51 protein-coding genes (2 of these 51 running past the window's edge) are annotated in these 55,867 nt (G+C 68.5%); 33 read left to right on the top strand and 18 right to left on the bottom strand.

Going from position 1 to position 55,867, the window contains the following annotated elements; all coding sequences use genetic code 11:
- On the top strand, nt 1-675 hold the 3' end of the coding sequence (locus tag ABDZ92_RS01390) for a DUF885 domain-containing protein (protein ID WP_125961686.1). The gene continues 1,143 nt to the left of window position 1, outside the view; 675 of the gene's 1,818 nt are visible here — the last part of the coding sequence; its start codon lies off the left edge, out of view; the stop codon is at nt 673-675.
- Between the two features lie 50 nt (nt 676-725).
- On the opposite strand, the gene ABDZ92_RS01385 is transcribed toward ABDZ92_RS01390, so the two are convergent.
- The 3 genes from ABDZ92_RS01385 to ABDZ92_RS01375 are packed head-to-tail and all read right to left on the bottom strand — an operon-like array spanning nt 726 to nt 4,557.
- Complete coding sequence (locus ABDZ92_RS01385) at nt 726-2,312, bottom strand: sensor histidine kinase (RefSeq protein ID WP_125961685.1); 1,587 nt, start codon at nt 2,310-2,312, stop codon at nt 726-728.
- A complete protein-coding gene (locus tag ABDZ92_RS01380) occupies nt 2,309-3,016 on the bottom strand; it encodes a response regulator (RefSeq protein ID WP_164521323.1) in 708 nt (235 codons plus the stop codon). Before ABDZ92_RS01380 ends, ABDZ92_RS01385 begins: the two co-directional genes overlap by 4 nt.
- Nucleotides 3,017-3,027: 11 nt before the next feature.
- Nucleotides 3,028-4,557, bottom strand: a complete 1,530-nt coding sequence (locus tag ABDZ92_RS01375; RefSeq protein ID WP_125961683.1) for a DUF4153 domain-containing protein — start codon at nt 4,555-4,557, stop codon at nt 3,028-3,030.
- Nucleotides 4,558-4,750: 193 nt separating this feature from the next.
- Here ABDZ92_RS01375 and rarD point away from each other — a divergent pair, with 193 nt between their 5' ends.
- Entirely contained in the window at nt 4,751-5,647 is an 897-nt protein-coding gene (rarD, locus tag ABDZ92_RS01370; protein WP_125961682.1) for an EamA family transporter RarD, read from the top strand.
- 36 nt (nt 5,648-5,683) lie between these two features.
- Here rarD and ABDZ92_RS01365 read toward each other — a convergent pair whose 3' ends face one another.
- On the bottom strand, nt 5,684-6,223 hold the full coding sequence (locus ABDZ92_RS01365; RefSeq protein ID WP_125961681.1) for a glycine zipper 2TM domain-containing protein: 540 nt from the start codon (nt 6,221-6,223) through the stop codon (nt 5,684-5,686).
- Between the two features lie 167 nt (nt 6,224-6,390).
- Between ABDZ92_RS01365 and ABDZ92_RS01360 the strand changes: the two genes are divergently transcribed.
- A complete protein-coding gene (locus ABDZ92_RS01360; protein ID WP_125961680.1) occupies nt 6,391-6,882 on the top strand; it encodes a hypothetical protein in 492 nt (163 codons plus the stop codon).
- A 35-nt stretch (nt 6,883-6,917) separates the two neighbouring features.
- Here the strand turns inward: ABDZ92_RS01360 and ABDZ92_RS01355 are convergent, their stop codons facing one another.
- From ABDZ92_RS01355 to ABDZ92_RS01345, 3 genes are all read right to left on the bottom strand, one after another.
- A complete protein-coding gene (locus ABDZ92_RS01355; RefSeq protein ID WP_125961679.1) occupies nt 6,918-7,181 on the bottom strand; it encodes a cytoplasmic protein in 264 nt (87 codons plus the stop codon).
- A 71-nt stretch (nt 7,182-7,252) separates the two neighbouring features.
- Nucleotides 7,253-7,945 carry a hypothetical protein gene (locus ABDZ92_RS01350; protein ID WP_125961678.1) on the bottom strand — a complete coding sequence of 231 codons (693 nt, stop codon included), beginning with the start codon at nt 7,943-7,945 and terminating at the stop codon, nt 7,253-7,255.
- Between the two features lie 63 nt (nt 7,946-8,008).
- A complete protein-coding gene (locus ABDZ92_RS01345) occupies nt 8,009-8,839 on the bottom strand; it encodes a class I mannose-6-phosphate isomerase (RefSeq protein ID WP_125961677.1) in 831 nt (276 codons plus the stop codon).
- Between the two features lie 127 nt (nt 8,840-8,966).
- Here ABDZ92_RS01345 and ABDZ92_RS01340 point away from each other — a divergent pair, with 127 nt between their 5' ends.
- From ABDZ92_RS01340 to ABDZ92_RS01315, 6 genes are all read left to right on the top strand, one after another.
- Complete coding sequence (locus ABDZ92_RS01340) at nt 8,967-9,770, top strand: outer membrane protein assembly factor BamD (RefSeq protein ID WP_125961676.1); 804 nt, start codon at nt 8,967-8,969, stop codon at nt 9,768-9,770.
- A gap of 39 nt (nt 9,771-9,809) precedes the next feature.
- Nucleotides 9,810-11,474: a DNA repair protein RecN gene (gene recN / locus ABDZ92_RS01335; protein WP_125961675.1), complete on the top strand. Its 1,665-nt coding sequence runs from the start codon at nt 9,810-9,812 to the stop codon at nt 11,472-11,474.
- Nucleotides 11,475-11,567: 93 nt separating this feature from the next.
- Nucleotides 11,568-12,008 (top strand): hypothetical protein, encoded by a 441-nt coding sequence (locus tag ABDZ92_RS01330; RefSeq protein WP_164521322.1) that lies wholly within the window; start codon nt 11,568-11,570, stop codon nt 12,006-12,008.
- Between the two features lie 210 nt (nt 12,009-12,218).
- A complete protein-coding gene (locus ABDZ92_RS01325; RefSeq protein WP_125961673.1) occupies nt 12,219-12,686 on the top strand; it encodes a hypothetical protein in 468 nt (155 codons plus the stop codon).
- A gap of 506 nt (nt 12,687-13,192) precedes the next feature.
- Nucleotides 13,193-14,833, top strand: a complete 1,641-nt coding sequence (locus tag ABDZ92_RS01320; RefSeq protein WP_125961672.1) for a M28 family metallopeptidase — start codon at nt 13,193-13,195, stop codon at nt 14,831-14,833.
- 237 nt (nt 14,834-15,070) lie between these two features.
- Nucleotides 15,071-15,904 (top strand): Rossmann-fold NAD(P)-binding domain-containing protein, encoded by an 834-nt coding sequence (locus ABDZ92_RS01315; RefSeq protein WP_125961671.1) that lies wholly within the window; start codon nt 15,071-15,073, stop codon nt 15,902-15,904.
- On the opposite strand, the gene ABDZ92_RS01310 is transcribed toward ABDZ92_RS01315, so the two are convergent.
- The 4 genes from ABDZ92_RS01310 to ABDZ92_RS01295 form a co-directional block, all read right to left on the bottom strand.
- Entirely contained in the window at nt 15,814-16,743 is a 930-nt protein-coding gene (locus ABDZ92_RS01310; RefSeq protein ID WP_125961670.1) for a DMT family transporter, read from the bottom strand. The two genes, ABDZ92_RS01315 and ABDZ92_RS01310, sit on opposite strands and share 91 nt — an antisense overlap.
- Nucleotides 16,740-17,741: a threonine aldolase family protein gene (locus tag ABDZ92_RS01305; RefSeq protein ID WP_125961669.1), complete on the bottom strand. Its 1,002-nt coding sequence runs from the start codon at nt 17,739-17,741 to the stop codon at nt 16,740-16,742. Before ABDZ92_RS01305 ends, ABDZ92_RS01310 begins: the two co-directional genes overlap by 4 nt.
- Nucleotides 17,742-17,795: 54 nt before the next feature.
- Complete coding sequence (locus ABDZ92_RS01300) at nt 17,796-20,018, bottom strand: transglycosylase domain-containing protein (protein WP_241211940.1); 2,223 nt, start codon at nt 20,016-20,018, stop codon at nt 17,796-17,798.
- A 147-nt stretch (nt 20,019-20,165) separates the two neighbouring features.
- Complete coding sequence (locus tag ABDZ92_RS01295; protein WP_125961668.1) at nt 20,166-20,732, bottom strand: HNH endonuclease; 567 nt, start codon at nt 20,730-20,732, stop codon at nt 20,166-20,168.
- A 97-nt stretch (nt 20,733-20,829) separates the two neighbouring features.
- Between ABDZ92_RS01295 and gluQRS the strand changes: the two genes are divergently transcribed.
- The 5 genes from gluQRS to egtD are packed head-to-tail and all read left to right on the top strand — an operon-like array spanning nt 20,830 to nt 24,760.
- Nucleotides 20,830-21,699 carry a tRNA glutamyl-Q(34) synthetase GluQRS gene (gluQRS, locus tag ABDZ92_RS01290; RefSeq protein ID WP_272695212.1) on the top strand — a complete coding sequence of 290 codons (870 nt, stop codon included), beginning with the start codon at nt 20,830-20,832 and terminating at the stop codon, nt 21,697-21,699.
- Between the two features lie 9 nt (nt 21,700-21,708).
- Nucleotides 21,709-21,936 carry a twin transmembrane helix small protein gene (locus ABDZ92_RS01285; protein ID WP_125961666.1) on the top strand — a complete coding sequence of 76 codons (228 nt, stop codon included), beginning with the start codon at nt 21,709-21,711 and terminating at the stop codon, nt 21,934-21,936.
- Complete coding sequence (locus ABDZ92_RS01280) at nt 21,936-22,505, top strand: cob(I)yrinic acid a,c-diamide adenosyltransferase (RefSeq protein ID WP_125961665.1); 570 nt, start codon at nt 21,936-21,938, stop codon at nt 22,503-22,505. The genes ABDZ92_RS01285 and ABDZ92_RS01280 overlap by 1 nt, the downstream gene beginning before the upstream one ends.
- A gap of 15 nt (nt 22,506-22,520) precedes the next feature.
- Nucleotides 22,521-23,780, top strand: coding sequence for an ergothioneine biosynthesis protein EgtB (gene egtB, locus ABDZ92_RS01275; protein ID WP_125961664.1), 1,260 nt, complete (start codon nt 22,521-22,523; stop codon nt 23,778-23,780).
- A gap of 8 nt (nt 23,781-23,788) precedes the next feature.
- Complete coding sequence (gene egtD, locus ABDZ92_RS01270; protein ID WP_125961663.1) at nt 23,789-24,760, top strand: L-histidine N(alpha)-methyltransferase; 972 nt, start codon at nt 23,789-23,791, stop codon at nt 24,758-24,760.
- Nucleotides 24,761-24,764: 4 nt separating this feature from the next.
- Here the strand turns inward: egtD and ABDZ92_RS01265 are convergent, their stop codons facing one another.
- The gene (locus tag ABDZ92_RS01265) at nt 24,765-25,865 is read right to left on the bottom strand and encodes a DUF1176 domain-containing protein (RefSeq protein ID WP_125961662.1); all 1,101 of its coding nucleotides are present in this window, start codon (nt 25,863-25,865) and stop codon (nt 24,765-24,767) included.
- Nucleotides 25,866-25,937: 72 nt separating this feature from the next.
- Here ABDZ92_RS01265 and ABDZ92_RS01260 point away from each other — a divergent pair, with 72 nt between their 5' ends.
- The 4 genes from ABDZ92_RS01260 to ABDZ92_RS01245 all read left to right on the top strand — a co-directional run bounded on the left by ABDZ92_RS01260 (nt 25,938) and on the right by ABDZ92_RS01245 (nt 31,021).
- The gene (locus ABDZ92_RS01260) at nt 25,938-26,807 is read left to right on the top strand and encodes a 3-hydroxybutyryl-CoA dehydrogenase (RefSeq protein WP_125961729.1); all 870 of its coding nucleotides are present in this window, start codon (nt 25,938-25,940) and stop codon (nt 26,805-26,807) included.
- Between the two features lie 271 nt (nt 26,808-27,078).
- Entirely contained in the window at nt 27,079-27,834 is a 756-nt protein-coding gene (otsB, locus tag ABDZ92_RS01255) for a trehalose-phosphatase (protein ID WP_164521321.1), read from the top strand.
- Complete coding sequence (locus ABDZ92_RS01250) at nt 27,831-29,630, top strand: glycoside hydrolase family 15 protein (RefSeq protein WP_125961661.1); 1,800 nt, start codon at nt 27,831-27,833, stop codon at nt 29,628-29,630. Before otsB ends, ABDZ92_RS01250 begins: the two co-directional genes overlap by 4 nt.
- Nucleotides 29,627-31,021 carry an alpha,alpha-trehalose-phosphate synthase (UDP-forming) gene (locus ABDZ92_RS01245; RefSeq protein ID WP_125961660.1) on the top strand — a complete coding sequence of 465 codons (1,395 nt, stop codon included), beginning with the start codon at nt 29,627-29,629 and terminating at the stop codon, nt 31,019-31,021. The genes ABDZ92_RS01250 and ABDZ92_RS01245 overlap by 4 nt, the downstream gene beginning before the upstream one ends.
- Before the next feature lie 22 nt (nt 31,022-31,043).
- On the opposite strand, the gene ABDZ92_RS01240 is transcribed toward ABDZ92_RS01245, so the two are convergent.
- Both ABDZ92_RS01240 and ABDZ92_RS01235 read right to left on the bottom strand, forming a co-directional pair.
- Complete coding sequence (locus ABDZ92_RS01240) at nt 31,044-32,306, bottom strand: NupC/NupG family nucleoside CNT transporter (RefSeq protein WP_125961659.1); 1,263 nt, start codon at nt 32,304-32,306, stop codon at nt 31,044-31,046.
- The gene (locus ABDZ92_RS01235) at nt 32,303-32,437 is read right to left on the bottom strand and encodes a hypothetical protein (RefSeq protein ID WP_272695210.1); all 135 of its coding nucleotides are present in this window, start codon (nt 32,435-32,437) and stop codon (nt 32,303-32,305) included. Before ABDZ92_RS01235 ends, ABDZ92_RS01240 begins: the two co-directional genes overlap by 4 nt.
- A gap of 53 nt (nt 32,438-32,490) precedes the next feature.
- Between ABDZ92_RS01235 and ABDZ92_RS01230 the strand changes: the two genes are divergently transcribed.
- The 8 genes from ABDZ92_RS01230 to ABDZ92_RS01195 all read left to right on the top strand — a co-directional run bounded on the left by ABDZ92_RS01230 (nt 32,491) and on the right by ABDZ92_RS01195 (nt 39,918).
- On the top strand, nt 32,491-33,147 hold the full coding sequence (locus ABDZ92_RS01230; protein WP_125961658.1) for a queuosine precursor transporter: 657 nt from the start codon (nt 32,491-32,493) through the stop codon (nt 33,145-33,147).
- Nucleotides 33,144-33,452 (top strand): alkylphosphonate utilization protein, encoded by a 309-nt coding sequence (locus ABDZ92_RS01225; protein WP_125961657.1) that lies wholly within the window; start codon nt 33,144-33,146, stop codon nt 33,450-33,452. The genes ABDZ92_RS01230 and ABDZ92_RS01225 overlap by 4 nt, the downstream gene beginning before the upstream one ends.
- 183 nt (nt 33,453-33,635) lie before the next feature.
- Nucleotides 33,636-34,535 (top strand): acetylglutamate kinase, encoded by a 900-nt coding sequence (gene argB / locus ABDZ92_RS01220; RefSeq protein ID WP_125961656.1) that lies wholly within the window; start codon nt 33,636-33,638, stop codon nt 34,533-34,535.
- Nucleotides 34,536-34,626: 91 nt separating this feature from the next.
- Nucleotides 34,627-34,929, top strand: a complete 303-nt coding sequence (locus ABDZ92_RS01215; RefSeq protein WP_125961655.1) for a YggT family protein — start codon at nt 34,627-34,629, stop codon at nt 34,927-34,929.
- The gene (locus ABDZ92_RS01210) at nt 34,929-35,240 is read left to right on the top strand and encodes a DUF167 domain-containing protein (RefSeq protein ID WP_125961654.1); all 312 of its coding nucleotides are present in this window, start codon (nt 34,929-34,931) and stop codon (nt 35,238-35,240) included. The genes ABDZ92_RS01215 and ABDZ92_RS01210 overlap by 1 nt, the downstream gene beginning before the upstream one ends.
- Nucleotides 35,237-36,112 (top strand): bifunctional methylenetetrahydrofolate dehydrogenase/methenyltetrahydrofolate cyclohydrolase FolD, encoded by an 876-nt coding sequence (folD, locus tag ABDZ92_RS01205; RefSeq protein ID WP_125961653.1) that lies wholly within the window; start codon nt 35,237-35,239, stop codon nt 36,110-36,112. Before ABDZ92_RS01210 ends, folD begins: the two co-directional genes overlap by 4 nt.
- A gap of 18 nt (nt 36,113-36,130) precedes the next feature.
- Nucleotides 36,131-36,751, top strand: a complete 621-nt coding sequence (locus tag ABDZ92_RS01200; protein ID WP_125961652.1) for a MarC family protein — start codon at nt 36,131-36,133, stop codon at nt 36,749-36,751.
- Between the two features lie 230 nt (nt 36,752-36,981).
- Nucleotides 36,982-39,918 carry a TonB-dependent receptor domain-containing protein gene (locus tag ABDZ92_RS01195; RefSeq protein WP_125961727.1) on the top strand — a complete coding sequence of 979 codons (2,937 nt, stop codon included), beginning with the start codon at nt 36,982-36,984 and terminating at the stop codon, nt 39,916-39,918.
- Nucleotides 39,919-39,994: 76 nt separating this feature from the next.
- Here ABDZ92_RS01195 and clpB read toward each other — a convergent pair whose 3' ends face one another.
- Nucleotides 39,995-42,574, bottom strand: a complete 2,580-nt coding sequence (clpB, locus tag ABDZ92_RS01190; RefSeq protein WP_125961651.1) for an ATP-dependent chaperone ClpB — start codon at nt 42,572-42,574, stop codon at nt 39,995-39,997.
- Between the two features lie 65 nt (nt 42,575-42,639).
- Between clpB and ABDZ92_RS01185 the strand changes: the two genes are divergently transcribed.
- The 4 genes from ABDZ92_RS01185 to ABDZ92_RS01170 all read left to right on the top strand — a co-directional run bounded on the left by ABDZ92_RS01185 (nt 42,640) and on the right by ABDZ92_RS01170 (nt 47,169).
- The gene (locus ABDZ92_RS01185; protein WP_125961650.1) at nt 42,640-42,951 is read left to right on the top strand and encodes a hypothetical protein; all 312 of its coding nucleotides are present in this window, start codon (nt 42,640-42,642) and stop codon (nt 42,949-42,951) included.
- Nucleotides 42,952-43,587: 636 nt separating this feature from the next.
- Complete coding sequence (locus tag ABDZ92_RS01180; protein WP_165890080.1) at nt 43,588-43,839, top strand: TonB family protein; 252 nt, start codon at nt 43,588-43,590, stop codon at nt 43,837-43,839.
- A 133-nt stretch (nt 43,840-43,972) separates the two neighbouring features.
- The gene (locus tag ABDZ92_RS01175) at nt 43,973-46,855 is read left to right on the top strand and encodes a M16 family metallopeptidase (protein ID WP_125961648.1); all 2,883 of its coding nucleotides are present in this window, start codon (nt 43,973-43,975) and stop codon (nt 46,853-46,855) included.
- Between the two features lie 11 nt (nt 46,856-46,866).
- Nucleotides 46,867-47,169 carry a hypothetical protein gene (locus ABDZ92_RS01170; protein ID WP_125961647.1) on the top strand — a complete coding sequence of 101 codons (303 nt, stop codon included), beginning with the start codon at nt 46,867-46,869 and terminating at the stop codon, nt 47,167-47,169.
- A 79-nt stretch (nt 47,170-47,248) separates the two neighbouring features.
- Here ABDZ92_RS01170 and ABDZ92_RS01165 read toward each other — a convergent pair whose 3' ends face one another.
- The gene (locus ABDZ92_RS01165) at nt 47,249-47,557 is read right to left on the bottom strand and encodes a hypothetical protein (RefSeq protein ID WP_125961646.1); all 309 of its coding nucleotides are present in this window, start codon (nt 47,555-47,557) and stop codon (nt 47,249-47,251) included.
- 347 nt (nt 47,558-47,904) lie between these two features.
- On the opposite strand from ABDZ92_RS01165, the gene ABDZ92_RS01160 reads away from it, so the two are divergent.
- A complete protein-coding gene (locus ABDZ92_RS01160) occupies nt 47,905-48,480 on the top strand; it encodes an outer membrane protein (protein WP_125961645.1) in 576 nt (191 codons plus the stop codon).
- Nucleotides 48,481-48,611: 131 nt separating this feature from the next.
- Entirely contained in the window at nt 48,612-49,283 is a 672-nt protein-coding gene (locus ABDZ92_RS01155) for a fumarylacetoacetate hydrolase family protein (RefSeq protein ID WP_125961644.1), read from the top strand.
- Between the two features lie 66 nt (nt 49,284-49,349).
- Here ABDZ92_RS01155 and ABDZ92_RS01150 read toward each other — a convergent pair whose 3' ends face one another.
- Nucleotides 49,350-52,196 carry a TonB-dependent receptor gene (locus ABDZ92_RS01150; protein WP_125961643.1) on the bottom strand — a complete coding sequence of 949 codons (2,847 nt, stop codon included), beginning with the start codon at nt 52,194-52,196 and terminating at the stop codon, nt 49,350-49,352.
- 983 nt (nt 52,197-53,179) lie between these two features.
- Here ABDZ92_RS01150 and ABDZ92_RS01145 point away from each other — a divergent pair.
- Complete coding sequence (locus ABDZ92_RS01145) at nt 53,180-55,066, top strand: WecB/TagA/CpsF family glycosyltransferase (protein ID WP_164521319.1); 1,887 nt, start codon at nt 53,180-53,182, stop codon at nt 55,064-55,066.
- Between the two features lie 564 nt (nt 55,067-55,630).
- On the opposite strand, the gene ABDZ92_RS01140 is transcribed toward ABDZ92_RS01145, so the two are convergent.
- Nucleotides 55,631-55,867 carry the 3' portion of a hypothetical protein gene (locus ABDZ92_RS01140; protein ID WP_125961959.1) on the bottom strand. 327 nt of this gene lie beyond the right edge of the window, so only the last 237 of its 564 coding nucleotides appear in the window; its start codon lies off the right edge, out of view; its stop codon occupies nt 55,631-55,633.

Here is a 55,867-nt window from a genome sequence, read left to right as displayed (position 1 = left end):
GAGGTGCGCGCGGTCGAGAAGTGGCGTGAAGGGACGGCCTCCACCGCCTTCTACAACCGCCCGTCTGCCGATGGATCGCGGCCGGGCATCTACTACGTCAACCTGGTCGACATGAACCAGACGCAGAAGGTGCAGGTTGCCGCCATCGCCGCGCACGAGGGCGCGCCGGGGCACCATTTCCAGATCGCGCGCCAGCAGGAGCTGACCGGCATCCCCAAGTTCCGCAAGTTCGGCGGCTACGGGGCCTTCACCGAGGGCTGGGGGCTCTATTCGGAGCGGCTGGCGGACGAGATGGGCGTCTACAAGGGCTCCTATGACCGGTTCGGCATGCTGTCGCTCCAGGTGTGGCGCGCCATCCGGCTGGTGCTGGACACCGGCATCCATGCCAAGCGCTGGGACCGCGCGCAGGCGATCGCGTACTTCAAGGCCAACAGCTCGGTATCCGACACCGACATCGCGCGGGAGGTCGACCGCTACTTCAACTGGCCCGGCCAGGCGACGAGCTACATGGTCGGCCAGCTCAAGATCGCCGAGCTGCGCCAGCGCGCCGAGCGCGAACTGGGCCCGAAGTTCGACATCCGCGACTTCCACGAGGTGGTGCTGGGCCAGGGCGCCCTGCCGCTCGACGTGCTGGAGGAACAGGTGACGCGCTACATCGCGCAGCGGAAGGGCTGATCCGGGGCGGCGTGCTCCTGGGGAGGCAGGGGCGCTGTTGAGGCTGACCTTTAAGGGGCTGCGGGGAGCGTAAGACGGAAGACGGTGCCGGACGGGGTGTCGAGCAGTCCCAGCTCGCCCCCCGCCGAGGCCAGCAGCGATCGTGCGATCGGCAGGCCGAGGCCCGTTCCCCCGCGTGCCCGCCGCGAGGTGAAGAAGGGCTCGAAGATCCGGCCACGGTCGGCGAGCGGAATGCCGCCACCATCGTCGGTGACGGTGACGAGCACGCCTCGATCCTCCCGGATGCCGATCGTGATCTCGCTCGCGCCGGCCTGGCGGCTGTTGTCGAGGAGGGTGGCGAGCACGGCCTCGAGCGTCGCCTGCGGCATGGCGGCGGCTGGCACCGGCGTCTCGACCTCGACGGCGATGGCGCACTCCGCGCTGCCGAGCGCGTCGGCCAGCCGGCGGGCGGTGGCGACGACGTCGGCGGTGCCCTCCGACGCTGCCGTCATCATGTCGGCACGGGCGAGTTCCAGCAGCCGCGAGACCAGCAGCGTCAGCCGGGAGGCGTCTGCGTCCACATTCGCCAGGAACCGGCGCCGATCCTCCGGCCCCATGTCGTCGGCGTGGTCCTGCAGCAGCTCGATCGCGCCGCGAATGGCGGCGAGCGGCGTCTTGAATTCGTGGCTGACGGCATGGGCGAAGTCGCGCAGGTAGCGGGAACGCTTGTCGATCGCCTCGGCCATGACGGCGAAATCGCGATACAGGTCCTGGATCTCGATGGCGGCGGTGGGAGGCACCGCGGGCACGCTGCCCTGGCCGGCGGCGACGCCGCGCGCGGCCTGGCGCAACTGGTCGATCGGGCGAGCGATGCCGCGCGAGAGCAGGCCCGACAGGACGATCAGCGCGCCCAGGATCGCAAGCACCCCGAAGGCGATCTTGCCGCGATCCTCGTACAGGCCGACGAACAGCGCGCGTGCCGATCGCGACAGCAGCAGGACGCCCACCACCTGTCCATCGACGATGATCGGCCGGGCATGGTGGACGCGGATTGCGGCGGCCCGCGACAGCCATTCGAAGCGATAGACCGCGCGATAGGCGCCGTTGCGGCGGAGGGTGGTGGCGGGCCTGCCGTCGAGGGCGGAGGCGACCTCGGGCAGGGCCGCGTAGCTGCCGCTTGCCTTGCTGCCGGTCACGAGGCGGCCCTGCCGGTCGAGCAGCAGGATAGACGCGAGGGTCGCCTCGCGCGTCTGCTCCAGGACGGGCCCGAAGCGCACCGCGGCCGCCCGCGCATCGGCTGCCGGCGGCCCCGCCGGGGTCGGTGCCGGGCGCTCCGGAAGGATCGGAGTGCTGCTGAGGTCGACCTCCGTGCTGCCGGCCGCTTCGTACGACCGCGACCTTTGTGCTTTCGCAGGCGCTCGCGCGGAGGAAGCCGGGGAAGCCCCCGGCCACAATGCGGTGGCGCTGGCTGCAAGCGCCGCACCCTGCGCGGCCAGTTCGGCTTCGGTCTGGCGCACCAGCGTGTTCTCATAGACGCGCAGGAACACCGCGCCGACGCCGGGCAGCGCCGCGACCAGGAAGAAGCTGGCGAACAGATAGGTGCGCAGCGACAGCCGCGGCCAGTGCCGCCGGGCCCAGGCCTTGGCCGCGCCGATCACGCGGGGGCGCCGGTGCAGGTCCCGAGCCGATAGCCGATGCCGGGCCGGGTTTCGATCACGTCGGTGCCGCCGGCCTGCGCGAACTTGGCGCGCAGGTTGCGGATGTGGCTGTCCACCGTGCGGTCGGTGATGGCGAAGCCGGGCCCGTGGAGCCGGTCGATGATCGCGTCGCGGCTGAATACCTTGCCCGGCATCACCGCGAGCGTGCGCAGGATTGAGAATTCGGTGACGGTCAGCGGCACCTCCGCCTCGTCCCAGCGTGCCTGCCATCCCTCGACGTCCAGGGTCAGCCGGGCGTGGCGAATGGCGGCCCCGACGTGATCGGCCGCTGGTGGCCGCCCATGGGTGCGGCGCAGGATCGCCATGACGCGTGCCACCACCTCGCGTGGGGAAAAAGGCTTCACGACATAATCGTCGGCGCCGAGCTCGATGCCGAGCACCCGGTCGATCTCGTCGTCGCGGGAGGAGAGGAACAGGATCGGCAGCTCGCCGCTCGCCCTCAGCCGACGGCAGACCTCGAGCCCGTCCATGCGCGGCATGTTGATGTCGAGCACGATCAGGTCGGGACGCCGAGCCTCGGCGATCTCGAGCGCGGCCTCGCCATCTTCCGCCTCGACCGCGTCGAGCCCTGCCTTGCCAAGGGCGAAGACGAGCAGCTGGCGGATGTGCGGATCGTCGTCGGCGACGAGAATGGTGCGGGGCATGGGGCACAGGATCATGGTTGCCGCCCTTGCGTCAACGGCGCCGGTGGTGGGAACGGAGCGCCGTCACAGCCCCGGCCGTACGGTACGGCGCGGGGGAGTGGCGGGTGGTCGCCGAGCAGTGCGCGGGCGGCAGCGAGGCGGCGGGCGTTGCGCCAGGTCCAGCTATGCCAGTCGGCCTGGTCGCGTTCGAGACGCCGCAGCGCCTCCGCACGGAGATAGGAGACGCGGTCGCGCAGGAGCGGGCCGCCGGCGCGGCGTTCGAGCTCGGCCAGCGGCAGCAGCGCGGAAGGGCCGAGGCGCGCGAGATAGCAGAGGTCGAGGTCATCGCCGGCCCGCGCATGGCGGACGTTCCAGCTGGCGGCGGTGGCGCCCAGATCGATGACGCTGGCGGCGGCGAGGACGAGGCCGGCGGCGAGTGCGTTCGCGTTGACGAGCCAGCGGGTCGAGCGCCCGGCCAGCATCCGCCAGACGATCAGCACGAGCCCGACCGCCACCAGCGCCATCCAGGCGAGTGCGGCGATGCGCAGGCGGGTGAGCGAAAAGGCGTCGATGTAGTCGAGGGTTCGCAGGATGCTGGAGGCGACCAGCAACAGGTTCTGCGCGACCCAGAGCAGGATCAGCCGCCGGACGAGCGGGCTGCGCGCGCCGCTGCTGCCTGGCCGGGAGGCGACGAGCACGAACGCGCCGGCGAGAAGCGCGGTGACGATCAGCGGGTAGGCCCCGCGGTGGGCGTAGTCGGCAAGCGTGACGCCATCCGGCAGCGGCGCGCCGCTCCATAGGAAGGCGAGGTCGAGCGCGTTCTGGATCGCGAAGATCGCGTTGAAAGTCACGAGCGAAAGGGTGAGGGTCGCGATCGGCACGTCCGGTGCGCGCGGTCCCGCGAAGGCAGAGGCGTCGCCGATCCGCAGCATGGCGTGGCGCGGCCGGAGGCTGGGCCAGACCAGCAGCAGCACGAACGACCAAAAGATCAGATGGAACACGGCCGAGCTGAGGTCCGGGAAACGGATCGCGGCAAAGGCATTGCCGATCAGCGGATTGGCGGTGGCGAACAGGGCGAGGAAGGTCGCGCCACCCAGGAGCGGCAGCGCGAGGATCGCGAGCAGCGCTGCCAGATTCGCCCCCGGCCGCGCGGGTGAGACCTTCCGCAGGCCTATCATGTCCTGCAGCAACGCGACCGGGCTGAGCAGGCCGTGGAGGAACAGCCGCCCGGTCCAGCCGATCGCGGTCCCGAACCGGTGCTGCGGCAGCAGGACCGCGGAGGCGAGCGCCGCCCAGAACAGGCACCAGTCGAGCGGGTCGGGGTCGTCCACCAGCGCGAAACCGGCCGCGACCGCGAACAACAGCGCGCCGAGCGCAGCCCGGTTGTGGCGCAGGTGGGGGCGCGTGAGCGCGACCACCGCGGTCCAGGCCAGCGCGAAGAGGCCGAGGGTGGCGCCTGGCTCCTCGCCGTAGAAGAGCAGTTGCGCCACCGCGACCAGCGCGACGGCGCCGAGCGCTTTGCAGAGGAAGGTGAAACGTGGTCGGTGCTTGCTGGCGGTCATGCCGATCTCCCTTGATCGGCCAGGGACTAGGCAGCGCCCGTCGAGGTCACGTGGAAGCGTTCGACCGGAAACCATGGCGCTTCGGTGCAGAAGCCGTGCAGAGGGCGACCCTAAGTGCGCGACGGGTGGACATGGCAGCGCTTTGGCGGCACGGCGGCGGCGCTCCTCCCCCACCACCGCGGGTTCCGATTTCATGACGCAACAGCCTGAAAGCCGCCGCGGCCTGATCCACGGCGCCACCGCCTATGGCCTGTGGGGTCTGCTTCCGCTCTATTTCCACCTGCTCGATCAGGTCGACGCCGGCGAGATCGTGGCGCAGCGGGTGCTGTGGTCGGTCGTGCTGCTGGTGCCGATCGTGCTCGTGCTGGGCCGTCGCGCCTCCTTGTGGGCTGTGCTGCGCAATCCGCGGACCATGGTGATGCTGGCGGCGAGCGCGGTGCTGATCGCGGCGAACTGGCTGCTCTATGTCTGGGCGGTGCTGCACCACCAGGTGCTGGCCGCGAGCATGGCCTATTTCCTGAACCCGCTGTTCAACATCGCGATGGGCGTGGCGCTCCTGGGCGAGCGGCTGACGCGGGCGCAGGCGGTGGCGGTGCTTCTTGCCGGGGCGGGCGTGGCGGTGCTGGCGCTGGGGGCGGGCGGTGCGCTGTGGATCAGCCTGACGATCGCGCTGAGCTTTGCCTTCTATGGCCTGATCCGCAAGCTGGCCCCGGTCGAGGCGTTCGAGGGGCTGACGGTCGAGACGCTGCTGCTGGCGCCGTTCGCGCTGGGTTATCTCGTTTGGCTGTCCGGCCATGGCGGCATGAGCTTCGGCCGGGAGGGCGGGACCACCGCGCTGCTGGTTCTGGCGGGGGCGGTCACCACGGTGCCGCTGCTGCTGTTCGCGGCCGCCGCACGCGAGCTTCGGATGGCGACGCTGGGCCTGCTCCAGTTCCTGGCGCCGACCATGCAGTTCCTCTTGGCGATCACGCTGTTCGGCGAGCGGCTGGACCCGGCCAAGCTGCTGAGCTTCGGACTGATATGGGCCGGGCTTGCGGTCTATGTCGGCGGCAGCGTCCTCAGCCGCACGCGGCGTGACGCCGTCGCCTGACGCAAACGGGGCCGGCAGGCGCCGGCCCCTCCAGGCTTAGCGGCAGACCACTTCGCGACGATCGAGCGAGCGGCCGAGCAGTGCGCCGCCCGCACCGCCGATCAGCGTCCCCAGCAGCTGCGAGTCGCCGTTGGTAAGGATGTTGCCCAGCACGCCACCGGCCAGGCCGCCGACGATCAGTCCAGTCGTGCCGTCCGTGCGGCGGCAGTAGTAGCGGCCGTTGCTGCCGCGATAGACGCGGTCGTTTCGGCTGAGGTAGCGCGGCTGGTAGTAGTTGCCGCCGCGGTAATAGCGATCGGCATAGTAGCGGCCCTGGCCGCGCTCGTACCGGTTGTAGTCGTAGTTGCGGTACTGGCGCCAATCGCGCTGGTTCTGGGCGGCGCGGCGCCGGTCGTCGCGGCGATCCTCGCGGCGTTCGTTCCAGCGCCGCTCGTTTCGCTCGCGCTGCTGCCGGGCGCGGGCATCGCGATAATCCTGATCGCGCCATTCCTGCGCGGCCGGCGCCGCCGACGCGGCAGCCGGGATGGTGGGAAGAACCATGGCCGCCATCAGGCTGGCGATCAGGGGAATACGCATGACAGTCTCCACTTGGCTTTGATGCGTGAAGAACGGTGCGATGGAGTCCCGGGTTGCGTGAACGGCAAACTACCTTCCGTTCATCCAGAGGCCAGCAAGCGAGGCGGAAGAGTTTGAATGCTTGTCAGGAATGGGTGGACAGCGGACATAGCGTGTAACGGTATTATATGACGATCAGAGGCATTGAGCATTTTCCGCAACCGGAAGACTGGACCGAATTCAGCCTCCAGCAGCTTGGCTACAGGCGGTACTCGGTCTCGATATTCGACCACTGGCTGACGGAGGACGAATGGTCACTGCACCCGTTCGTCTCGCTGGAGCGAGCCCGCGCGAACGGGTTTGAGCAGGCTTTCCACGAGCAAAACCGGAAATTTCGCGCCTTTTACCGCAGCATCTTCGACGGTGGTGTTTTCCGTCTGACTGGATCGCGTTCGAGGCCGCAGGTGACTTGGCACGCTCGCTGGGATCGCCGTCTGAAGAAGGCCGTGACCGCTATGGTAGAAGACCGAACTTGGGGCGCGGAGTTCTACGCACCGGTCTCTCACATCCGTATCTCGTCCGGCGATGCCCGCACCGATACCGTGTTCCTCGAACGGAATGCGGATGAGGCCGCCATCAGAAACCTCGTGATGAGTCACGGCCTAAATCTCATCGGCTGATCCGACATGGGTGCAAGTAAGTGGTTAGCTGCCGTTCAGTCGAACCAGCGAGTGTGCATAGAGCTCAAAAAAGATCGGTCTTCCACGGGATACCCGGACGCTGAACCGATCACCGAATCCACGCCGCACTGGGGGCAAAGGGCTGTTCCGCCTTCATCCTCCAGCCACTCATCGATACTAGCCGTCATGAAGGTTGCTTGGCAGTAGAAGCAGCCGCACACCCCACTTCGCTCCAGCTGCTCCCGGTGGTCGCGCGAATGACGGTGAGCAGCATCCAACGCCTGAGGATCATATTCCATCAGGCCAGCATCGACGCGCTAGGGAATGTCGGCAAGTAGGCGCTAGCTGTCGTTCTCGTTCAGGCCGCAACCTAGTCCGCGTCTGCCGAGCCGAGTGCCTCGGCCATGCCCGCGGCGGCTTCGCGCAGCATCGCTTCGGATTGCGCGGCGGCTTTCAGGAAGTCCGCCTGGGAGGCGGGCGTATAGTTGCAGCCGACGAACAGGTGGTCCGCGGGAGGGGACGGGGGCGCCTCGCCGCCGAACGCCTTGGCCAGCGCCGCCTCGATCGAACCGCCGGTCGGTTCATAGGCGCCGAGCATGGGGCCGGTCTCGGGATCCACGAAGCGGTAATATTGCTCGGTGACCTTGATGGGTGCGCGCTCCATCTTCTGCGCGGCAATGAAGGCCGCTGCCTTGTCCCGCGGCCAGAACGTCACGACCCAATCCTTCAGGAAGTAGACGGTGGAGACCTGCTCCCCCAGGAACGCGACGGGCTTGGAGAGCGTGTAGCCGTAGAGGCCGATCACGCCCTTTGTCTCCTCGCTCTCCTTGATCTCCCGCATCCAGGCGGGCCGCTTGCCCTGGAGAAACAGCGCGGTGGCGAAGGCGACCGCGGCCGGATGGGACCGGCAGCTGAGCGCATCGCCCAGCGTCTCGGGCGTAAGCCGGATGTCCTCGTCCTCCACCGGGGTTGCCTCAGGCTCGGCTTCGTCGGCCTGGGCGAGCGCGGGCACGGGCAAGGCAAGCGAGAGCGGAAGCAGCAGGCGCAGCAGAGTCGCGTTCATCAACCAACCTGTCGAACGGAGGCGGGCCGACCCGAGCGCGGGCGCGCGGGTCGGCCGTGTGGATCAAGCGGCGATGCGCTCGCTGCCCGGGTAGGCGAACAGCAGGTCGGCGCCTTCGCCGGCTTCCACCTGGGTGGTGCCGGTCAGCGTCAGGCACTCGCCGGCCTTGAACGGGGTGCCGTCGGCGGTGCCCTCGCCAGTGACGGGGACGAGCCAGCCGGTGGTGCCTTCCGGAAGCGTCACGGTGCGGGTGCCGGCGGGCCAGCGTTCCAGCACGAACTTGGGACCTTCGACCAGGATGGTGCGGTCCTCGGAGACCTTGCCGGGTGCGGGCGGGGCGACGAAGGGTACTGCGTCCGACACGGCGACGCCGTCGTCCAGGTGCAGCTCGCGCGGACGGCCATAGTCGTAGAGGCGGTAGGTCGTCTCGGAGTTCTGCTGGATCTCGATCAGCGTGATGCCAGCACCAATCGCGTGCACGGTGCCCGAGGCCGAGTAGAAGAAGTCGCCCGCCTTCACCGGCTTCCAGTCGAGCTTGTGCTCGATCGAGCCGTCCTCGGCCGCCGCGCGCAGTTCCTCGTGGGTCATGGGTACAAGCGTGCCGAGCGCGATGGTCGAATCCGGCTCGGCGGCCAGGATCACCCAGCATTCGTCCTTGCCGCGCGGCAGGCCGCGGGCCTGGGCCTGGGTGTCGTCGGGGTGGACCTGCACCGACAGCTTCTCGCTGGTGAAGAGGTACTTCACGAGCAGGTCGGGGGTCGAATCGCCGGGCGACTTGAACCAGACCTCACCGATCGGATCGCTGCCCGGGGCCGGATCGGGGAAGCCGGGCCACAGGTCGGTGCGGCCCCAGGGCTTTTCGACGCGGTGGGTTTCGAGCATCGTCGCGGGCAAGTCGGTTCTCCGTTCTCGTTGGGCACAAGGCATCGGGAAGCACGGCGGGGCCGCCGCGCATCCGATCGGTTTCACGTTGCGCGAAAGCTATTGTTCGCGCCACCCCTAAGCGGCTAGGACGCAGCTCATGCGTAAGTCCCTGTTCCGTGCAAGCACGCTGGTCCTGTTCGCCGCTGGAGCGGCAACCCTCTCCGGCTGCGCGCGCAGCGGGGGCGGCTCCGCCGACACGCCCTATGTGGCGCGCGACGTGGGCACGCTCTACACCGCGGCGAAGAACCGCCTGGATCGGGGGCAGTACAAGCTCGCCGCCGGCCTGTTCGACGAGGTCGAGCGCCAGCACCCCTATTCGGTGTGGGCGCGCCGCGCGCAGGTGATGGGTGCGTTCAGCTATTACCTCGACAAGGACTATGCGAAGGCGATCGCTGGCGCGCAGCGGTTCCTGACGGTGCACCCGGGCAATCAGGAAGCGCCCTACGCCTATTATCTGATCGCGCTGTGCTATTACGAGCAGATTGCGGACGTCACCCGCGACCAGAAGATCACCGATCAGGCGATGACCGCCCTGGGTGAACTGATCCGCCGCTATCCCCAGACCAACTATGCTGCCGACGCGCGCCTGAAGCTCGACCTGGTCCGCGACCATCTCGCCGGCAAGGAAATGGAGATCGGTCGCTTCTACGAGCAGCGCGGCCAGTGGCTGGCGGCATCCATGCGCTTCCGCCGCGTCGTCGACGAGTATCAGACCACCACCCATGCGCCCGAGGCGCTGATGCGGCTGACCGAGACCTATCTGGCGCTGGGCGTGCCGGACGAGGCGCGCAAGGCCGCGGCCGTGCTCGGCGCCAACTATCCTGGCACCGAATGGTACGAGCGCGCCTACAAGCTGATGCAGGAGCATGCGCCTCAGACCGCGGCCGCCAAGGACGCCTGACGCGCGCGATCTCCGACCCCGGACGATGAGGACGGATCGATGCTGACGGCACTGTCGATCCGCGACGTCGTGCTGATCGAGGCGCTGGACCTGGAGTTCGGCGCCGGGCTGGGCGTGCTGACCGGCGAGACCGGGGCGGGCAAGTCGATCCTGCTCGACGCGCTCGGCCTCGCGCTGGGCGCGCGCGGCGACACCGGGCTGGTGCGCGACGGTGCGACCCAAGCGGTGGTGACCGCGAGCTTCGATGCGCCCGCGGCCGGCACGCCGCTTGCCGCCATCATCGAGGAAAACGGGCTGGAGCTGGAGCCCGGCGAGCCGCTGATCGTGCGCCGGCTGGTGAAGCGCGACGGCGGCAGCCGCGGCTTCGTCAACGACCAGCCGGCGTCGGCGGCGCTGCTGCGCGAGATGGGCCAGCATCTGGTCGAGGTCCACGGCCAGCATGACGATCGTGGCCTTCTCAACCCGCGTGGCCACCGCGCCCTGCTCGATGCCTTTGCGCGGATCGACGTGCGGGAGGCGGCCGCCGCCTATCGCAAGTGGCGCGATGCCGAGGCGGCGCTCGGCGCGGCGCAAGCCGAGATCGAGACCGCCCAGCGCGACCGCGAGTGGCTGGAGCACGCGGTCGCAGAGCTCGACGCGCTCGCGCCCGAGCCGGGGGAGGAGGAGGCGCTCGCCGACCGCCGGCGGCTGATGCAGCGCGCCGAAAAGGCGTCCGACGATCTGCGAGCGGTGGAAACCCTGCTGGAAGGATCGGGCGGGGGGCTCGCCCAGCTGCGCCAGGCGGCGCGGGTGCTGGAGCGGCTGGGCGACGACCATCCCGCCCTCGCCGAGGCGCTGGCGGCGGTCGATCGCGCGGTGATCGAGGGCGCGGTGGCCGAAGATCGGCTGCGCGAGGCGCGGGCGGCGCTCGCCTTCGACCCGCGCGCGCAGGAGGAGGATGAGGCACGCCTGTTCGAGCTGCGCGGCGTCGCGCGCAAGCATCGCGTGCGGCCGGACGAACTCGCGGATCTCGCCGACGAGCTGCGCGGGCGGCTGCGGCGGCTGGAGTCGGGCGAGGAAGGGATCGCCGCGCTGGTGGCGGAGGTCGCGGCGGCGCGCGGCGCCTATGATGCGGCGGCCGAGGCGCTGAGTGCGCGGCGGACGGCGGCGGCGAGCGCGCTGGACCGTGCGGTGGCGGGCGAGCTGGCGCCGCTCAAGCTGGAGGCGGCGCGCTTCCGCACGGTGGTGGCGCCGCTGGGCTCCGAGCAATGGTCGGCCGCGGGCAAGGACCGGGTCGAGTTCGAGATCGCGACCAACCCGGGCACGCCGTTCGCGCCGCTGATCAAGATCGCGAGCGGCGGCGAACTGTCGCGCTTCATCCTGGCGCTGAAGGTCGCGCTTGCCGAGGAAGGCGGCGCGGGGACGATGGTGTTCGACGAGATCGACCGCGGCGTCGGCGGCGCGGTGGCGTCGGCGATCGGCGACCGCCTCGCGCGGCTGGCGGAGCGCACCCAGGTGCTGGTGGTGACCCACAGCCCGCAGGTCGCCGCGCGCGGACGGCGGCACCTGCTGATCGCCAAGCGCCATGACGGGGTGGTGACGCGAACCGGGGTCACGCCGCTCGATCCCCAGGAACGCCGCGAGGAGATCGCGCGGATGCTGTCGGGCGCGGAGATCACCGACGAGGCGCGGGCGCAGGCGGCCCGGCTGATCGATGCCGTCTGAGGGGCATTGCGGGGTGCTGGGTGGTGACCCTCAGAAGGGAACGTCCGCTAACGCCCAGTTGTGGTCATTGATGGGGTACGATCTACTACCCGGATGCAGACGCTCGAACCACTTCTTCGCCGCCTTGCGCGGCGGTCCCACGCAAGCTGGTGGGTCGGCAAGCGACCAGACGTTCGTGAGGGGCAAGTAGCTAAGGTGATCGCGGGGCAAGTGGGGTTGCCGACCGCGCTCGATGATCCATTCGCGGGCGACCGGATGGTTTTTCTCGATAGGGCCGCAGCCGCGCACGTCCTTGCCGTGGCAGGAACGACAAGCTTAGCCTACGGTAAGCCTTCACCCTCCGCCGGGTTTGTCCGGGACGCTAAAGCGGCTCTCGCCGACTTGGCTGACGACGCCAGCTTCCTTAGCAACGGGCATTGGAAAGAGGGCGATCCGACCGGTTGGAGCCCACTCACCTCTGCAACCTTTGACTGCGGAGTGATTGGCTTTGACCGCGACAACGCCTTCATATTCTGGGTGAAGGAAGAGGACTGATCAGACCGTCAGGTTCGCCATAGTTCTTCCCGATAGCTGCCGTTCGGCAAACCACCCACTTTCGGTCCCCGCGACGGAGACACCCTCCGCTTGGCCTGCCGATGCCGCAGAAACGCTGTCAGGAGCCTGGAACGCATCGCTGTACCCCAGTGCCTACCTTCACCGGCAGCCCCCTACTTCGAACCTGAGGCGCCGTGCTATGGATGACGCATGCTCGGTCTGAAGCTAGCCTTGTGCGCCCTGCTCTTCATGGGAGTTCTTACCCCTTCGGCGAACGCATGCCGCGTGTCGCAAACACCGGAGAAAAGGATCGCGGATGTATACGCTGAGGAGGCCGAACTGCGGGTGGCGCTGGTGACTGTGACCGAAGCTCGGCACCTCAGCAATCCAATGACCCGAAGGATGCAGGCCCTTTTTGAAAGCTACGAGGCTCCGTGGCGCGTCACCGCTTCGATCAACCAGACGGTCCATGGGGGCGACTCACCGGAGCTGGTCGTCTTCGACAGGGGGTGGGGAGCTGCGGCATGTGATGACGAAACGCCGATGCCACGTCCAGGAGATCGTTGGGTGATCTACTATGTTGCTGACCACGAGATTGGCGCAACGAAAGTCATCCTGAGCTACCCGCTGGATACCGCGAAGCGCGTGGACCCCCGACTACATGGCCTGCGCAGCTAATCCACACCGGACGTTCACTTGGGTAAGCCGGTTGCCTGAAAGCCGGCGTTCGTGAGAAACCAGCGAGGTGTTTATTCGGGGTGCGCTGATGCCAGAAAAGACCGTCGATGCGGTGCTTGACTACCCACCTGCTTGGGCGGTCGCTAAAATTCTGACGCTGTCCGTCTTCATGATTGCGACCGCTGAGTGGTGGGTTCGGCGCTCGCCCTTGATGCTGGCAGTAGACCTACTTCTAGTCGGCCTTTGGTTGGCAATCCGGCGATTGAAGCCCGTGGATTATGATCCCAGATGGCCGCGCAAGGTGAGATACGAACCCTGATCCGCAGGGCAGCGGCAGCTTGGACCTTCCAACGCCCCAAAATGGACCGTCCGTTTCCCATCCTAATGCGACATTCAGGCCGGCGATCGGCCGAGCGACCGCGTTCCCTGGCGCCTGCGGCATGCCGCTTCTGCTTGGCGCTATCCTGCTCTAGGGTGGTCCTTTCTCTTCTCCCCGAAGGTTGCCGATGCGTTCCCTGCTGCTTTGCCTGCCGTTGCTTTCCCTGAACGCGGCACAGCCCGCGCTTGCCCAAGCCGCGCCTGCGGTGTCCACGGCCGAGGCAGCGCTGACCCCGAAGCAGGCGGCGTTGAAGGCGCATGTCGCGTTCCTCGCCTCCGATGCGCTGCGGGGCCGCGAGGCGGGGACGCCGGACTATGACGTGGCGGCGGAATATGTCGCGGCCCAGATGCTGGCGGCGGGGCTGACGCCGGGCGGCAAGGACGGCAGCTGGTTCCAGCCGGTGCCGCTGGTCGCCGCCAAGCCGGCGGGCGAACCGACGATGGCGCTGCGCGTCGCGGGGCAGGCCGTGCCGATGGCGTTCGGCACCGACTGGACGATCCGGGTGACGCCCACTGCCGAGCGCATCGCGCTTTCCGCGCCGGTGGTGTTCGCGGGCTATGGCATCGTCGACAAGGCCAGCGGCCGGGACGATTATCGCGGGCTGGACGTGCGCGGCAAGATCGTCGCGATCCTCTACAGCGGGCCCAAGGGGCTCAACAGCGAGATCGCGGCGCACCTGAGCAACCGGCTCGACCGCGCGCGGGTGGCGAAGGCGCATGGCGCGGTGGGCGTCGTGGTGATCGAGACCAGCCAGATCCACCAGGTGTTCCCGTTCGAGGCGATGGCCGAGGGCTGGGACACGCGCGGCGTGACCTGGGCGGACGCGGCGGGCAAGCCGCGCGACGCCGGCGTGCCGACGCTGGGCGTGCTGAGCTTTGCCGGCGCGGAGAAGCTGTTTGCGGGATCGAAGATCCGCTGGAGCGACGTGCGGGCCGCGGACGATGCGGGCAAGAAGCTGCCGACGGGGGCGCTGGCGGCGACGCTGTCGACGGAGCAGCGCTTCACGATCGAGCATGTGCCGAGCGCCAATGTGGTGGGGATGCTGCGCGGCTCCGACCCGACGCTGTCGAGCGAAGTGGTGGTGCTTTCCGCCCACCTCGACCACATCGGCGTGACCAAGCCCGTCGATGGCGACGCGATCAACAACGGCGCGCTCGACAATGCGATCGGCATCGCATCGATGCTGGAGGTCGCCAAGGCGTTCGGCACCGAAGCCGCACGGCCCAAGCGCAGCCTGTTGTTCGTGGCCGTCACCGCCGAGGAGAAGGGGCTGATCGGCTCCGACTATTTCGCGGCGCACCCGACGGTGGCGAAGGAGAATGTGGTCGCCAACGTCAACCTCGACATGCCGATCCTGACCTATCGCTTCGTCGACCTGGTCGCGTTCGGGGCGGACCGGTCGAGCATCGGACCGGCGGTGGCGGCGGCGGCTAAGGCGCGCGGCCTCGCGCTGGTGCCGGACCCGGCGCCGGAGGAAGCCGACTTCGTGCGCACCGACCATTACAGCTTCGTGCGGCAGGGCGTGCCTTCGGTGTCGCTCAACCCGGGGCCGGGCGGGCCGGGCGCGGCGGCGACCAAGGCGTTCCTGGAGAACAACTATCACCAGCCCTCGGACGAGATCGGGCTGCCGATCGACTGGAGGGCGGCAGAGGACTTTGTCGACGTGAACCAGGCCATCGTGCGTACGCTGGCGGATGCGCCGGACCGGCCGCGTTGGAACAAGGGGGATTATTTCGGGACGCTCTACAAAGGGCCGATGGCGAAGTAGGCGGGTCGCGCAGGATCCCACCCCCGTTTGTCTCGAGCAGGGATCGAGCTTGTCGAGAGCCCGTGTCGAGAGGGAGGCGCGACCTCTCGACCCGAAGGGCAGGGGTGCAGGCGGGGTGTGAGAACGGCGTCGAAAGAGCCGCAAGCGATTTCTCGGTACGCCGTCTCGACAGGCTCGACGGCTACTCGAAACAAACGGGTAGGAGGGATGGCGTGGTGAGGTTGGGGTCGGTCTAGGATGCGGATGCTGGTGTTCGGGCTGGGCTATGCCGCGGGCGTTGCTGCCAAGCGGCTGCGCGCGCGGGGCTGGCGGGTGATCGGCACGAGCCGGGACGGGCGTGATGGGACGATCGCGTTTGCCGACAGCGATCGCGTGCGGTTCGAGGTCGCGGCGGCGGATGCGGTGCTTTCGAGCGTGCCGCCTGTCGGCGACGTGGATCCGGTCCTAGAGACCTATGGTGATGCGCTGGCCGAGCGCGGATGCTGGCTCGGCTATTTGTCCTCGACCGGGGTCTATGGCGACGCCAGCGGCGGCTGGGTGGACGAGAGCGCGCCGCTGGGCGGGCGCAGGGCCGCGCGGGTGGCGGCCGATCGCGCCTGGCTGGCGCTGGGCGCTCGGGTGCTGCGGCTGCCGGGCATCTATGGTCCCGGCCGCTCGCCGCTGGAGCGGGTGCGGGCGGGGACGGCGCATCGGGTGGACCTGGCGGGCCAGGTGTTCAGCCGGGTGCATGTCGACGACATCGCCAGCGGGATCGCCGCGGCGTTGGACGGGCCGGCGGGGGCCTACAACCTCGCGGACGACCTGCCGGCGGACCAGAATGCGGTGGTCGACTATGCCGCACGACTGCTGGGGATGGCGCCGCCGCCGTTCGTGCCGCTCGAAAGCCTATCGCCGATGGCGCAGGGTTTCTATGCCGAAAACCGGCGGGTGGCGAACGGGCGGGCGAAGCGCGTGCTCGGCTGGCGGCCGCGCTTTCCCGACTACCGGTTCGGCCTGCGCGCGCTCAAGGCAATGACCAGCCCGGCGAGCACGAGCAGTGCGCCGGCGCCGGCCAGCATCGACCAGCGGTAGCCCTCGAACAGGGTCGAGAGCAGCATCGCAATCACCGGCACGACGACGCCGTTGTACGCCGCCTTGGCCGGGCCGATCGCGCGGATGATGCCGAAGTAGAGCGCAAACGCGATCGCCGAGCCGAAGATCGCGAGATAGAGGATGCCCGCGACATAGGCCCAGCGCCAGTCGAACACCGGCGGGCCGACGGTGGCGCTGGCGAAAGCAGCATCCATCGCTGCGCCCATCAGCATGGCAATGCCGAGCACCGGCGCCATCGGGTAGCGCTTGGCGGCCTTGGTCGCCTGCATGACGTTGGCGACGGAGGCGCAAAGCACGCCGGCAAGGGTGATGCCCATTCCGAGCAGCACCGTGTCGCTGTCGGCCGCTGCCTGGCGCAGCTCATGCACGAACAGCAGCGCGACGCCGACCATGGCGATGCCGGAGCCGACCAGCAGCTGGCGGCCCATGCGCTGGCCAAGGAAGATGCGCGCGAGCGTCGCATTGGGGACGATCAGCAGCGCGTAGACGACGGCGACCAGGCCGGAGGTCACGAACTGTTCGGCGCGATAGACGAAGTTGAAGTTGAGGCAGAATTGGGTGAGCGCCAGCACGGCCGCGAAGCTCCAGCCGCGCGCGTCGAGGCGCAGCGACTCGCGCCGGAGCAGCGCCCACACCAGCATGGCGATCCCGCCTACGCCGAAGCGATACGCGACCGACCAGGTCGGCGGGACCACGCCGAGCTGGTCGCGGATCACGATCCAGGTCGATCCCCAGATCAGCGTGACAATCCCGAACGGGATCAGCACGCCCAGCGTAGCGGAGCGCGGCGTCTCGCCGGCGAGGACGGGCGTGGTCACAGCGCCGCGATGGCATCGGCGAGCGGGCGGATCTGCTCCTCGGTCTGGTCCCAGGAGGTGACCAGCCGGATCTCGCCCGGCGCCCAGTCGTAGAAGTCGAAGCCGAGCGCGCGCAGCGAGGCGGCTTCCTCGGGGCTGGCGCGCAGAAACACCTCGTTCGCCTGGACCGGGTAGACGAGGCGGTCGCCTGCGGCCCGCGCGAGCAGCGCGGCACCGGCGTTGGCGGCACGCGCGTTGGCGAGCCACAGGTCGTCCTCCACCATCGCCAGGATCTGCGCGGCGAGGAAGCGGCCCTTGGACGCGAGCAGCCCGGCGCGCTTGCGGCGGTATTTGGTCGCGGCGGCGAGTTCGGGCTTGAAGAACACCAGCGCCTCGGCGCTCATGCCGCCGTTCTTGATGAAGCCGAAGCTCAAGGCGTCGACGCCAGCCTTCCAGGTGACCTCGGCGGGCGAGCAGCCGAGGTGGGCGACGGCATTGGCGAAGCGGGCGCCATCCATGTGGAGGCCGAGGCCGCGGGCGCGGGTGATGGCGCCGATCGCTGCGACCTCTTCGGGCGTATAGACCAGGCCGTATTCGGTGGCGTTGGTGATGGAGACGGCGTGCGGCTGGACCCAGTGGACGCCGTTGACGATCCGGTCGAGGCGGGCGGTGAGGGTGTCGGGCGTGAGCTTGGCGCCAGGACCCTCCACCAGCAGCAGCTTGGCGCCGTGGGTGTAGAATTCGGGCGCGCCGCCCTCGTCGTTCTGGATGTGCGCGTCGGCGTGGCAGACGATCGCGCCGTGCGGCGGGCAAAGTGCTGCGAGCGCCAGGCAGTTGGCGGCGGTGCCCGAAGGGACCCACAGCGCCGCCACCTCGGTCTCGAACAGCTCCGACAGCCGGCCGTCGAGCGACTGGCTGAGCGCGTCGCCGTCATAGGCGGTGTCGAGCCGGTTGGCAGCGAGGATCGCCTCGATCACCTGGGGGCAGGCGGCAGCGGCATTGTCGGAAAAGAAGCGCATGGCCGCGCCTTGGGCGGCGGCGCGGCCGAGGTCAACGGCTAGCTAAGGGCGCGCTCACTCTTCGTCTTCCGGCAGGCGGCGTGCGTCCGGCAGCGGCGGCGGCGGGGGCGGGCCGCGGCGGTCGCCGTTGCGGTCCACCACGATGCCGCCGTCCCGGTCAAGGCGCAGGTTGAGGCCCAGGCCCTGGACCTGTCCCTCCAGCGCGTCCGTCGCCTCGTCGATCCTGGCACCGGCCTCGTCGATCGCGTCGCCTGCGATGTCGACGCTGTTATCGATTGCCTCGTCGAGATCCTCGTTCACTTCGGGCGGCGGGGGCGGCAGCTGCACGCCCAACGCCTCCGTCATGAAGTCGCGCCAGATGCGCGCCGGCAGGCCGCCGCCGGCGAGGCCGGGGTTGGGCGTGTTGTCGTCGTTGCCGAGCCACACGCCCGCGACGATGTCGCCGGCATAACCCACGAACAGCGCGTCGCGGGAATCCTGGGTGGTGCCCGTCTTGCCGAACGCTTCGATGGGCAGGTTCGCCTGGTGGCCGGTGCCGCGGATCGAGGCGGCGAGCAGCTCGCGCATGCCGTCGAGTTCGCGGCGGCCGAGCGGGCGGCTGCTGTTGCGCAGCCGTTCGAACCAGCTGGTCTGTTCCTCGTCCTTCAGGCCATGCGGGCGGACCGGCGCCTCGCCGGCCGCGATCGCGGCATAGGCTGCGGTCAGTTCGAGCAGCGAGACGTTCGCGGTGCCGAGCGCGATCGTCGCCTCGTTGGGGATCGGCGTCGAGATGCCGAGGTCGCGGGCGGCGCGGATCACGTTGCGCACGCCCACTTCCTGCGTCAGCCGCGCCGAGGCGACGTTGCTGGAGCGGGCGAAGGCGCGGGTGAGCGGGATGGTGCCGAGATAACGGCCGTCGCTGTTCTTGGGGCTCCAGTCGCCGATCGTGAGCGGCTCGTCCTGCACCGGCGAGTCGGGGCTGAGGCCGGAGCGCAGTGCTGCCAGATAGACGAACAGCTTGAAGGTGGAGCCGGGCTGGCGCCGCGCCTGCACCGCGCGGTTGAACGGGCTGTCCTTGTAGTTCTTGCCGCCGATCATCGCGATGACGCGGCCATCGGGGTGCATCGCGACCAGCGCCACCTGGGTCTGGCGAAGCCCCGCGCGGCGGACCGCCCGCTCGGCGGCGCGCTGGATGCGGCTTTCCAGCGTGGTGGTGACGCGCAGGTCGGTGCCGACGCCGCCGGCACGGTCGCGCGCGGCCGGGATCACCCAGTCGGCGAAATAGGTGCCGCTGGGGAGATCATCGCCCTTGGCGACGCGGAGCTTGGCAGGCTTCACCGCCCGCGCCTCGGCGGGGGTCAGGAACCCGGCGGCCTTCATCGTCGAGACGACCACGGCCTGCCGCTCGCGCGCGCCCTTGAGATTGCCGGTGGGGGCGAGGCGCGAAGGCGCCTTGACCAGCCCTGCGAGCATCGCCGCCTGCGCGGTATTCAGGTCCTGCGGCTTGCGGCTGAAATAATGCTCGGACGCTGCCGACAGGCCATAGGCGTTGTCGCCGAAATAGACGTTGGAGAGATAGCGCGAGAGGATCTCGTCCTTGGTCAGCCAGGCTTCGAGCCAGAAGGCGATCATCACCTCGCGCAGCTTGCGGGCGGCGGTGCGGTCGGAGTCGAGGAAGGCGTTTTTCGCGAGCTGTTGCGTGATGGTGCTGCCACCCTCGCGCACGCCGCCGGACATGGTGTTGTGCACCATGGCGCGCAGGATGCCGCGCGGGTCGATGCCCCAGTGGCTGTAGAAGCGACGGTCCTCGACGGCGAGGAACGCCTGGGTGACGTGCTTGGGCAGCTTGGTCGCGTCGACCGGCTTGCCGATGTTGGCGCCGCGCTGGGCGATCGGAGTGCCCTCGGCAGAGAGCAGCGTGATCGAGGGCGGCAGCGGCGGCTGCAGCGACTTCGACAGGGGCGCGGTGAGCGCCAGCCACGCGATCGCCAGCACCAGCAGGATGATGCCGGCCGCCACCAGCCGGATCGTCCAGCGCAACCAGCGGGGACGCCCGCTCCGGACCGGAGGAGCAGGCGGCGGCGGCGGAGGCGGCGGCGCCCCGAAGCCGCCGTTGCCGCCGAGCGGCGTGGCGGTGCCGCTACCGGCGCCAGCCGCCAGATCGAACTCCGCCAGCGCGGCATCGAACTGCGCCATCCGCGCACGGCGCTGCTGCTCCAGTTCGCGCAGGGCGGTGGAGGAGCGGCCGACGCGGGCCGGATCGAGCGGGCGGCCTTGCGGGAAGGGATCGTCTTGCATCTGAAGGGCTGTGTTACGTCTCTAGCACAGCATCCGCAAGCGCGGGTGCGTCGCGGTGGTGCGCAAGGAGCCGCTAGCGCAGGAGCTAGGCGAGGAAAAGGCAGGGTTCGGTTGCGAGACGTGGCCGGCTTGACCGGCCCGCAGCCCTCAGGCCTCCAGCTCGGCGTCCCAGTAGAGCCAGTCGTGCCAGGTGTCGTGCAGATGGTTGGGCGGGAAGCGGCGGCCGTGTTCCTGGAGCTGCCAATTGGTCGGGCGGATCGGCGCGATGTGGAGCGGCATGTCGGCCTGGCGGGGGGTGCGGCCGCCCTTGCGCAGGTTGCACGGCGCGCAGGCGGTGACGACATTCTCCCAGGTGGTGCGGCCGCCCTGGGCGCGCGGTACGACGTGGTCGAAGGTCAGGTCCTTGGGCGCGCCGCAGTACTGGCAGGCGAAGCGGTCGCGCAGGAACAGGTTGAAGCGGGTGAAAGCGGGAAAGGCGGAGGGGCGGACATATTGCTTGAGCGCGATCACCGAAGGGAGCTTCAGCGAGGCGGTGGGGCTGTGTACTTCGCGTTCGTAATGGGCGACGATGTCGACCCGGTCGAGGAATACCGCCTTGATCGCGGTCTGCCAGGGCCACAGGCTCAAGGGATAGTAGCTGAGCGGCGTATAGTCGGCGTTCAGCACAAGGGCCGGGCAACTGTCCGGATGGCGCATCAGATCGGGATGAAACATGCGTTCCCCTCGCCCTCGTTCCCGGCTGCCTATGACAGCGCGTGGTGACAAGGGCATGACAGCATGGGCCGCAAGGGCCGGTCAAGGGGGAGTTGCATTGATCCGAACCAGCCGCTTCGCGCCGAGCCCCACGGGGCGGCTGCACCTCGGGCACGCCTGGTCGGCGGTGCAGGCCCACGCGCTGGCGCGGGCGAGCGACGGCCGCTTCCTGCTCCGCATCGAGGACATCGACCAGGGCCGCAGCCGGCCCGAGCATGTCAAAGGGATCCTGGCGGACCTCGCCTGGCTTGGGCTCGAGCACGACGGGCCGGTGGCGTTCCAGTCGCAGCGGATGCCGATCTACGCCGAGGCGCTCGACCAGCTGAAGGCGCAGGGGCTGGTCTACCCGTGTTTTTGCACCCGCGCTGACATCGCGCGCGAAGTGGCGGCAAGCGCATCCGCTCCCCACGGCAGCGACGGGCCGGTCTACCCGGGAACCTGCCGCGAGCTTGCGCCCGATGTCCGCGCCCGCCGGCTCGCCGTCGAGCCGCACGCTTGGCGGATCGACATGGCGCGCGCGGTCGCGGTCGCCGGGCCGCTCGAGTGGCGCGATGCCCATGCCGGGGTGGTGGGGGCCGATCCGCAGGGCCAGGGCGATGTCGTGCTCGCCCGCAAGGACGCGGGCGTCAGCTATCACCTGGCGGTGACGGTGGACGACGCGGCACAAGGCGTCACCGACGTGGTTCGGGGGCGCGACCTGTTTGCGGCAACCCACGTCCACCGGCTGCTCCAGGCGCTGCTCGACCTGCCGACCCCCTTCTACCATCACCACCCGCTGCTGGTGGGCAGCGATGGCGAGCGGCTCGCCAAGCGCCATGGTGCGCCGACGCTGGAATCGATGCGGGTGACGGGCGTCGACGGGCGGGCCCTCGCAGGGGAGCTGAGGGCGGGGCGCCTGCCGCTTGGCTTCGCGCTGGCAAGCGCCTAGGCTCCCTGCATGAACACGTTTCTCGTCCTGCTCCTGGTCGCGGCGATGATCGCGACGGTGGTTGCGCTGGTCCGTGGCGTCGTCACGTTCCTCAAGACCTCCGGCGAGGAGGCGCGCGGGCAGGGGCCGAGTGCGGCGAGCGTGAAATCGAACAAGATGATGCAGGCGCGCATCCTGTTTCAGGCGATCGCCATCCTGATCGTAGTGCTGATCCTGTTCGCGGCGGGGCGCACCTGATGGTCAAGCTCAACAAGATCTACACGCGCACCGGCGACGACGGCACCAGCGGCCTGGCGGACGGATCGCGGGTTGCGAAATCCTCCTTGCGCATGACGGCGATCGGCGACGTGGACGAGGCGAACAGTGCCATCGGCGTCGCGCGCACGGCGCTGGGGCACGGCATCGTCGAGGAAGCGCTCGCGCGTATCCAGAACGACCTGTTCGACCTAGGCGCGGACGTCGCCACTCCGCTGGCGGAGGGCGAGGCACCGGGCGCGGCGCTCCGCATCGTCGCCTCCCAAGTCGCCCGGCTGGAGCAGGAGATCGACCGGCTGAACGACGAGCTGAGCCCGCTCACCAGCTTCGTGCTGCCCGCGGGCGACGCGTCCGCCTCCGCCCTCCACCTGGCGCGCGCCATCGCCCGGCGCGCCGAGCGCAGCGCGGTTGCAGCGACCCAGGACGCGGCGCTGAACCCGCTGGCGCTCGCCTACCTCAACCGCCTTTCCGATTATCTGTTCGTCGCCGCCCGCTGGGTGAACCAAGCGGGGGCCGGAGACGTTCTCTGGGTTCCAGGGGCACAGCGATAGGCGAAGCGGCGGGCGATGCAGGACATTCAGTACGAGCCTGCGTATCCCCCGCTCCAGAGTCGGTTCGCCGGGGTGCGCGCCTTGAGCGAGGCGCTGGTCGCGCCGCTCTCGGATGCCGACGCCAGCGTCCAGTCGATGCCCGACGCGTCGCCCGCGAAATGGCATCTGGCGCACACCAGCTGGTTCTTCGAAACCTTCGTGCTGCGCGACCATGTGTCGGGCTACACGCTGCACGACCCACGCTTCCCCTTCCTGTTCAACAGCTACTATGAGGCGGAGGGGAAGCGACACGCCCGCGCCCGCCGCGGCATGGTGACGCGCCCGAGCCTGGACGAAGTGCTGGGCTACCGCCATGCGGTGACGCAGGCCGTGCTGGAGAACTGGGAGCGCCTGCCCCGGCAAGCGATGGAACTCGTCGAGCTCGGCTGCCAGCATGAACAGCAGCACCAGGAACTGCTGCTGACCGATATCCTGCACCTGTTTTCGGAGAACCCGATCGAGCCGGCGCTGTGGCCCGCGCCGCGCAAGCAGCCGGTCGCGGTGCCGCCGCCCACCGGCTGGATCGAGCATCCGGGCGGCATCGTCGAGGTGGGGCATGATGGCGAGAGCTTCGCCTTCGATTGCGAGGGCCCGCGCCACCGGGCGCTGCTACACCCCCATGCGATCGCCGACCGTACTGTCACTAACGGCGAGTGGGCGGCCTTCGTCGCCGATGGGGGCTATCGCGAGCCGCGCCACTGGCTTTCGGACGGCTGGAACTGGGTGCAACGCGAGGGGATCACCGCGCCGCTCTATTGGGCGGAAGGCGAGGGCGGCGGCTGGACCCGCTTCGGCCTGGATGGACGGCGCCCGGTGGATCCTGCCGCCCCGGTGACGCATGTCAGTTTCTATGAAGCCGATGCCTATGCCAGCTGGGCAGGCGCACGCCTCCCGACCGAGCAGGAGTGGGAAGCGGCAGCCGCCGGAGAGGATGCCGGCGGCGGCAACCAGCTGGACGGTCCCGGGCCGCTCGAGCCGCGCCCCGCCGCCGCCGCTCCCGCCTTCTTCGGGGACGTCTGGGAATGGACCGGCAGCGCCTATCGTCCCTATCCGGGGTTCCAAACGGCCGAGGGCGCGGTCGGTGAGTACAACGGCAAGTTCATGAGCGGCCAGTTCGTGCTGCGCGGCGGCTCCTGTGCCACTCCGCGCGGGCACCTGCGCGCCAGCTATCGCAACTTCTTCTACCCGCACCAGCGCTGGCAGTTCACCGGCGTACGGCTCGCGAAGGACCTTTGATCCCCCTGATGCCAGGACACAACGCTGCCGCGCCCGGCGCCGTCGACCCACGTTTCCGCGCCGACGTGCTCGCCGGCCTTTCCATGCGCCCGCGCGCGATCCCGGCGCGCTGGTTCTACGACCGTTGCGGATCGGAGCTGTTCGAGGAAATCACCCGGCTGCCGGAATATTATCCGACCCGCACCGAAACCGCGCTGCTCCACCGGGCGGTGCCGGAGGTCGCAGGCCTGTGCGGGCCGGGTCGCGCGGTGGTGGAGTTCGGATCGGGCTCCTCTGCCAAGACGCCGATCCTGCTGGGCGGCATCGCCCCCGCGGCCTATGTGCCGATCGACATCTCCGGTGACTTCCTTCGCGACTCCGCCGCCGAGTTGCAGCAGGCATTCCCGACCTTGCCGGTCCTGCCGCTGGAGGCGGACTTCCTTCGCCTCGTGACACTGCCCGGCGCAGTCGACGGCAAGCCCAAGCTCGGCTTCTTTCCCGGCTCCACCATCGGCAACATGGAGCCTTATGCCGCGGTCGACCTGCTGCGGGCGATGCGCGGATCGCTGGGCGAGGGAGCACAGCTGCTGATCGGGATCGACCGGGTGAAGCCAGAGGCGGTGCTGGTTCCCGCCTATGACGACGCCCAAGGCGTCACCGCCGCCTTCAACTGCAACCTGCTCGAACGGATCAACCGCGAGCTGGAGGGGACGATCCCTGTCGCGCACTTCGTCCATCGGGCGGTGTGGAACGACGCCGCCTCGCGCATCGAGATGCATCTGGAAGCGACGCGCGACCTTCGCTTCACCGTGGCGGGCCAGCCGTTCGAGATCGGCGCGGGCGAGACGATCCACACCGAGAACAGCCACAAATATGGCGAACGCGGTGCCCGCGTGCTGCTGCGCGCTGGGGGCTGGACCCCGATCGGCGAATGGTCCGACGAGCAGGGCTGGTTCGCGCTGATCCTGGCCGAGGCGCAGCCGTTCGCGGCCGCGCCCTAGCGCCTCAGCGTACGACCCGCGCGCGCCATGTCGGCAGGTACACCTTGCTGCCGCGGCACTCCGGCATCTCCTCCTGTCGGGAGAGGCGGAAGCGGTTGCCGTCCCAGACGAACTCCTGGCGAATGCCGCAGTCGCCGAGCCCACGGCCGCGCGCGAAGCTGGTGAGCACCTCATTCTCGAAACTGCCGTCGACGACGTTCTGGATCGGCGAGCCGTCCTCGGACATGCCCGAGGGCGCATCGAACTGCGCCGGCGTGTGCTTGCCGGCGCGCACGGTGAACACCGCCATCATCAGATTATAGGCGCCCGACGAGCAGGGGAGCAGGACCAGCGTGCGATCGCCGAGCGACTTCGCCTGCGGCTCGCCGAGGTCGCGATCGGTTTCGCACCCCGCCTCACGCTTCATGGCGGCGACGCGCGCGGGATCGAGCAGCGCGGCTTCCCCCCGCGCCGGCGCGGCGCGGATCACCGGGAGTGCCGGGGCGGGGGCCGTGTCCGCTTTGCTTCCGCGCGCCACCAGTGCGCCGTCGGTGCCGGCGCGTCCCTGCCGTTCGTCCATCCAGCGAAGTGCGGCGGCGGCGCCCGACAGGCTGACCGTGCCGATCGCCTTTCCCGTGCCGTCCGAGGCAGCGAGCCGCCGTCCGTTGCCGAGCGCGGCGGCGATCCGTTCCGCATCGGTGCCGTCGAATTGCACCGCGCCATCGGCTGCCGTGCCGCCCTTGGCGAGTTGCGTCCCGTCAACCGAGATGGTGAGCGGCGGCAGGCGCTCCTCCTGTCCCGTGATATGCACCGTGGGCACCGCTCCCGGTCCCGCCGCACGGTCGAGGGTCAGCATCAGCGTCGGCTGGATCTCGTCTTCCGGCGCAAGCGCCACGGCCCGGCACGCAAGCCCATTGTCGCAGCCGACAATCCAGTCCCGGAACGTTCTGGTCTCGGCAGGCTTCGGGGAAGCGTGACTGTCCGCATCCGCCTGCTGCGGTGTCTGGGCAAGGGGCTGGGGCGCAGCGGCGGTCTGGGCCGGCTGGGCGTTGGCAGGCGCGGGATCGTTGTCGCAGCCGGCGAGAGGCAGGAGGAACAGGCAGGCGAGCAGGGAGAGGCGGTGCATGGGGCGACACTATCGCGCTGTGCCGGCCGTCGAAACCCGCTATTGCCCCCGTCAAAGACAGGAGGATGGATGATGCAGGCAGTCGGAGTGATCGGCGCAGGGCAGATGGGGGCGGGGATCGCCCAGGTGGCGGCGCAAGCCGGCTATCGCGTGCTGCTGTCGGACGTGTCGGTCGAGCGCGCCGAAGCAGGCAAGGCGGGGATCGCCAAGCAGCTTGCCCGCGCCGTCGAGAAGGAAAAGATCACCGCCGAAGATCGCGATGCGGCGCTCGGGCGCATCGAAGCGGTAGGCGACGTGGCCGCCATGGCGCCGTGCGACCTGGTCATCGAGGCCGCGACTGAGCGTGAGGCGATCAAGCGCGCGATCTTTGCCGAGGTGGGCAAGGTGCTGGGTCCCGATGCGATCCTGGCGAGCAACACCTCGTCGATCCCGATCACCCGCCTGGCCCAGGCATCGCCCGATCCCGCTCGCTTCATGGGCGTGCACTTCTTCAATCCCGTGCCGGTCATGGGGCTGATCGAACTCATCCGCGGGCTCGCGACCTCCGACGAGACGGTGGCGCGCGTGGAGGCGTTCGGCCAGTCGCTGGGCAAGCGCATCGTCCATGCGAACGACGCGCCCGGCTTCATCGTCAATCGCGTGCTGATGCCGATGCTGAACGAGGCATGCTTTGCGCTGGGTGAGGGCGTGGCGACGATCCCCGACATCGACGCCGCCTGCCAGCTGGGGCTGAACCACCCGATGGGGCCGTTCACGCTCGCCGACTTCATCGGCCTCGACACCTGCCTGGAGATCACCCGTGTGCTGTTCGAGGGGACGGGGGACCCCAAGTTCCGGCCCGCGCCGCTGCTGGTGAAGTATGTCGAAGCCGGCTGGTTTGGCCGCAAGACCAAGCGCGGCTTCTATGACTACACGGGCGCGGAGCCGGTGCCGACGCGGTAGGCGACTGGCGGGGTGAGGCTCCTGCTGGGCTGCCAACGCCACCCCAGCACTCCGTATCCCCGCGCAGGCGGGGATCCAGGGCCAAGCAGAGCAACGGCGGGCAGTCCCTGGAACCCTCGGCTCCCGCTTTCGCGGGAGCACGGAAAGGGAGCGCGAGGCGGATACGCCTGCCCCCCAGTGGTCGAGCGCATGCGGGGGCGCTAAAGGTCGTTCCCGGGACGAAATGATCGGCTGCGCGAAACGAATGCGCGGCTGTGGGGTTAGGAGAGGCATGCAAGTTTCGTCGGCGTCCGCGGCTCTGGTCGAGCCCCCATTTTCCCTGCTTCGTGATGCAAGCCTGTTCCTGGATTTCGACGGGACGCTGGTGGAACTGGCCCAGCGGCCGGACGGCGTCGCCGTCGACGAGGCGCTCCACACGCTGCTGCAACGCCTGGGCGAGCGGCTCGACGGGCGCGTGGCGATCGTCAGCGGGCGCTCGATCGCGCAGATCGACGACTTTCTCGGTCGTTCGCTCGGGCGGATCGCGGTCGTTGGCAGCCATGGCGCGGAGATCCGCCGCGCCGGCGGCGCGATCGTGCGGCCGGAGCGCCCTGCGGCACTGGAGACGGCCGAGGCTGCGTTCACCGAGCGGTTCGGGAACCGCCCCGGCGTGGTCATCGAGGTGAAGTCGCTGGGGGTCGCCATCCACTACCGCATGGCGCCCGAAGTGGAGGCGGAGGCCCAGGCGCTGGTGGAGGCCTTTGCCCGGCACGACGGGCTGGAGGTACAGCACGGCAAGATGATGGCCGAGCTGCGCATGGCCGGCCATGACAAGGGCACCGCGATCGCCGCGCTGCTGGAGGATGCACCGTTCCTTGGCCATGCGCCGATCTTTGTCGGCGACGACCTGACCGACGAGCCCGGCTTCGTGTTGTGCGCCCGTCATGGTGGTGCCGGCATCCTGATCGGCAGCCCGCGCGATACCGCGGCCCGGTTCCGGCTCGAGGACGTGTGGAGTCTGCGCCGCTGGCTGGAGGCGGCGGCTTGACGGCGACGCTCGATCTCTGGCCGATCGGCAACTGCCAGGTGTCCGCGCTGGTCGACCGGGCCGGCCGCTTCGTCTGGGGATGCGTCCCGCGTGTCGACGGCGAGCCGACCTTCTGCTCGCTGCTCGACGACCGGCCCCGAGGCGGCGAGGAGGGGTCGAGCGGCTTCTGGGACATCGACCTCGAAGGCTGCGTCGAGACCCGCCAGTCCTACGTCCGCAACACTCCGGTGCTGATCACGCGGCACAGCGACGCCGACGGCAACGCCATCGAGGTCGTCGACTTCGCGCCGCGCTTTCGCCGCAACGGGCGCATGTATCGGCCGGTGGCCTTCTGCCGCATCGTCCGGCCGGTGGCAGGATCGCCGCGGGTGCGCGTGCGGCTGCGCCCGGCGCGCGACTGGGGCGCGCAATCGCCCGAGCGGACGCGAGGCAGCAACCATATCCGCTACCTGCTGAACGACATGACGCTGCGGCTGTCGAGCAACGCGCCGATCGGCTGGATCGAGGAGGAGCGCCTGTTCCGGGTAGAGCGCCCGCTCTATTTCTTCCTGGGGCCGGACGAGAGCTTCGCGGCCGCGATCCCGACCGCGATCGATGCGATGCTCGACCGGACGGTGCGCGAATGGCGACACTGGGTGCGGGACCTCGCCACGCCGGCGGAGTGGCAGGACGCCGTGATCCGCGCGGCGATCACGCTGAAGCTGTGCCAGCACGAGGAGACCGGCGCCATCGTCGCGGCGCTCACCACTTCCATCCCCGAGCACGCGGGGTCGCAGCGCAACTGGGATTATCGCTTCTGCTGGATTCGCGATGCCTATTACACGGTGCAGGCGCTCAACCGCCTCGGCGCGCTCGACGTGCTGGAGGGCTATCTCGAGTATCTGCGCAACATCGTCGACAACGCCAAGGGCGGGCACATCCAGCCGCTCTATGGTGTGGGTGGCGAGGCGCAGCTTCCCGAGCGCATTGCGGAGAGTCTCCCCGGCTATCGCGGGATGGGCCCGGTCCGCGTCGGCAACCAGGCCTATGAGCAGGTTCAGCACGACGCCTATGGGCAGATCGTGCTGTCGAACGCCCAGGCCTTTTTCGACCAGCGGCTGTTCCGGATCGCCGGGCAGGGCGACTTCGAGGCGCTGGAGCCGGTAGGCGAGCGCGCCTGGGAGGCGTTCGACAAGCCCGACGCGGGGCTTTGGGAACTGCGCACGCGCAGCCACGTGCACACCTATTCGGCCGCGATGTGCTGGGCGGCATGCGACCGGCTGGCAAGCGTGGCGAAGCACCTGGGGCTCGCGGATCGTGCCGCCTTCTGGCGCGGCCGTGCGGACACGATGCGGCAGCGCATCGAGCAGGCGGCATGGCGGCCGGACACGAAGCGCATGTCGGCGACCTTCAGCGGCGACGATCTGGACGCGAGCCTGATCCAGCTGCTCGACCTGCGCTTCGTCGCGCCCGACGACCCGCGCTTCCGCGGCACGCTGGAGGCGGTGGAGGCGGGGCTGCGGCGCGGATCGCACATGCTGCGCTATGCGACCGAAGACGATTTCGGCCTGCCGCATACCGCCTTCAATGTCTGCACCTTCTGGCTCATCGAGGCATTGCACGCGACGGGGCGTGTCGAGGACGCGCGCGTCCTGCTGGAGGAGATGATCGAGCGGCGGACGCCGGCAGGACTTCTTTCGGAGGATATCGATCCAAGCACCGGGGAGCTGTGGGGCAATTACCCCCAGACCTATTCGCTGGTGGGGCTGATCAATTCGGCGATGCTGCTCAGCAAGCCGTGGACGGAGGTACGATGAGTCGCCTGATCGTGATTTCGAACCGCGTGCAGGCGCCGACCGCTGCCGACGCGGGGGGCGCACAGGGCGGCCTTGCGGTGGCGCTGACGGCGGCGCTGCGCGAGGAGCACGGCATCTGGTTCGGCTGGTCCGGCGAGACCGGGGAGGACCACAAGCTCCGGTTCGAGACCTATGAGGGCGTGACCTCCGCGGTCATGGACCTGTCCGAGCAGGACGTGGAGGAATATTACGACGGCTTCGCCAACCGCACGCTGTGGCCGCTGTTCCACTACCGGCTCGACCTCACCGAGTTCGAGCGCGACTTCCAGGGCGGCTATGAGCGGGTGAACCGGGTCTTCGGCCAGGCGATCGGCCCGCATATCGAGCCGGACGACGTGGTGTGGGTCCACGATTATCACATGATCCCGCTCGGCTGGGTGCTGCGCCAGCAGGGCGTGAAGAACCGCATGGGCTTCTTCCTCCACATCCCGTGGCCGCCGACCCGCCTCCTGGTCGCGCTTCCGCAGCATCGCCGGCTGGTCGAGTCGCTGTTCGCCTATGACGTCGTCGGTTTCCAGACGGAGGAGTGGCTCGAATCCTTCCGCCACTATGTCGTGACGGAAATGGGTGGCGTGCTCTCGGACGGCGACTGCGTGACCGTGGGCGGCCGCACGATCCGCGCGATCGCCTGCCCGATCGGCATCGACGCGGACGCCTTCATCAAGGCTGCCAATGGCCCCGTCGCCAAGGCGACCCAGCTGCGCATGCTCGAAAGCGCGGTGGGGCGCAGCATGATGGTGGGCGTCGACCGGCTGGACTATTCCAAGGGCCTCGCCGAGCGCTTCTCGGGCTATGAGCGGTTCCTTCAGAACCATGCGGATCGCCGCGCGCTGGTCTATCTGCTGCAGATCGCGCCGCCTTCGCGTACCGCGGTGCAGAGCTATCGCGACATTCGCGACAACCTCGACGCCATGTCGGGGCGCATCAACGGCGCCTATGCCGATATCGACTGGGTCCCAATCCGCTACGTCAACCAGGGCTATCCGCGCGACGTGCTGGCGGGGATCTACCGCGCGGCCCGCATCGGCCTCGTCACCCCGTTGCGCGACGGCATGAACCTGGTGGCCAAGGAGTTCGTGGCGGCGCAGGACCCGCACGACCCCGGCGTGCTGATCCTGTCACGCTTCGCGGGTGCGGCTGCGCAGATGCCGCAGGCGGTCCTCTGCAATCCCTACAGCGCCGAGGACGTGGCCGACGCCATCGACAAGGCGCTGCGCATGTCGCGCGAGGAGCGCATCGCCCGGTGGAAGCCGATGTTCGACAACGTCCGCAACGAGGACGTGCTGTGGTGGCGCCGCCGCTTCCTGGATACGCTGACCAACGCGCCTCTGTGCGAGCGGAACACGATCTAGGCCCGGCCGCTGCGCCCTGGGCTCAGGACAGCAGCAGCCCGGCGAGCGCCGCCGACATCAGGTTGGCTAGGCTTCCGGCCACCAGCGCGCGTACGCCCAGCTTGGCGATCATCGGGCGCTGATTGGGCGCCAGGCTGCCCGTCGCTGCCATCTGGATCGCGATGGAGCTGAAGTTCGCGAAGCCGCACAGCGCAAAGGTGACGATGGCGACGGTGCGCGGCGACAGCTGGTCGCGCAGGTTGCCGAGCTCGATGAACGAGACGAACTCGTTCAGCACGACCTTGCTGCCGAACAGGCCGCCGGCGATGCCCGCCTCGTGCCAGGGGATGTTGAGCAGGAACATCACCGGTTGGAACACGGTGCCGATGACCATCTGGAAGCTGAGTTCCGGATGGCCGAACCATCCGCCCACTGCGCCGAGAAGGCCGTTGGCGAGCGCCACCAGCGCAACGAAGGCGAGCACCATCGCCCCGACGGCGACGGCGATCTTGACGCCGATCTGCGCGCCCGTGGCCGCCGCCATGATCAGGTTGGCGGCCTTTTCCTCTTCGAGATTCACTTCCGCCGCGCGGATCGCGGCTTCCTCGTCCGCCTGCGCGTCCGCATCCTTTGCGGCGATCGGCGCGTCCGGCATGATGATCTTGGCCATCAGCAGCCCGCCGGGTGCCGCCATGAAGGAGGCGGCGAGCAGGAAGGGGAGCGACTGCGGGCCGAGGAAGGCGGCATAGGCCGCTAGGATCGTGCCGGCGACACCCGCCATGCCCACCGACATCACGGCGAACAGCTGCGATGGGGTGAGGGTGGCGAGATAGGGACGGATCACCAGCGGCGCTTCGCTCTGGCCGACGAAGATGTTGGCCGCGGCGCACAGCGACTCGACCTTGGAGACGCCGGTCACCTTTTCGATGCCGCCGCCGACCCAGCGGACGACGAACTGCATCACCCCGAGGTGGTAGAGGATCGAGACCAGCGCCGCGAAGAAGATGATGACCGGCAGCGCCGAGATGGCGAAGCTGTGGCCGCCCATCTCCGGCCGCGCGAGCGGGCCGAACACGAAGTCGGTGCCGGCCTGTGCATAGCCGAGCAGCGCGGAGACGCCGGCGGCGGCAGCCTGGATCAGGCGGCGGCCGAAGGGCACGTAGAGCACCAGCACGGCGATGCCGACCTGCAGTGCGAAGGCGGCGCCGACGACGCGCAGCCGGATGGCCCGGCGGTTCGTCGAGATTGCGAAGGCGATCGCAAGGATCACGACGATACCGGCCACGCCGATAAGAAAACGGTTCATTCCTGGTTCCGGCCCCGTGCCCGCTCGGCAGGCGTAGTGATGGTCACGTCGAGCTTCTGGCGCAGAAGCGCGGCGGGACTATGGCCAAGCGGCGCCCGCGGCAACAGTCCTTTCGTCGTGGGACGTTCCATTTCAGGCGGTTGCGCGCATTGACCGACACGGGAAAGCGTCTAGCGTCGCGCGGATGACTCCCCATCCTTCCACCGCGGTGCCGCGGTCGTTGTTCGTGTTCTCCATTTTCTACGGCGGCATGGTCTGCATCGCAGGCGTGCTCGGCAACAAGCAGGTCGCCGTCGGGCCGCTCGCCGTCGAAGCGGGTATCTTCGCCTTCCTGTTGCTCGTGACCGTCTCCAGCGCCGTCGCGGAACTGCACGGCCGTGCCATGGCCAATCGCCTGGTGCAGTTCGGCTTCGTGCCGCTGATCTTCTCCATCCTGCTGTTGCTCGCCGTGCTGACGGTGCCGGCCGCGCCCGAGATGGAGCCGGAGCGGCTCGCGGCATTCGAGTTGATGATGCGCGCGACCCCGCGCATCTGGGGGGCGGGCATCGTCGCTTATGGCGTGTCGCAGACGTTGAACGTCACCATCTTTGCCGCGATGCGTCGTGGTGCGGGCAAGTTCCTGTGGCTGCGGGCGGGCACCGCCAGCGCCCTGTCCCAGATCGTCGACACGCTGATCTTCATCACCATCGCCTTCTATGGCGCCTTCCCGATCGGCCAGCTGATCGTCGGCCAGATGATCGCCAAGGTGGTGCTGTCGATCGTGCTGGTCCCGCCGCTCATCTACTTCTTCGTCGCGCTCGGCCGCTGGCTGGACGGGCCGCGCGCGGAGCAGGCGGCATGAGCGACGACTATATCTATGACGAGGCGACCGGCGAGTGGATCAGCCCGGCCGACGCCGCCACTGCCGCCCCTGCGGAATCGCCGAACGGCGGCGTCGAGGTGCGGGATGCTGCGGGTAACCTGCTCGCCGACGGCGACAGCGTGACGCTGGTCAAGGACCTGAAGGTCAAGGGCGCGAACCAGACGCTGAAGCGCGGCACCGTCATCAAGTCGATCCGCCTGACCGGCGACGCGCAGGAGATCGACTGCCGCTATGAAGGCATCAAGGGCCTGGTCCTGCGCGCGGAGTTCGTGCGCAAGCGGTGAATATGCGGTACCCCGGCGGAGGCCGGGGCCCAGTTGGGATCGCGTCGGCGACGGCGCGCCATCTCTCGGGAGCCTCTGCAACTGGGCCCCGGCCGTCGCCGGGGTACGCGTGTGGGCCGGGCGCGGTAGCCGCATCCCTCAAAAACTTTGGATCGCGGCGCGCTTGGCGCTACAGGCGCGCGCATGACCGACCATTCCCCCGATCCCGCGATGCTCGCCAAGGCGGAGACGCTGACCGAAGCGCTGCCCTATCTCCAGCGCTACGCCGGCATGACCTTTGTCGTGAAATACGGCGGCCACGCGATGGGCGATCCCGAGCTGCAGCGCGACTTCGCCGAGGACGTGGTGCTGCTGAAGGCAGTCGGCATCAACCCGGTGGTGGTACACGGCGGCGGCCCGCAGATCGGCGCGATGCTCAAGCGCCTGGGCGTCGAAAGCCGCTTCGTCGACGGGCTGCGCGTGACCGACGCGGCCACGGCCGAGGTCGCGGAGATGGTGCTGGCCGGCAAGATCAACAAGGAAATCGTGTCCTGGATCGCTGCCGCCGGCGGGCGCGCGGTCGGTATCTCGGGCAAGGACGCCGGCCTCGTGCGCGCCGAAAAGGTGCAGCGGACCGAGCCCGACCGCAACTCGGGCATCGAGCGCCACGTCGACCTGGGCTTCGTCGGCGAGCCGGTGGCCGTCGACCCGACGCTGCTCAACAGCCTGGCGCGCGACGGCTTCATCCCGGTCGTGGCGCCGGTGGCGCTGGGGGCGGACGGGCACACCTATAACGTCAATGCGGACACCATGGCGGGTGCGATCGCGGGTGCGCTGGGGGCCGCCCGCTTCTTCCTGCTGACCGACGTTCCGGGCGTGATGGACAAGTCGGGCGAGTTGCTGACCGACCTTCAGCCCAAGGACATCGCCGCCTTGAAGGAAGACGGCACGATCCGGGGCGGCATGATCCCCAAGGTCGAGACCTGCGTCGCCGCCGTCGGCGCCGGCGTAGACGCGGCGGTGATCCTGGACGGCCGTATCCCGCACGGGCTGCTGCTGGAGATCTTCACGCGCCAGGGCGCAGGTACGCTGGTCCGCGCCTGACACGCACCGCTTCCGCATCCGGGCAGCGGGCGCTTGTCCGCTGCCGTCCGGGTAGGGTATCGCTGCCCAAGACCGTTTCGGAGCCGCACCGTTGAACGTCCTGATTCAAATCATCGACTACCTGCTCAACGTCCTGTGGTGGGTGATCTTCGTCCAGTTCGTGTTGTCGATCCTGATCGCCTTCAACGTCATCAACACGCACAGCGACTTCGTGCGCAGCGTGTGGCGGGCGCTGAACGTCATCACTGAGCCGATCTATCGCCCGTTCCGCCGGATCCTGCCGGACCTGGGCGCGATCGACCTCGCGCCGATGGCGGTGCTGGTGACCATGGGCATCCTGCAGACGATCGTGCTGCCGGCGCTGTACCGGGCGACGCTGCCCTACGCGATCTGATGCGGGGCGGGGCGGCCTGGTCGCCCGACAAGCACGGCATCCGCATCGCCGTCCGGGTGACCCCGCGTTCCTCGCGTGAAGCGTTCGGGGGCAGCGATGCCGAGCATTTCGCCGCCCGCCTGACGGCGCCCCCGGTCGAGGGGGCGGCCAACGCCGCCCTGGTGCAGCTCGTGGCGCGCAGCTTCGGCGTCCCCAAGCGCGCGGTGACGCTGGTCGCCGGCGACACGGCGCGGGTGAAGCGGTTGCTGGTGGAAGGCGACACCACAGCGCTGGAACAGATGGCCGCGAGCCTCTATGCGACCAAGGCATGAGCGCTGACATCATTGACGGGAAGGCCTTCGCGGCCGAGTTGCGGGGCCGGGTAGGCGAGGCCGCAGGAGCATTTGCCACGGCCGCCGGCCGCCCTGCGGGACTTGCGGTGGTGCTGGTGGGCGAGGATCCGGCCTCGGCGGTCTACGTCCGCTCCAAGGGCAAGGCGACGGTCGCCGCCGGCATGGCGAGTTTCGAGCACCGCCTGCCGGCCGACACGGACCAGGCGACGCTGGAGGCGCTGGTCGACCAGCTCAACGCCGATCCTGCCGTCGATGGCATCCTGGTGCAGCTGCCGCTGCCGCGCCACCTGGATGCCGACGCGGTGCTGCTGCGCATCGACCCGGACAAGGACGTCGACGGCTTTCACCCGGTCAACGCGGGTCGCCTCGCCTCGGGCCTGCCGGGGTTCGTGCCGTGCACGCCGCTCGGCTGCCTGATGCTGCTGCGCGACCGGCTGGGCGACTTGTCGGGGCTGGAAGCCCTGGTGATCGGCCGCTCCAACATCGTGGGCAAGCCGATGGCGGCGCTGCTGACCGCCGACAGCGCCACCGTCACGCTGGCGCATTCGCGCACCCGGGACCTGCCGGGCCATGTCGGGCGCGCCGACATCGTCGTGGCGGCGGTGGGCCGTCCGAACTTCGTCCGCGGCGAGTGGCTGAAGCCCGGTGCGACCGTGATCGACGTGGGCATCAACCGCGTCGAGGGCGGGCTGGTCGGCGACGTCGACTTCGCCTCCGCAGTCGAAGTGGCCGGGGCGATCACGCCGGTGCCGGGCGGGGTGGGGCCGATGACCATCGCCGTCCTGTTGCGCAACACGCTGGTGGCGGCGCACCGCCGCGCGGGCGTGCCGCTCGACGAAGCCACGCTCTAAGATCGCAAAGGGCCTACCGTGCTCGAGCTGTTCATCTCCGCCCTGATCACCTTCTTCGTGGTGATCGATCCCCCCGGCTGCGCCCCGATCTATGCGGGACTGACGGCGGGGGCGAGCGGGGTGCAGCGCCGCAGCATGGCGATCCGCGCGGTACTGACGGCGGCCGCGATCCTGCTGGTGTTCGCGCTGTTCGGGCGCGGGCTGCTCCATGCGCTCGGCATCAGCCTCGACAGCTTCCGCATCGCCGGCGGCATCATGCTGTTCCTGATCGCGCTGGAGATGGTGTTCGAAAAGCGCACCCAGCGCCGCGAGGACCGCGCCGCCAAGATCATCGAGACGCACGAGGTGGAGGACGTCTCCATCTTCCCGATGGCGATGCCGATGATCGCGGGACCGGGCTCGATCGCCAGCGTGATGCTGCTGATGGGGCAGACCGACGGCACCTCCGCCAAGCTGGTGGTGCTCGCCGCCCTGGCGAGCAACCTCCTGCTGATGCTCGTCGCGCTCCTCGCCGCCGCCCCGCTGATGCGCCTGCTGGGCGCCAAGATCGAAGCGGTGATCACCCGCGTGCTGGGCGTGCTGCTGGCAGCACTCGCCTCGCAGTTCGTGATCGACGGCCTGCGGGCGAGCTTCTTGTAAGGTGAGGGGGCTTCGCGTCCGCCAAGCCTCATCCGGACAGTAAACGCACCGGTAAGGTGCATTTGTTGCGGGAGGGCTACACCCGCGAAAGAAAAGTACGCGGCTCGCCGCCCTGTCCTTTACAAATCTTAGCCCTGGGTCGCATTGCTACTCCACCGGCTTCCGTGCCGGGGGGAAGCGATCCGCTGCGTAGCGGGCGAAAAAGGGACAGTATCTTGATCAAATCCTCGATGTTGCGTGGAACCACCGCGCTGACCGCGCTCGTGCTGGTTGGCATGGGCGTTTCCGCGCCGGCGTTCGCCCAGACGGCGGACGAGCAGGCGACCGCCACCGCAGATCAGGCGCAGACGCCTGGGGCTCGCGAGGCCGCGACCGACACCGACACGACCGGTCAGGAGATCGTCGTCACCGGGTCGATGTTCCGCCAGGCCGTCACCCCGTCGCCCGTCACCGTCGTCTCGACCGAGAACCTCGAGCAGCGCGGCATCCAGACCGTCCAGGAAGGCATCCAGCGGCTGGCGGCCAACAACGGCCCGGCGCTCACCAACTCGTTCAGCGCGAACGGTGCGTTCGCAGGCGGCGCTTCCGCCGTGTCGCTGCGCGGTCTTTCCAGCAGCTCGACGCTGGTGCTGTTCGACGGCCTGCGTGCGGCCTATTTCCCGCTCGCCGATGACGCGACCCGCAACTTCGTCGACCTGAACACTATTCCGGACGACATCGTCGAGCGCGTCGAAGTGCTGCGCGACGGCGCATCGTCGAGCTACGGTGCTGACGCGATCGCGGGCGTGGTGAACATCATCACCAAGCGCAGCTTTCGCGGCGTCGCAGCCCGCGCCGAGGCCGGCATTTCCGAGGACGGCATCGCGCCGACCCAGCGCCTGTCGCTGACCGCCGGTACCGGCGACCTCGATAACGACGGCTACAACGCGTACATCAGCGGCTTCTACTACCGCGCGGGCGAGGTCTATAACCGCGACCTGCCCTATCCGTTCAACTCCTCCGACCAGACCGGCATCGGCGGCCCGAACGACACGATCAATCCGGACACCTGGGGCGTCACCAACGCCGGTTCCAACCTGTACGTTCGTCCGACCGGCAGCACCCAGTATTCGCTGCTCTCCGGCGGCTGCGCCAATGGTAACGCCGTGTCGACCGGTGCGCCGGCAACCGGCGTGGTGCCCGGCACCATCTGCAGCCAGGACAACATCAACCAGTATGGCGTGGTCGCGCCGAAGGTTGAGCGCTTCGGCGGTTCGGCCAAGTTCACCGCGATGGTCGGCGACAGCTCCGAAGCCTACGCGCAGTTCAACTTCCAGCAGACCACCAGCAGCTATGACGGCACGCCGTCGCAGATCTATGCGAACGCTCCGGCCGGCATCTACTTCCAGCCGTTCTCGACCCGCTCGAACGCTGCGTCCTATGCACCGGGCTCGGGTCCGCTGACGCTGCCGGTGACCCTGACCGACGGTTCGCTCAACCCGAACAACCCGTTTGCGGCAGCCGGCCAGACCGCACAGCTCGTCGGCTGGCTCCCGAACTCCATCGAGCGTGACGAGACCCGCAGCCGCGTCTATCGCGCCGCTGCTGGTATTCACGGCACCGTGTTCGGTGACTGGGACTATCGCGTCGACCTGACCGCGATGCACACGGACCTGCGTCGTCGCCAGAACGGCTACGTCTACATCCAGCACCTGCTCGATGTGATCGCGGACGGATCGTACAACTTCATCAATCCGTCGGCGAACAGCCAGAGCGTCACCGACTATCTGATGCCGGAGAACATCACCGACGCCTCGTCGGACCTCTACCAGGCACAGTTCTCGGTCAACAAGGCCGTGACCCAGCTGCCGGGCGGCGACCTGGAAGTCGGCTTCGGCGGCTCGATCTACTATGAGGCCGTGGACGCGCCGAGCGCGAACTCGGACATCAATGGTCCGACCGAGCGCTATTTCCGCCTCAACGCCTTCGGCACCGAGGGCAACCGCACCGTCACCTCGGCATTCGGCGAAATCAACGCGCCGGTGCTCGATCAGCTGACCCTCAACGCCTCGGGTCGCTTCGACCACTATTCGACCGGCCAGAGCAACTTCTCGCCCAAGCTCGGCGCGAAGTTCACGCCGATCGAGCAGCTGACGGTGCGTGGTACCTGGTCGCGTGGCTACCGCATCCCGAGCTTCGCGGAAGCAAACGCACTGCCGACCACCGGCTATGTGACCAACTCGCCGAACCTGTTCACCGACGCGTTCCTGGCGCAGTATTCGACTCCGGGTGCGGTGTGCTCGAAGGACACCTTCAGCAGCTGCCCGACCTACATCCGTTCGGGCAGCTATGGTTCGACGACGCTCGCGTCGCCGGATCTGAAGCCGGAGAAGTCGCGCAGCTTCACGGCCGGCGTGGTGTTCGAGCCGTTCCACAACGTCGCGTTCACGGTCGACTACTTCAACATCAAGAAGACCAACGCGATCACGTCGCTCACCGCCGGTGACGCGCTGCAGGCATACTACGCCGGCCAGCCGGTGGACCCGGCCTTCACGATCACTCCGGACGCTCCGGACGCGGCCTTCCCGAACGCCACGCCGCGCGTGCTCTACGTCGCGTCGGCGCTGGTCAACGCCAACACGATCAAGTCGGAAGGCATCGACTTCGGCATCAACAGCCGCGTGCAGTTCGGTGACGTGACCTGGGTGAGCAACCTGGATGCGACGCTGCAGCTGGAACTGAGCACCACCTTCCCGGATGGTCGCAAGGAAAGCTATGTCGATACGCTCGGCAACTACAACCTGACGGCCGGTTCGGGCACGTTCCGCTGGCGCGGCAACTGGCAGAACACCCTGCTGGTGGGTCCGTACTCGCTGACCGCGACTGCGAATTACACCTCGGGCTATGACCTGTCGGCAGAGGACCAGGGTGGCGAAGCAGGCGACTGCAGCCTGGCACCGAGCCCGAACTACACGGGCTGCCGCGTGAAGAGCTACTTCACGCTGGACCTGAACGGCACCGTCAAGGTCAGCGACAACATGACCTTCTACGTGAACGTGCTGAACGTGTTCGATCGTCTGCCCGACGTCGATCCGGTCACCTACGGCGCGTGGCTGTACAACCCGGTCCAGGCCGGCGAGAACATCTACGGCCGCCGCTTCCTGGCGGGTGCGCGCGTCAACTTCTAAGTCGACGGACGCTGAAAAAAGAAGGGGCGGCTCCGAAGGGAGCCGCCCCTTTTCGTTTGGGCAGAAGCGCCGCCCCTCAGTCGACCGTCAGCCGCAGCGCGCCTTCGCCTTCGTCGACGGTCACGGTCGAGCCATCGCGAACCTCGCCTTTTAGGATGAGGTCGGCGAGAGGGTCCTGCAGGTAGCGCTGGACAGCGCGCTTCAGCGGCCGCGCGCCGTAGACGGGGTCGTAGCCCACCCGGCCCAGCCAGTCGCGGGCGCCGTCCGTCAGGTGGATCGTGATCTTGCGATCCGCCAGCAGCTTCGCCACGCGGCCGACCTGGATGTCGACGATCGGCGCCATGTGGGCGCTGCCCAGCCGGTGGAACAGGATGATCTCGTCCAGCCGGTTGAGGAATTCCGGGCGGAAGTGCGCGCGCACCACGTCCATCACCTGCGGCTCGACATCCTCGACCGACTGGCCCTCGGCAAGGTTGGTCAGATACTGGCTGCCGAGATTCGAGGTCAGGATGATGATCGTGTTCGAGAAGTCGACCGTGCGGCCCTGGCCGTCGGTCAGGCGCCCGTCGTCGAGCACCTGGAGGAGCACGTTGAACACGTCGCCGTGTGCCTTTTCCACCTCGTCGAACAGCACGACCTGATAGGGCCGGCGCCGCACCGCTTCGGTGAGCACGCCGCCTTCCTCATAGCCGACATAGCCCGGAGGGGCGCCGATCAGCCGCGCGACCGCGTGCTTCTCCATGAACTCGCTCATGTCGATGCGCACCATCGCGTTGGGATCGTCGAACAGGAATTCGGCGAGGGCCTTGGTCAGCTCGGTCTTGCCGACGCCCGTCGGCCCCAGGAACAGGAACGAGCCGAGTGGGCGGTTCGGATCCTGTAGCCCCGCACGGCTGCGACGGACGGCGGTGGAGACCGCGCGCACGGCTTCGGATTGGCCGATCACGCGCTTGCCGAGCTGCTCCTCCATGTGGAGCAGCTTTTCGCGCTGGCCTTCCTGCATGCGGTCGACCGGAATGCCGGTCCAGCGGCTGACCACCGCGGCGATATCGTCGGCGGTGACCTCCTCGCGCAGCATGGCGCCCTTGGTCTGGCTCTGCGCTTCCTCCAGCTGGCGGGTGAGCGCGGGGATGCGGCCGTAGGAGAGTTCGCCGGCGCGGGCGAGGTCGCCCTGGCGCTGCGCCTGCTCCAGCTCGACGCGGGCGGCGTCGAGCTGTTCCTTCAGCTTCGCCTCGGCCCCGATCTTGTCCTTTTCGCCCTGCCAGCGGGTGGTGAGCTCGGCCGACTGCTGCTCGAGGTTGGCGAGTTCCTCTTCCAGATTGGCGAGCCGGTCCTGCGAGGCGGCATCGCTCTCCCGCCGCAGCGCCTCCCGCTCGATCTTGAGCTGGATGATGCGGCGGTCGAGGGTCTCGATCTCCTCGGGCTTGGACTCCACCTCCATGCGGATGCGCGAGGCGGCCTCGTCCATCAGGTCGATCGCCTTGTCGGGCAGGAAGCGGTCGGTGATGTAGCGGTTCGACAGGGTCGCCGCGGACACCAGCGCGCCGTCGGTGATGCGCACGCCGTGGTGCAGCTCGTACTTTTCCTTCAGGCCGCGCAGGATCGAGATGGTGTCCTCGACCGTCGGCTCGCCCACGAACACGGGCTGGAAGCGCCGTTGGAGCGCGGGGTCCTTTTCGACGTACTTGCGATACTCGTCGAGCGTGGTCGCGCCGATGCAGTGGAGCTCACCGCGGGCGAGCGCGGGCTTCAGGAGGTTGCCGGCGTCCATCGCGCCTTCCGACTTGCCCGCGCCGATCAGCGTGTGCATCTCGTCGATGAAGAGGATGATCTGGCCTTCGGCGCCTTTCACCTCGTCGAGCACGCCCTTCAGCCGCTCCTCGAACTCGCCGCGATACTTCGCGCCGGCGATCAGGCTGCCCATGTCGAGCGCCATCAGCGTGCGGTCCTTGAGCGTGTCGGGCACGTCGCCATTGGCGATGCGCAGCGCCAGGCCCTCGGCGATTGCGGTCTTGCCGACGCCGGGCTCGCCGATCAGGACGGGATTGTTCTTGGTGCGGCGGGCGAGGATCTGGATCGTGCGGCGGATTTCCTCGTCGCGACCGATGACCGGATCGAGCTTGCCGGCGTGCGCCGCCTCCGTCAGGTCGCGCGCGAACTTCTTGAGCGCGTCATAGCGGTCCTCGGCGGTCGCGGTGTCGGCGGTGCGGCCGCCGCGCAGATCGTTGATCGCGGTGTTGAGCGCTTCCGCGCGCACCCCGGCGGCGGCAAGCGCCTTGCCCGCGGCGGTGTTGGGGGAAAGCGCAAGGGCGAGCAGCAGCCGCTCGACGGTGACATAGCTGTCGCCGGCTTTCTGGGCGACCTGCTCGGCCTGGTCGAGCACGCGCACTGCATCGTTGTCGAGCCCGGGCGTCTGCTGCGCGCCACTGCCCGACACGGCGGGGATTTTCGCCAGTGCCGCGTCCGTGTCCGCCACGGCCCGCCGCGGGTCGCCCCCGGCGCGCTCGATCAGCCCGGCGGCCATGCCCTGGTCGTCCTCGAGCAGCGCCTTCAGCAGATGCTCGGGCGCGATGCGCTGGTGGTTGAGCCGGATGGCGACGGTTTGCGCCGCCTGGAGAAAGCCCTTCGCGCGGTCCGTGAATTTCTCTAGGTTCATGACAAATCCCTGTTATCTTCGGGAACCAAGGTGGTGTTGCTTTTATGCAACACAAGAGGTGCGTGATGCTGACACTCGCGTTGTTGACCCTGGCTGCCGTTCAGGATGCGCCACCGCCGCCGTCGGTCAATCTGGTTGTGCCTGCCGGCCCCTGCAAGCCCACGATCGACGGCGTCGCCGTCACGCTCGATGGCCTGCGCGCGACGACGGCACGCTGGGCCGTCACCAAGCAGGAAGTGCGGTTCGAGCCGGACGCGAAGGCCGCCGAGTCCTGCATGCAGGATGTGCTCAAGATCCTCGCCGCGGCTGGGGCAGGGGAGCGGTTCCCGATCGCGTTCGTGGACAACGAAGCCTTCACCGGGGTGGAGGGCGGCTGACGCCCGGCGCTCAAGGGCAATGGCGAGGCGAGAGCGGACCCGTTTCGATGCTTGCGGCGCTGCTGCGGCGGCCGCTACTCTGATGCGGTGAAGTACGCCGCTGCTTCCCGCCTGCCTCCTGGCGCACCCCTGTGGATGCGGACGGCTGGGTTCGGCTCTGCGATCTTGCTGCATCTCCTGGCGTTTCTGCTGCTGTTGTGGCTGTGGGCACCGGTTTCGCCGACTGCGCGCCCCGAACAGCGCAGGCTGACGCTCTGGAAGCTTCCGCCTCCGCCTCCACCGCCACAACCTCTTCTGCGGCCCGCCGAGCAGCGCGTGCCTCAGCCGCAGCCGCCGCCGGCGCAGGAGATTGCCGGCGGCAGCCGGGGAGGGAGCCCTGCTGCTTCCTTACCCGCACCGCAGGCTGTCGAGCCCCCGCCATTGCCCCTGGTGCCAATGCGCCCCGCGGCACCCGCGCCCATCGCGGCACCGTCGACCGGGACCGGCGGTTCGACGGGCGATGCCAACGGGTCTGGGGCAGGCGCCACGGGAACCGGGAGCGGGAGCGGGGATGGCACGGGCGTCGGCAATGGGCGCGGCGGGGCGGAACCTGCAATCACGGTAGCGCGCTGGGTCCGGCGCCCCGGCTTCCAGGAGTTGAACCCGTCGATCCCTTCAGAGGTCCGCAAGCGCGGCATCTCGGGCACGGCCTATCTGGTCTGCCGGGTCCAGAGGAACAAACACCTGCGCAACTGCTCGGTTCTCAAGGAGACGCCGGCAGGAAGCGGCTTCGGTGCGGCGGCGCTGGCGGCGTCGCCCAAGTTCCGGATCTATCCGCCGGAGGTGGACGGTAAGCCGTCCGATCTGGCGTGGGTGATCGTGCCGATCGAATATCATTTCCAGAAGTAAGGGGCGGACAACGCGCCCCTCGAAATGCCGGGCTGCGACGACGCGATGATTTCGTACGACGAGCCGCGGTTTTCGTTGTCAGCCAGTTCGCGAGCCCATAGGCTCGTGCTTTCCGCTCCGATCGCGAGGTTTCATGTTCCGCTCCTTCGCCTATGCCCTTGCCGCTTCCACTGCACTCGCCAGCGGCTCTGTCGCCTGGGCCGCGCCCCTTTCGGCGCAGACGGCACCGGCGTCCACGGCGCAACTGCCGGCCGCGCCGCTCGCGGAGCTCATTCGTCCGGTCGACATTCCCCATGAGAAGTTCACGCTGCCCAACGGCCTGACCGTGATCGTCCATACCGACCGCAAGGCGCCGATCGTCGCGGTCTCGACCTGGTACGACGTCGGCTCCAAGCACGAGCCCAAGGGCAAGACCGGCTTCGCGCACCTGTTCGAGCACCTGATGTTCAACGGATCGGAGAATGCACCCGGCGATTTCTTCGCGCCGCTGCGCGAAGTGGGGGCGACCGACTTCAACGGCACGACCTCGTTCGACCGCACCAACTATTTCGAGACGGTGCCCCGGGCGGCGCTCGACCGCGCGCTGTTTTTGGAAAGCGATCGCATGGGCTATCTGCTCGGCGCGATCACGCAGGGCGTGCTCGACGAGCAGCGCGGCGTCGTCCAGAACGAAAAGCGCCAAGGCGATAACCAGCCCTATGGCCTGGTCAAGTACAAGATGACCGAGGGCCTGTTCCCTGCAGGCAGCCCGTACCATCACTCCGTGATCGGCTCGATGGCGGATCTGGATGCGGCGAGCCTGGAGGATGTGAAGACCTGGTTCCGCAGCCATTATGGCCCGAACAACGCGGTGCTCGTGCTCGCCGGGGACATCACCGCGGCAGAGGCGCGGCCGCTGGTGCAGAAGTATTTCGGCAGCATCCCGAAGGGTCCGGAGTCGGCGCGTCCGGCCATCACTGTGCCGACGCTCTCTGCGCCGAAGGTCGAGACGATGCGCGACCGCGTCGCCACCACCCGCGTCATGCGCATGTGGGCAGTGCCGGGCATGGACAGCGCCGATGCGACCGCGCTGGACGTCGCGGCAGGAGCGCTCGGCGGGCTGGGCAGCTCGCGGCTCGACAATGTCCTGGTACGGCAGGAGAAGCTGGCGGTCTCGGTTTCCGCCTCCAACCAGACGCTCGCGCAGGCGGGCATGTTCGTGATCAGCATGGACGTGCGCCCGGGCGTGGATGCGAAGCTTGCCGCACAGCGGCTGGACCAGGTCGTGGCCGACTTCCTGCGCACCGGCCCGACGGCGGAGGAGGTGCAGCGGGTCGCCACCGTCACCGTCTCCGGCACCGTCGCGGGCCTGGAGGCGGTCGGCGGCTTCGGTGGCAAGGCGGTCGCGCTTGCGGAAGGCGAGCTCTATCTGCGCGATCCCGACTATTACAAGAAGCAGCTCCAGCGGCTCGCCGCGACGACCCCGGCGAGCGCCAAGGCGGCGGCCACCAAGTGGCTGTCGCGCCCGGTCTATGCGCTGACGGTGGAGCCGGGCGCGCGCGACGCCTATGAGGAGACGCAGGCAGCGCCCAAGGTGCCCGCCGGCAACACCGCGCCCACGCCCGCGTCGGCGGAAGGCCCGGCAAAGGGTACCCGCGGGGCGATGCCGGCGGTCGGCCAGGTGCAGGACCTGAGCTTCCCCGCCATCCAGCGGAGCCGCCTCTCCAACGGCATCGAACTCGTCTACGCGCAGCGCACGGCTGTGCCGGTGACGCAGATCGCGATCAGCTTCGACGCGGGTGCGGCCGCGGATCCGGCGGGCAAGCTCGGCACCCAGGCGCTGACGCTGGCGGTGATGGACGAAGGGACCACCACCCGCAATTCGGTGGCGCTGGCAGAGGAGCAGGAACGCCTCGGCACCCGCATCTTCTCCTCGAGCTCGCCGGACCTGACCTATATCGGCCTGGGCGGGCCGAGCGCGAACCTTGCCAGCAGCGTGACCCTGCTCGCCGACGTCGTGCGCAACCCTGCCTTCGCTCCGGCGGAAGTGGAGCGGCTGAAGGCGACGCAGCTTGCCCGCATCGCACAGGAGATGACGAGCCCGGGCGGCCTGGCGAGCCGCGCGATGCCGCCGCTGCTCTATGGCAAGGACTCGCCCTATGCGAAGCTCGCCGCCGGCAGCGGGGACCCGGCCGCGGTTCAGGCGCTAATCCGCGACGATCTCGCCGCCTTCCACCGCGCCTGGCTGCGCCCGGACAAGGCGAAGGTCTTCGTCACGAGCGATCGGCCGCTCGCCGAGGTGCAGGCGGCGCTCGAGAAGGGCTTCGGCGACTGGCGTGCAAGCGGGCAGGCGGGCGTCAAGAACTTCGCCTCCGCGCCCGTGCAGGCCACTCCCAAAATCCTGCTGATCGACCGGCCGGATTCGCCCCAGTCGTTGATCTATGGCGCGCAGCTGACGGCGGAGAAGGGAACCGACGACCTGCTCGCGCTGAACACCGCGAACGATGCGCTGGGCGGCAACTTCCTGTCCCGGATCAACATGGACCTGCGCGAGGAGAAGCACTGGTCCTATGGCGCCCACGGATCGGTGAACCAGCTGCCCAACGCGGTGAGCTATGTGATCTCGGCGCCGGTCCAGGCCGATCGCACCGGGGATTCGATCGCGGCCCTTCAAAAGGACGTGCGCGAGTTCCTGACCACCAACGGCATGACCCAGCAGGAGTTCGACCGGACGATCACGGGCGAGACGCGCGAGCTGACCGGCCGGTTCGAGACGTCGGACGCGGTGCTGAACGCAATGATATCGAACGACCTGCTCAAGCGGCCTGACGACTATTACGCGACCATCACCGACAAGTACCGCGGCTTCACCCTGCCGCAGCTCAATGCAGCCGCTCGCAAGGCGCTGCGCCCGGACCGCTTCGTCTACGTCGTGGTCGGTGACGCCAAGGTCGTCCGGCCCCAGCTTGACAGCCTGGGGCTGCCGGTCGAGGTGGTTGCAGCACAGCCCGCAGCAAGCGCGCAGGGCAGCAAGTAGGAGAGCGTAGCATGGCAGATATCGACGGCAGCTGGGATACGGTGACCAAGACGCCGCTGGGCGAGCAGCAGGCGACGCTGACCATCCGGCAGGAAGGCAGCGGCTTCACCGGCACCTATTCCGGCGCGATGGGCTCGGTCGACATCGAGAACGGCCAGGTCGAGGGCGACACGCTGCGGTGGAAGGTGTCGGTGACCGTGCCGATGCCGCTGACGCTCGACTGCACGGCGCGGATCGAGGGCGACACCATCACGGGTGACGTCGGCGCCGGTGCATTCGGCAGCTTCCCGATGACGGGAACGCGCGTCGCCTGACGGCGCAGCCGTACGCGCATACGAAAAAGGGCCCGCTTGCCAGTTCGGCAGGCGGGCCCTTTTTCATGGATGCGGGATCCTATTCGACGATCACGACCGGGATGCGCCGGATCGGGCGGCCTTCCTCGGCCATTTCCTTGCGGAAATCATGTTTGGCGTCGGCGATCTCACGCCGATACTCGGCCCAGGCATCCTCCCGGTCCGCTTCGTCATCCGCGCGCGCCAGGTCCTTGCGGAGCTCACGCTTCGCTTCGCTGATGTCGGTCTTGTAGTCGAGGTAATGGGAATTCGCGTCCGAGTAGATCGGCGCCCGGCTCCGGTCCCCGGCGAGGGCGGGGGTGGCGAGCACGGTTCCGGCGGCGGCAAGGGCCAGCATGGTCTTGTACATGATACGCTCTCCTGATGGCACCTGCCGCAAACCGGCGTCGCCAAGCGGGAGTTCCGCTGTTGCCGCCAGCGGTGCCGTGGCTGCGCCGAGCCGAAGCAATCGGGCTTTACAAATGCAAAAGGCGTGATTGCCACATCTCGGCCACCTTTCGGCGGCTCCCCTGCCGCAGTTGGCGCGCTTTGTTCACCCCCGCGTCAGGAACTGTTGCCGAAAGGCCACTGGTTCCAACTGAGTGGCGCCGCGAAACGATCGCGGTGCAACATTCCTGATGCTGGCCGGTTAACGGAGCCTCGGATAGCCGGCGCACCAACGACACCGGATCCAAACGAGTAACAGAGGTACAGAGTATGCGTAAGTTCACGCTTGCGGCCGCCGCCGCCGCCGCCTTCGTCGCCATGCCGGCTTATGCGCAGGACGAGGCCCCCGATGGCTCGCGCGCGTTCGGCATCGATCCGTATGTCGCCGTGCTGGGTGGCTGGGAGCAGTTCGACAACGAGCCGAACGAAGCAGGCATCCCGGCCGCGACCCGCGGCCGCCTCGACGGCAGCCTGGTTCAGGGCATCGTCGGCTTCAACGTGCCGCTCGGCCCCGTGTTCGTGGGCGCCGAAGGCAATGTCGCCAAGGGCATCTCGGGCGACATCGACTGGGAGTATGGCGTTGCTGGCCGCGCGGGCGTTCGCGCTGGTGAGAGCGGCCTGATCTACGGCAAGGTCGGCTACCAGTGGGTGAACTTCGCAGCGTTCGGCAAGGACAGCCCTGACTATCACGCCATGACCTACGGCCTCGGCTTCGAAGTCGGCCCGAAGGACATCGGTCTCGGCGGCATCACCGACAACGCTGGCATCCGCCTCCGCGCGGAAGTCACCACCTTCGGTGACGCCCAGAGCCTCCGCCCGATGGCGGGTCTGGTCGCGCACTTCTAAGCGCGATCGTGTAACTGCGTACCGGAAGGGGCGGGGTTCGGGATACCGGACCCCGCCCTTTCTGCGTCCGGAGGATGCGAACGCCGGCCGTCCCCTGGCCGGCCGGGCGCCGGGGAGCTATCCTGCGGCCCATGAAGCTTCCCACCGTCCACACGCCAAGCCTTGCCATTCACGACAGCAGCGCCCGTTTCCCCGTGCGCCGCATCTATTGCGTCGGCCAGAACTATGCCGAGCATGCCCGTGAAATGGGCAATGATCCCGATCGGCAGGAGCCCTTTTTCTTCTCGAAGCCGGCCGATGCGGTCGTCCCGACCGGTACGGTCATTCCGTTCCCGACGCGGACTCAGGACCTGCACCACGAGGTGGAACTGGTGATCGCGCTAGGTGCCGGAGGATGCGACATCCCCGTGGAAGAGGCCGAGCAACGGATCTTCGGCTGCGCAGTGGGCGTCGACCTCACCCGTCGCGACCTTCAGGCGGTAGCCAAGAAGGCAGGACGTCCGTGGGACATGGCCAAGGGCTTCGACCAGTCGGCGCCGATTGGCACCCTTGTTCCGGGGCCGGTGCCGCGGGACGGTGCGATCGCGCTCGCGGTGAATGGCAGCCCGCGGCAGTCGGGCAGGCTTTCCGACATGATCTGGGCACCCGCCGAGATCGTCGCGATCCTTTCCACCTACGTCGAACTGGCGCCCGGCGACCTGATCTTCACGGGCACGCCCTCCGGAGTCGCACCCCTGAACCGTGGAGATGCCGTCGAGGCTGTTGTGGAAGGGCTGCCGCCGCTCACCTTCAAACTGGTATGAAGGTCCCGCGGGAGCAGACACCCTGCTCCCGCGGGACGGGCGAGCCCGAACGCTCGCCCGCGTAGCTCAGAACCGGAAGCGAAGGCCCAGAGAGTAGACGCGCTCCAGGTAGAGAACCTGGCGGGTGTAGGTGTCGCCCGCATCGTTGAACTCGCGCGTCCGCTTGATCGGATTGCCCAGCAGATTCACGATGTCGAAGGCGAGGGTGACACTGGGGATCGGCGTGACGGTGGTCGAGAAATCGAGCTGGCCGCGACCTTCCTCGATCACCGGGCGGGTGCGTGGGGTGCCATCGGCACCCACGTCCAGTGCCTCGACGCTGTAGTAGCTCACGAAGTCCGACCGGTAGTTATAGGCGAGGCGCGCCGAGAAGTTGGGCTTCTCGTAGAGGCCCACCAGGTTGCCGGCCCACTTGGACACCCCGGTGAACCGCTGCTGCTCGCCCAGCACATTGGGGGAGCTTGCGAGACCGCTGGCGAGATCGCCCTTCGAGTCGATGTAGGTGCCGTTGGCCTGGATGCCGAAGCCCTTCATCCACTCCGGGATACCGTCGATGTCGAGGAAGCTGGTGAACGACACCTCGGCGCCGCGGAAGCGGGTGTCGCCCGTGTTTTCCGGCAGGTCGAGCCGCGACGGGCCATAGCCGATGTCGACCGGCGAAATCGCGACGCGGGAGATGAAGCCCTGCGCGTCGCGCTGGAACAGCGCGCCCGTGAGCGAGCCCGAGCGCGAGAAATACCACTCCAGGCTGATGTCATAGTTGTCGGAAGTGAGTGGCTTCAGATTGGGATTGCCGCCGGTGATGGTGCGCAGGTTGCTGTTCGGGGCGCACTGCGGCAGCGACGGGTCCTCCGTGCACTCGGGCGGGATCGTGGGGGGCGGGCCGACGGTGAGGGTCGGATTGAGGTCGAAGAAGTTCGGCCGCGTCCGCGTCTGGTTGTAGGCCAGGCGCAGTTGAAGCTCCTCGTTGAAGCGCACGCGCGCGCTCACATTGGGGAGGTAATCGGTGTAGTCGTTCTTGGCCGTCGTCGGAACGAACGTCGGCGTCGTGGCACCGCCGGTTTCGTCGCGGATGAAGCCGCTGATCCGGGTCTTGGTCTTGATCGCGCGCAGGCCGAGGAGACCATCGACGGTCATCGAGCCGCTCAGGTCGAACCCGTATTTGATCTGCGCATAGCCGGCGAGCGCCTTTTCGTTGGCGCGAAAATTCTCCGTCGGGTTGAACTCCGGCGGACCGGCGGGTGCCTCGAAGAAGCTCCGAAGTTCGGCGATATTGTCCCTGAGGCTCTTTGCCGACACCCCGGCGAACCTGCGGATCGGGAACGTGTCGTTATAGGTGAACGCCGGCTGCGTGGGTTCGACCGTCACGGGCAGGCTGGAGATCGGGATCCGCAGGTCCAGCACGTTGGTGCCGCCGATCGTGTTCACATACGGCGCGCCGCGGTCCCGCGTCGCATCGCGATCGTTGTAGCGCACGCCGAACTGGACGCGCTGCAGGAAGCCCCCGTCGAATTCATACTGCACGTCCCCGCGCGTCTGGATGTCCTTTCCGCTGACTTCCAGACGCTCCTGGAACAGGCCGCGCGCGATGAAGTTCGCGGGGTCGGTCACGTCGAAGTCGACGAACTCGAAGCTGGGGCCGCCATCCTGGCCCGGCGACTCGAAGACGACGTTGCGCGCCGGGGAGCTTGCAAAGGCATAGTCCAGGTTGATCAGGTTGAACGTGTATTTGCTGTCCGTGTAGGCCACGTCGCCGGAGATCTGGAGGCCGCCGCGACGCCAGATCGCGCCGCCGCCGACCTGGAACGTGTCGGTATGGCCCTGGGCAGAGGTGTAGTAGCCGTCAGGGGCATTGGCACCCACAACGGTCGCGCTCTGGGCAATGTTGCCATTGCCTTCTCGGGTGGTGAGATTGTTCAGCTGGAAGCCGGCGCCGCCGAAGATCGGCACGAACATCCACTGATTGGAGTCCTTGCTGCGGAAACCCTGGTAGAGGCCGTCCGCGTAAATCTCCAACTCCGGCGTCGGCTTCCACTGGAATGCTGCGTTGGCCGATGGGCGGAAGCGATCGCCGTTGCTGGTGAACCGGCCCTGCGCATCGGGATAGCGGATGCCGGCACCCGCCGCAGGGGCGTTTGCGGCAGTGGTCGTACCGATCACGAGCGACTGTTCGCGCGTCGCATCCAGATAGTTCAGTCCGACATAAGACGCGTTGACCAGCAACCCGATCTCACCCGCGCCGGTTTCCCAGCGATTGCTGACCAGCAGGTTCCCGTTCCAGGTAAGCTCGCTGGACTGTTCCCAGTTCACCCCGTTCAATGAGCCCGAGACCTCGAGCCCCTTGAAGTCGAACGGCTTGCGGCCGCGGACGTTCACCTGGCCGCCGATGCCGCCCTCGATCCGGTCGGCGGTGCCGTTCTTGTAGACTTCCAAGGCGGCGACGGTGCCCGCCGGAAAGTCCTGGATCGCCACGAAGCGCCCTTCGGCGGTGAAGATCTCGCGATCGTTGTAGGTGGTGGAGAGGTCGGGCAGGCCGCGAACCTGAACCCCCGCCGCCTCGCCAGCGCCACGCGTCACCTGCACGCCCGGAACCCGCGCCAGCGCTGCCGAGGCGAAGGTGTCGGGAAGCTTGCCGATGTCCTCCGCGACGATGGCATCGACGATCCCGTCCGCATTGCGCTTGATCGCGGCGGCGCTTTCCAGGCTCCGGCGCACGCCAGTAACGACAATGGCGTCGCCGGCGGCTTCATTCGGCTGCGTCGGCGCCGTGACCGGCACCGGATCGGGCGTCGATTGCCCGGTGGTCGCCTGGCCCGCCGCGGGTGCCTGCACGTCCTGGCCCCATGCCGCTGGTGCGCTCGTCAGCAGTGCGAGCACGGAAGTGGTGACGCAAAGACGCCTTCCCTTGATCATACATCCTCCCCAGGATTGTCATTATGGCGGCTTTGGCCGCTCGCTTAATGTCGGACAATAGGACGCCAACACTTGCGGATTTGCAAGTATCCAAGACCGTGTCGCTACAGGAAAACTTGGCTGTTGCTATTCTGACACAGCTTCACTGACGTCAGGGCATCGTACGAGTCCAGCTGCGTTCAAGTGAGGTTCTTTTGATTGTCTCTGACATCAACGTTCAGTTCGTTTGAAACGGATAGACAAGCATCCAGCTTGAACCCAAGTCCGCTGGCCTGAAGGTATGAGGTAGCTAAACTCTCCCCATAGTCCGTTGGCCGAAAGGGGGGCGAGGGAGGTGCTACACCATGCTTGTAGGTCTTGCCGGGTCCCGCAGGAATATGCGCAGCGATCATCGCATCGTCGCATTGAACTTGTTGCGCAGTCGCCGGGAGGCACGAGAACCTTGCTCCGTGTCTTACAAGGTCCCAAGCGCGGGGAGAACTCGGCTGGGCGTAGCGGCATAGCGTCGGCTTCGATTGCACCACTCGCTTCATGGTGCCGTCCTACGGAAGCTGCGATGGGCGCTGCGTTCGGGCGAGTAGGTGTGCGGCGGGGTGCTGCCCCCACTCCGCCGCACACCGCGTCGGTGGCAAGCGGCGGACGTCGCAGCCAGGATGATTCAGAGCGGGCGGGCCGTGGCCGCTAACTTGCCGACGCGGCTGCGGGGGAGGGCCCGAAGCTTCGGCCGCAGGGGTATGGCTGTCACGCCTGACTCGGCCGGGGAGGATGCCGCCGATCTCAGGGACGAACCTCCAGCCGACGTGGATCGTGTCCGCGCGCTCTCGGGGCCGCAGCAGCTTTCCGCCTTGGCCGATCGTTCAGCCGCCGCGAGCCATATGGCACGGGGGGAGGAGCTCACCGGCACCCTCAGGGTGACGCAGGAAGAAAGCGTCGGTCGGGAACCGCCGCACAGCCGGGATTTGCGCACAGCGACCCGGCAGGCTGTGTCCGACGAGCCATTCTGCCCTTCGCTCTTCCACGGGCTGCGCGTGGTCCACGTCGTCCGGCAGTTCGCGCCCGGCGTCGGCGGGATGGAGGATTATGTCCGGCAGCTCGCGCTCCAGCAGCGCGCGGCCGGCATGGGGGTGCGGATCGTGACCCTGGATCGCATCTTCGATCAACCGCAGCAGGCGCGGCTGCCGGCACGGGAGTGGATCGACCGGCTGGAGGTGCAGCGGCTGCCCTGGTGGGGATCCAAGCGCTACCCGATCGCCCCCGGCGTGCTCCGCGCGCTCAAGGATGCCGATCTGGTGCATGTTCACGGGGTCGACTTTTTTTGCGATTTCCTGGCCGTGACGCGCGGGCTGCACCGCAAGCGGCTGGTGCTGTCGACACATGGCGGTTTCTTCCACACGCCCTTCGCGGCCCGGGCCAAGCGATTGTTCTTTCACCACGTCACGCGGCGCAGCCTGCGGGGCTTCGCTGCCATCATCCCCTCCAGCGTCAGCGACGAGGCGCAGTTCCGCAGGATCCGGGCGGAGGGACTGGAGACCGTGGAGAACGGCGTCGATCTCGCCAAGTTCGACGGCTGCGCCGATCCGGCCGCGCGCACCATGATCTATTTCGGCCGGCTCGCGCCCAACAAGGGGCTGGATCAGCTGATCGGCTGGTTCGCGGAGGTGCATCGCCAGGACGCATCCTGGCGCCTGATCCTGGCCGGTCGACCCATGGGGGTGGAGCCGGACGCGCTTACCGAGCAGGCCCGGCAGTCCGGCATGGCGGAGGCGGTGGAGATTCATCCCTGGCCCGGCGATGCCGAGTTGCGCGGGTTGATCGGGCGCAGCAGCGTCTATGTCTGCGCTTCGGCCTATGAGGGGTTCGGGATCGCGGCGGTGGAGGCGATGGCAGCCGGTCTCTATCCGGTGCTGAGCGACATCCCGGCCTTCCGGCGGACCCTCGCGCGGGCGGATTATGGCACCCGGACCCGCTTCGCTCCCGATCCCGACAGCGTGGCGCAAACGCTCGCCGAAGTAGACGCGGGGCTTCGGGCGGCACCGGATGCGGACGAGCGGCGACGCCGGCTGGCCTCCTTCGGCTGGACGGGCGCGGCGGATGCGATCGGCGGCATCTACCTGCGTGCGCTGGGGCGCAGCCGCCGGCGCATCGGGCAGGTCTCGGTGACCGTGTCCTGCCGGCGCGAGTTCCTGCGCCGGATCGACCGGTGCCTTTCCAGCCCTGCACGGCGTCCGCTGTTCGTGGCATTCTGCAACGCCCACACGGCCAACACCGCACAGCGCGATCCGGCCTTTGCCGCCGCGCTGGCCCAGGCGCTGGTGGTCAACGACGGGATTGGCATCGACCTGGCAAGCTCGGTGCTGTTCGGAAGACCGTTCCAGGAGAACCTGGCCGGCACCGACCTGGTGGACCAGGTGCTGGAGCGTGCGGCAGGGAGCCTGCGCATCTTCCTGGTCGGCAGTGCGCCCGGCGTCGGGGAGCAAGCCGCCCGAGCTCTGCGCGAACGCGCGCCTCGGCACCGTGTGGTCGGCACCGCCCACGGCTTCTTCACCGATGCCGAGACGCCCGAGCTCATCGCCCGGATTCGCGCAAGCACCCCCGATCTGGTGCTGGTGGGGATGGGGCATCCGCGCCAGGAAATCTGGTGCGCCGCCCATCATCGCGAACTGGGGGCGATCACGATGGCGGTGGGTGCCTATCTCGACTTCCTCGCCGGAGAGGTCCGTCGCGCGCCCTACTGGGTGCGGAGGGCCCGGTGTGAATGGATGTTCCGGCTCGTGCAGGAACCGCGCCGCCTTGCCCGCCGCTACCTGATCGGGAATATGCGGTTCCTCGGGCGGCTGTTGCTGCAATGGTATCGCGGCACCCGCATCTGACAGACCGGGTAGGCCGTGCCAGAGGTGCCGCGCTTGCGGAGCCGTGACGGGATCGAGGGGGGCAACCCCCGGAGGTCGAGGCGCCTGACCCAGCGCGCTGCCGCGATCGCAGGTTCCGCCGCGCCGCGTTGACTGCTGACGCCCGTGTTGTCCCGCTCCGGCTCCCGGTTCCCGAGGCGCCGACCCCGAACCCATTTGTATCGCCCGCCGAACCAGCGTTCCCGGTCAACGGTGCCGATGGGCCTGGGCCTGGGCCGGGGGCGGGGGGGGCGGGTTGTCCGGGGCGGCGAGAAGCGCGAGCACCCAGCACCCGGCACCCGGCACCCAGCACCCAGCACCCACGACCCAGGGGCAACTCTGCTCCACCAGAGCGCGCTTCATCTCGCGGTGAAGCAGTCGGCTTTCGTGACCGAAGAGGCAGCGGTGGCGTCGAAACCGGCGCGTGTTCCGGCGGCGGAGGCACGACGCGAGGAGCGGCTTCGAAGGGAAGGCCGGTGCGATCTTGCGGACAAGGACCCTCCGCACCTGGGCGTCCGCTGCCGCGTGGCGCCTTGCAGCCGGTGCTCAACGCGGCCGGACCGCGTTCTCCGGGCCGGACCTCACGAGGCGGGTGGCGATGGACAGGTAGAAATCGCAGACGTCGGCGACATCGTCGGCGGTGATGATCAGGCATTCCCCGACCGGAAACTGCTTGAGCGGCCCGCTACGATCGGGTGCATCGGCCCAGCCGACCGTGAGCCAGGGAGAACCTGCCACGTCCCCGCGCGTCACCCTCCCGCTGCAATAGAAAAGGCAGTCGCG

The sequence above is a fragment of the Sphingomonas molluscorum genome (assembly GCF_039522995.1).
Lineage (GTDB): Bacteria > Pseudomonadota > Alphaproteobacteria > Sphingomonadales > Sphingomonadaceae > Sphingomonas > Sphingomonas molluscorum.
The sequence above is the reverse complement of the archived record's forward strand: the minus strand, read 5'-3'. Positions and strand labels throughout refer to the sequence as shown.

What these genes read in the sequence shown, in the direction of transcription:
- ABDZ92_RS01315 (WP_125961671.1), top strand. Translation starts at nt 15,071, where the DNA reads ATGCGGATGCTGGTGTTCGGGCTGGGCTATGCCGCGGGCGTTGCTGCC.
- ABDZ92_RS01240 (WP_125961659.1), bottom strand. Translation starts at nt 32,306, where the DNA reads ATGAACCGTTTTCTTATCGGCGTGGCCGGTATCGTCGTGATCCTTGCG.
- ABDZ92_RS01160 (WP_125961645.1), top strand. Translation starts at nt 47,905, where the DNA reads ATGCGTAAGTTCACGCTTGCGGCCGCCGCCGCCGCCGCCTTCGTCGCC.
- ABDZ92_RS01235 (WP_272695210.1), bottom strand. Translation starts at nt 32,437, where the DNA reads ATGGAACGTCCCACGACGAAAGGACTGTTGCCGCGGGCGCCGCTTGGC.
- ABDZ92_RS01355 (WP_125961679.1), bottom strand. Translation starts at nt 7,181, where the DNA reads ATGGAATATGATCCTCAGGCGTTGGATGCTGCTCACCGTCATTCGCGC.
- recN (WP_125961675.1), top strand. Translation starts at nt 9,810, where the DNA reads ATGCTGACGGCACTGTCGATCCGCGACGTCGTGCTGATCGAGGCGCTG.
- rarD (WP_125961682.1), top strand. Translation starts at nt 4,751, where the DNA reads ATGACGCAACAGCCTGAAAGCCGCCGCGGCCTGATCCACGGCGCCACC.
- ABDZ92_RS01165 (WP_125961646.1), bottom strand. Translation starts at nt 47,557, where the DNA reads ATGTACAAGACCATGCTGGCCCTTGCCGCCGCCGGAACCGTGCTCGCC.
- ABDZ92_RS01325 (WP_125961673.1), top strand. Translation starts at nt 12,219, where the DNA reads ATGCTCGGTCTGAAGCTAGCCTTGTGCGCCCTGCTCTTCATGGGAGTT.
- ABDZ92_RS01305 (WP_125961669.1), bottom strand. Translation starts at nt 17,741, where the DNA reads ATGCGCTTCTTTTCCGACAATGCCGCTGCCGCCTGCCCCCAGGTGATC.
- ABDZ92_RS01365 (WP_125961681.1), bottom strand. Translation starts at nt 6,223, where the DNA reads ATGCGTATTCCCCTGATCGCCAGCCTGATGGCGGCCATGGTTCTTCCC.
- clpB (WP_125961651.1), bottom strand. Translation starts at nt 42,574, where the DNA reads ATGAACCTAGAGAAATTCACGGACCGCGCGAAGGGCTTTCTCCAGGCG.
- ABDZ92_RS01225 (WP_125961657.1), top strand. Translation starts at nt 33,144, where the DNA reads ATGAGCGACGACTATATCTATGACGAGGCGACCGGCGAGTGGATCAGC.
- folD (WP_125961653.1), top strand. Translation starts at nt 35,237, where the DNA reads ATGAGCGCTGACATCATTGACGGGAAGGCCTTCGCGGCCGAGTTGCGG.
- ABDZ92_RS01360 (WP_125961680.1), top strand. Translation starts at nt 6,391, where the DNA reads ATGACGATCAGAGGCATTGAGCATTTTCCGCAACCGGAAGACTGGACC.
- egtD (WP_125961663.1), top strand. Translation starts at nt 23,789, where the DNA reads ATGCCAGGACACAACGCTGCCGCGCCCGGCGCCGTCGACCCACGTTTC.
- ABDZ92_RS01230 (WP_125961658.1), top strand. Translation starts at nt 32,491, where the DNA reads ATGACTCCCCATCCTTCCACCGCGGTGCCGCGGTCGTTGTTCGTGTTC.
- ABDZ92_RS01210 (WP_125961654.1), top strand. Translation starts at nt 34,929, where the DNA reads ATGCGGGGCGGGGCGGCCTGGTCGCCCGACAAGCACGGCATCCGCATC.
- ABDZ92_RS01320 (WP_125961672.1), top strand. Translation starts at nt 13,193, where the DNA reads ATGCGTTCCCTGCTGCTTTGCCTGCCGTTGCTTTCCCTGAACGCGGCA.
- ABDZ92_RS01260 (WP_125961729.1), top strand. Translation starts at nt 25,938, where the DNA reads ATGCAGGCAGTCGGAGTGATCGGCGCAGGGCAGATGGGGGCGGGGATC.
- egtB (WP_125961664.1), top strand. Translation starts at nt 22,521, where the DNA reads ATGCAGGACATTCAGTACGAGCCTGCGTATCCCCCGCTCCAGAGTCGG.
- ABDZ92_RS01195 (WP_125961727.1), top strand. Translation starts at nt 36,982, where the DNA reads ATGTTGCGTGGAACCACCGCGCTGACCGCGCTCGTGCTGGTTGGCATG.
- otsB (WP_164521321.1), top strand. Translation starts at nt 27,079, where the DNA reads ATGCAAGTTTCGTCGGCGTCCGCGGCTCTGGTCGAGCCCCCATTTTCC.
- ABDZ92_RS01265 (WP_125961662.1), bottom strand. Translation starts at nt 25,865, where the DNA reads ATGCACCGCCTCTCCCTGCTCGCCTGCCTGTTCCTCCTGCCTCTCGCC.
- ABDZ92_RS01175 (WP_125961648.1), top strand. Translation starts at nt 43,973, where the DNA reads ATGTTCCGCTCCTTCGCCTATGCCCTTGCCGCTTCCACTGCACTCGCC.
- ABDZ92_RS01380 (WP_164521323.1), bottom strand. Translation starts at nt 3,016, where the DNA reads ATGCCCCGCACCATTCTCGTCGCCGACGACGATCCGCACATCCGCCAG.
- ABDZ92_RS01295 (WP_125961668.1), bottom strand. Translation starts at nt 20,732, where the DNA reads ATGTTTCATCCCGATCTGATGCGCCATCCGGACAGTTGCCCGGCCCTT.
- argB (WP_125961656.1), top strand. Translation starts at nt 33,636, where the DNA reads ATGACCGACCATTCCCCCGATCCCGCGATGCTCGCCAAGGCGGAGACG.
- ABDZ92_RS01150 (WP_125961643.1), bottom strand. Translation starts at nt 52,196, where the DNA reads ATGATCAAGGGAAGGCGTCTTTGCGTCACCACTTCCGTGCTCGCACTG.
- ABDZ92_RS01375 (WP_125961683.1), bottom strand. Translation starts at nt 4,557, where the DNA reads ATGACCGCCAGCAAGCACCGACCACGTTTCACCTTCCTCTGCAAAGCG.
- ABDZ92_RS01155 (WP_125961644.1), top strand. Translation starts at nt 48,612, where the DNA reads ATGAAGCTTCCCACCGTCCACACGCCAAGCCTTGCCATTCACGACAGC.
- ABDZ92_RS01245 (WP_125961660.1), top strand. Translation starts at nt 29,627, where the DNA reads ATGAGTCGCCTGATCGTGATTTCGAACCGCGTGCAGGCGCCGACCGCT.
- ABDZ92_RS01340 (WP_125961676.1), top strand. Translation starts at nt 8,967, where the DNA reads ATGCGTAAGTCCCTGTTCCGTGCAAGCACGCTGGTCCTGTTCGCCGCT.
- ABDZ92_RS01300 (WP_241211940.1), bottom strand. Translation starts at nt 20,018, where the DNA reads ATGCAAGACGATCCCTTCCCGCAAGGCCGCCCGCTCGATCCGGCCCGC.
- ABDZ92_RS01330 (WP_164521322.1), top strand. Translation starts at nt 11,568, where the DNA reads ATGCAGACGCTCGAACCACTTCTTCGCCGCCTTGCGCGGCGGTCCCAC.
- ABDZ92_RS01280 (WP_125961665.1), top strand. Translation starts at nt 21,936, where the DNA reads ATGGTCAAGCTCAACAAGATCTACACGCGCACCGGCGACGACGGCACC.
- ABDZ92_RS01350 (WP_125961678.1), bottom strand. Translation starts at nt 7,945, where the DNA reads ATGAACGCGACTCTGCTGCGCCTGCTGCTTCCGCTCTCGCTTGCCTTG.
- ABDZ92_RS01170 (WP_125961647.1), top strand. Translation starts at nt 46,867, where the DNA reads ATGGCAGATATCGACGGCAGCTGGGATACGGTGACCAAGACGCCGCTG.
- ABDZ92_RS01285 (WP_125961666.1), top strand. Translation starts at nt 21,709, where the DNA reads ATGAACACGTTTCTCGTCCTGCTCCTGGTCGCGGCGATGATCGCGACG.
- ABDZ92_RS01185 (WP_125961650.1), top strand. Translation starts at nt 42,640, where the DNA reads ATGCTGACACTCGCGTTGTTGACCCTGGCTGCCGTTCAGGATGCGCCA.